Here is a 57,671-nt window from a genome sequence, read left to right as displayed (position 1 = left end):
TTTTGAAGTTTGATAATCTTCAATACAAATTACACGTTGACCGTTGATTTCTTTTAGTGGATTTTCACGTAAATCAATCATCATTTGTTTAATTTCGTTGGCGCCTTCAATTCCTTTTTTAGTGATTGAAATTAAATGTTCTTTATAGAAACCAAAATCTATATATAAATTCAATAATTCTTGATATAGTGAACTTCCTGAAGCTTTTGCTTGCGCTGCAATTTCACTCACTAATAAAATAGCGGCAACTGCATCTTTATCTCGAACTGCATCGCCTACCATAAATCCAAAACTTTCCTCGCCACCACCAATGAATTTCTGATCTGGGAAATCTTTAATGAATTTTGCAATCCATTTGAAACCCGTTAATCCCACTTTACATTCTACATCGTAAGCAGCTGCTAATTCTAACATCATCGGAGTAGAAACAATAGTCGAACCAATGAATTCGTTTCCTTTGAATCTATTAGCGCGTTTCCATTGTTCTAATAAGAAAGCAGTCATGATAACCATCGTTTGGTTTCCATTCAATAATTTGATTTTTCCTTCTAAATCACGAACAGCAACACCTAATCGATCAGAATCTGGGTCAGTTCCAACAACCATATCGGCACCAATTTTCTCTGCCAAAGCAATTGCCATAGATAACGCTTCAGGTTCTTCTGGATTTGGAGAAACTACCGTTGGGAAATCACCATTTGGTTCTGCTTGCTCTGGAACGATATTTACATCGGTATAACCTGCTTTTGACAATACATTTGGAATGGCTTTTATTGAAGTCCCGTGTAATGAAGTATAGACGATTTTTAAATTCGTTTTTGCTTCAGATGGTGTATTAAAACTTGCATTTTCAACCGTTGATTTTGCGAAGGCTTCGTCTACTTCGGTATCTATATATTCAATCAAGCCATTATTTGCTTCGAATTTGATATCGCTGTATTTTAAATCTTCAATTATTTTGATAATTTCAGCATCTTGAGGTGGTACTAATTGACCTCCATCTTGCCAATATACTTTGTATCCGTTGTATTCTGGTGGATTGTGAGAAGCTGTTAAAACGATTCCTGCATGACAATTCAAATAACGAACCGCAAACGATAATTCTGGTGTTGGACGCATATCCGAAAACAAATACACATGAATTCCGTTTGCAGAGAAAACATCAGCTACTACTTTAGCCAATGTATTACTGTTATGACGACAATCGTAAGCAATAGCTACTTTTAACTGTTCGTTTGGAAACGATTTATGTAAATAATCTGATAAACCTTGAGTGTTTTTACCAAGTGTATATTTGTTGATACGATTGGTTCCAACACCCATAACACCACGCATTCCGCCAGTTCCAAACTCTAAATTTTTATAGAAACTCTCTTCTAACTCTTTTGGAGCTGAAGTCATCATTTCTTTAATAGTCTCTTGAGTTGCATCGTCAAATGTTGGAGTTAACCACTCGTTTACTTTATTTAAAATATTTTGTTCGATATGCATATTCTGTAGATTTTGAGAAAACTATTGTTGTCTCACTATATTATAGTACTTCTGAAATTTTATAACGTTCTTCGTTGTTTTTGGTTCGCAAGATAATTTCACCTAAAAAACCGGCTAAGAATAACTGAGTTCCAATTAGCATAGCTGTCAGCGATAAATAAAATTGAGGTCTTTCAGTAATTAGTCTTCCTGATGTGTTGATGAATAATTTATCGATTCCTAAATAGAATGCGAATAAAAATCCAATTACAAACATTATAGAACCTAATAAACCAAAAAGATGCATTGGTCGTTTTCCAAAAGTAGAAAGAAACCAAATTGTAATTAAATCCAAAAAGCCGTTTATAAAACGATTCATTCCAAATTTAGAACTTCCATATTTTCTGGCTTGATGAATCACGATTTTTTCACCGATTTTTCCAAATCCAGCATTTTTAGCTAAAACTGGAATATAACGGTGCATCTCGCCTGAAACTTCAATATTTTTAATAACTATATTTTTATAGGCTTTTAATCCACAATTGAAATCATTTAGATGAACACCAGATGTTTTTCGAGCAGCCCAATTAAATAATTTAGACGGAATATTTTTTGCCACTACTGAATCGTAGCGTTTTTTCTTCCATCCCGAAATCAAATCATAATTTTCTTCATTGATTAAACGAAATAATTCTGGAATTTCGTCCGGACTATCTTGTAAATCGGCATCCATAGTGATAATCACATCGCCTTGCGCTTTGGCAAAACCAGCGTGTAGTGCTTGTGATTTTCCGTAATTTCTGAGAAAACGAATACCTTTTACATTCGGATTTTCATTAGAAAGCTTTGAAATAACATTCCAAGAAGCGTCAGTACTACCATCATCAATAAATAGGATTTCATAAGAAAAGTTATGAGTATTCATAACTTTTACAATCCAATTGTGTAATTCAGGTAACGATTCTTGTTCGTTTAATAATGGGATAACTATGGATAAATTCATTTATTTAAAATACAGGTTTGTCTCTTTTAAAAATGGCAGCTAAAATTAATCCGAAAATTGCAGAGCCAACAATGCTCCAAATACTTCCTTTTAATTGTTCAACAGCAGAAAATTGATTGTAGTCTTTCATTTTTTCAACTGTTTCTTTAATTGCCGCACTAGGGGAACCAAATTTTTTCATCATTTCAACAGTTGATTCTAAGGTTAATTCTTTAAGTCTTATTGCTGCTTCAGGATCGATAACATTATATAAAAGAATATTAAATATCACAGAGATTGCGATACCAATTACTGCAGAAATAAAATAGGTTGTAAAACCTTCTTTAAAACTCATATAACCACCTAAAGCTTTTTTTGTTTTTACTAAAAGTATACAACCAATTACTATGTATAATCCTAAAATTGATAGTCCTAACCACCACTTAGTCATTAATTCTAAATCAATAATGTATATCGCACTTGTGATTAATACACTAATAACTCCAGTAATAATACCAAAGTTAATTCCGTTTTTTTTAATAATTTCGTTCATAGTTTGTTTTGGTTTAATTAATTTACAAATATAAGAATTCTTATCGTTACTCTATGTAGTGATAAAAAATAAAAAAAAGTCACATAAACATTGGTAAATTAAAAATTAAATGTAATTTTGCACACTCAAATAAAAAGTTTATAAACCAAAAGGTTATAAAATGTTTACACCTTTATAAGTATAAAGCCGCGGAACAAATTATAATCGCTTAATAAAAGATTTACAAAATGAAAAAAGGTATTCATCCAGAAAATTACAGATTAGTAGCATTTAAAGACATGTCAAATGAAGATGTTTTTATTACTAAATCTACAGTAGAAACTAAAGAAACAATTATGCACGAAGGTGTTGAATATCCAGTATTTAAAATGGAGATTTCTAGAACTTCTCACCCTTTTTACACAGGTAAATCTAAACTTATCGATACTGCAGGTCGTATCGATAAATTCAAAAACAAATACGCTAAATTCAGTAAATAATAGCTTGAATTTTCAAAATATAGAAAAGCTTCACTTTGGTGAGGCTTTTTTTATTGCCTAAATCTTCCTACTTTTGAGTATTGTTTTAAACAATTCATCACTTTAACAATTCAACATAATGAACTATATACTTTTTGACGGAACGGTTCGCAATGCCTTACTACCTTTTACATTTACACGACCAGTAGCAGATATTCGTATAGGAATATTAACTATTCGTGAAAAATGGGAAAAATATCTTGGTACTACCACAACTACTTTAACAGAAGAGTATTTGATGGAAAAATATCCAATGGTTGAAATGGAACAAAATATAATGATTAATGCATCATTTTTGCCAAATCCAATATTGGTTGAAATGATTCAAAACTTAGAGATCAATCAAGCAGTTGTTTTTGGAGAGGAAATTGTCGCTTTTTATACAAATGATACACAAGATGAAGTTGATTTTGATGAATATGATTTGATAGAATATGAAGGTGATATTTTACGAATAGAAAATACATGGGATATTTTTTCGAAAAATGATGCTGCTTTGCGAGAAGATTTTGATTTACTTACTGAAGATAGAATTTCTCAATCTATTCCTAAATCGGTTAATGTAATTGCTCCAGAATATATTTTCATTGAGGAAGGAGCAAAATTAGAATTTGTAACTTTAAACGCTTCTACAGGCCCAATTTATATTGGAAAAAATGCCGAAATAATGGAAGGATCAGTAATTAGAGGTCCATTTGCTTTATGTGAATCAGGAAGAGTAAAGTTGGCAACCAAAGTATATGGAGCCACAACTGTGGGGCCACATTCTGTAATTGGTGGTGAGGTAAATAATTCAGTTTTATTTGGTTATTCTAATAAAGGACATGATGGGTTTTTAGGGAATTCTGTTTTAGGTGAATGGTGTAACATTGGAGCAGATTCTAATAATTCTAATCTGAAAAATAATTATGAAGAAGTTCGTTTGTGGAGCTATGAAACTGAAGGCTTTGCAAAGACTGGATTGCAATTTTGTGGATTAATGATGGGAGATCATAGTAAATGCGGAATCAACACAATGTTTAATACAGGAACTGTCGTTGGTGTTTCTGCTAATATTTTTGGAGCTGGATTTCCAAGGAATTTTGTGCCGAGTTTTTCTTGGGGAGGTGCTTCAGGATTTACTACTTATTTAACTAATAAAGCTTTTCAAACGGCTAAAATAGTTATGTCGCGTAGAAATGTTGAATTTTCAGAGCAAGATGCAAATATTCTAGAACATGTTTTTGAAGAAACTAAGAAATACAGAAAAGAATGATTAAAAAAGACACAAGTGTATAATTCTGAAACACTTATTCTAAAAATGGAGACACTTATTAAAAAGCATTAACCTTCCTATTACATTTTTTCTACTTTTACATCATTAGAAAAGGATTTTTAGTTCTGTAGGGGGAATTTAAGAATTTTTAAAAGGCTTGACATTTTTTAAGCCTTTTTTTATGACAATACTTAATTGTAATTAAAATGAATACATACTTATTCTGAATTTTATTACACTTATTCCAAAAATTGATACACTTATTAAAAAGCACTAACCTTCCAAATGCATTTTTTCTAATTTTACACCATTAGAAAAGGATTTTTAGTTCTGTAGGGGGAATTTAAGAATTTTTGAAAGGCTTGGCATTTGTCAAGCCTTTCGCTTTTTATAAAATCAATCAAGAAACAGAAACTTTTAAACTATAGTTATTCTAATATTATAACACTTATTCCCTTAAAAGTGCTAGTTATTAAAAAGCGCTAAAGACATAAATTTATATTATATACTTTTACAATATCAGAAAAGGATTTTTAGTCCAGTAGGGGGGATTTAAAATTTTAAAAGGCTTAGATTATCTAAGCCTTTTCTTTTTTGTATTATTCTGATAAAAAGATGACTATTCTAAAATCAAATACACTTATTCCAAAAATCAATACACTTATTAAAAAGCATTAACCTTCCTATTACATTTTTTCTACTTTTACAGCATTAGAAAAGGATTTTTAGTTCTGTAGGGGGAATTTAAGAATTTTTGAAAGGCTTGACATTTGTCAAGCCTTTCTTTTTTTATATGGTTCTAGTTTTATTTGTAAAATTTTGTCTGTAAATTTGCAACCTCAATTTTTTGACAACGATTTCATTAATTGAGTTTTACTTATGGAAAACAAGAAAAAAGTCGCATTCTACACTTTAGGATGCAAATTGAACTTCTCAGAAACGTCTACTATTGCACGTGATTTTCAAAATGAAGGTTTTGAACGTGTAGATTTTGAAGAAATCGCAGATATTTATGTAATTAATACGTGTTCGGTTACAGATAATGCAGATAAACAATTCAAGCAAATTGTCAAAAAAGCAATGAAGCTAAATGAAAAAGCATTTGTTGCAGCTGTTGGTTGTTATGCACAATTAAAGCCTGAAGAATTAGCTTCTGTTGATGGCGTGGATTTGGTTTTAGGAGCCACAGAAAAATTTAAAATCACTGATTATATTAATGATTTGTCGAAAAACGACATGGGTGAAGTGCATTCCTGCGAAATCGAAGAAGCCGATTTCTATGTAGGAAGTTATTCAATTGGCGACAGAACTCGTGCGTTTTTAAAAGTGCAAGATGGTTGCGATTATAAATGTACATATTGTACCATTCCATTGGCTAGAGGAATTTCTAGAAGTGATGCTTTGGAAAATGTATTGAAAAATGCCAAAGAAATTTCGGAACAAGGCATCAAAGAGATAGTTCTTACTGGTGTAAATATTGGTGATTACGGAAAAGGAGAATTCGGAAATAAAAAACACGAACACACTTTCTTGGATTTAGTAAAATCACTAGATGAAGTAGAAGGAATTGAGCGTTTACGAATTTCTTCTATTGAACCTAATTTGTTAAAAAACGAAACGATTGAATTTGTATCGCAAAGTCGCACATTTGTGCCGCATTTTCACATTCCTTTACAATCGGGTTCAAACGATATTTTGAAAAAAATGAAACGTCGTTATTTGCGTGAAGTTTATACAGAACGTGTTGCTAAAATTCGTGAAGTAATGCCGCATGCTTGTATTGGAGTAGATGTTATTGTAGGATTTCCAGGTGAAACTGATGACCATTTCTTAGAAACGTATCATTTTTTGAATGATTTAGATATTTCGTATTTACACGTTTTTACGTATTCAGAAAGAGATAATACAGAAGCGGTAGAAATGGATGGAGTAGTGCCAGCCAATGTGCGTTCAAAAAGAAGTAAAATGCTACGCGGACTTTCGGTTAAGAAAAGAAGAGCGTTTTATGAAAGTCAAATAGGAACTAATAGAAAAGTTTTATTTGAAAGTGAAAACAAAGAAGGTTATATTCATGGATTTACAGAAAATTACGTAAAAGTAAAAACGCCATGGAATCCAGAATTAGTCAATACATTGCATGATATTCAATTAACAAAAATAGACGAAGACGGAAGTGTAAGAATGGAATTTGCAAATATAGAGGCATAAAAAAAATCCCAAGTCTAAAATTAAGCTTGGGATTTTTCTTTTTCCTAGAGAGGATTAAATCATAATTCCAGGAGGTAAAAGTTCTCGGTATTTTCTGTTTTTTCTGAAGAAACTTACAAATTTTGCATGCGTAGGCACCACTTTTAATTTTCGTTCTTCAGCAATTACTAAAACATTTTTAATAAACTCATTTTGTAACTCTTCGTCCTCATTGCTGTTAGCACAAAACTTGGTTAAAAACAACTTGCGTTCTTGAATAGAGTATTCAATAGCAATCAAACCAGTTTCTGTAATAATTTCAAATTGTCTTAAAAGTTCATTATCTTTGATTTCCATGATAACTTCAATTATAGTGCAAATTTACAAAACTTTTTTAACATTGTGGTAATGAACAGAATTCCAATTTATTTTATGCCTGGTTTAGCAGCAAGTCCATCTATTTTTGAAAATATAAAATTGCCCGAAGATGAGTTTGAAATGTTTTTTCTGGAATGGTTTTTGCCTAATGAAAAAGAAAGTATTGAGAGTTATGCACTTCGAATGACAGAAAAAATAACGCATGAAAGCCCAGTTTTAGTGGGGGTTTCATTTGGAGGTGTTTTGGTACAAGAAATTGCAAAAATCATAAAAACACAAAAGGTAATTATAATTTCAAGTGTAAAGTCTAATACCGAATTCCCGCCAAGGTTTAAGGTTGCGAGAGCTACAAAAGCATATAAGTTAATTCCAACCCAACTTTTGGCAGATATAGAAAAATTGGTTAAATATGCTTTTGGAGATAATATTGTGGCTAAACGATTGAAGTTGTACGAAAAATACTTATCTGTTCGGGATAAAAAATATTTAGATTGGGCTATAGAAACTATATTGTGCTGGAATCAAAAAGAAATCAACGAATCAGTAATTCATATTCATGGTGATGCTGATGAGGTTTTTCCAATAAAGCATATTCAAAATTGTATAGTGGTTAAAGGAGGAACTCATATTATGATAATTAATAAATTCAAATGGTTGAATGAAAATTTACCTAAGATAATACTAAAGTAAAAATGAAAAAGTATATGAAGAAGAAAATAATAGTAATGGGATTGGTTGCTGTTTTAGCAAGTTTCTTGATTTATGGAGTAGTCTCAGATAAAGCAAAATTTTCCCCCGTAGGATATAATTTGAGTATGGATTTTGCGGGAGAAGAAGTTCCTACTTTTATGGCTGATGTACAAGAGCGCTTAGATAAAGAAATGATTACCAATATGAATTATCATACAAATACCACTTTAGTAATCAAACGTGCTAATAAAGTATTTCCAATTATTGAACCCATTTTGGCAAAATATGGGGTACCAGATGATTTTAAATATTTGGCAGTAATAGAAAGTAGTTTAGTAAATGCAGTTTCTCCAGCAGGAGCAAGAGGTGTGTGGCAATTTATGCCTTCAACAGCAAAAGAAAAAGGAATGGAAGTAAGCGAACAAGTTGATGAACGTTATCATTTGGAAAAATCAACCGAAGCGGCTTGTAAATATTTAGTAACTGCTAAAGAAAAATTTGGTTCTTGGACACTTGCTGCGGCTTCTTACAATGGAGGAATAGGAGGTATAAAAAGCAAAATGGAGGAACAACAAGTTGATAATTATTATGATTTATTATTGACAGAAGAAACGTCTCGTTATGTGTTTAGAATTTTAGCTTTAAAAGAAATAATGAAAAATTCTGAAAAATATGGTTTTTCAATTCCTAAAGAAGCTTTGTATTATAATATCCCAACAAAAAAAGTAGTTGTAGATTCAACAATTACAGATTTGGCAAGCTTTGCAAAAACGCAAGGGGTAAATTATAAAATTTTAAAAATTCATAATCCTTGGTTGCGTGATAAAAAATTAACAGTTACGTCTGGAAAACAATATGAAATCGAAATTCCAACAGAAGGATATTCAAAATAAATGAAAACAATGACCTTACATACTATTTTGTCGCTTGTCATAATTGGAATTATGGCAGGAATTTTAAGTGGATTGGTTGGAGTAGGTGGAGGTGTTGTTATGGTGCCAATGCTGGTTTTGTTTTTGGGTTTTTCACAACATCAAGCACAAGGAACAAGTTTAGCTGTTTTGGTAGTTCCAGTAACCGCGATTGCTGTTTATAATTACTATAAAGAAGGATATATAGATTGGCGTTATGCTGCAATAATTGCGGTTTTTTTTGTAATTGGTGGTTATTTCGGAAGTAAGTTAGCGATCAACATTGATCAAAAAATGTTAAAGAAAATATTTGGTGTAGTTCTTTTATTAATTGCAGGAAAAATGCTTTTAGAGAAATAAAAATCCACATAGAAGTGCAATCGAATTGTAATTAAAAAAATGTTGAGACGATGAAAACATAATAAAATAAGTCTCAATTATAGACTGTTTTTCTATGTGGACAAATAATTAATGTGTTGCAAGTCTTGATTCATTTAAACTGTTTGAAACAAGCAATGTGTTTATATCTTCATTCAATACGGCTAAACAATTTTCGTAGGAAATATTAAAAGTAGTTTTATAGTCTGGTTTTACAATTCTTTTTTTGATGTTAACTACAGTTCTGTTGGCATCTATATAATAAGAAGTAGGAAACCCAAACGTTTTCTTTAATAATTTAATGGTTGTACAGTCATTTGTGTAACTTTCGTGAGCATAGCAAACTTCAATTTGTGAATTGAACTTGCGAGCAATCTTTTTCATATCTTTTTTCTTGTTCCAAAAAAGAACAATTATTTTTATTTTTCCTTTATAATCTAATGCCATTTTATTTAACGCTGGAATTTCTCCTTTTTCCATAACACACCAAGATGCATAGGTGAAAATAAGTGTTGGAATTTTGATTGTGCTTAATTGTAGTTTCTTTTTCCCAATTCTTTTAAAAGAAAAATCATCAAATTGAGTTCCAATTAACGTATAATTTACTAAAGAATCATACAAATAAGTGGCTTTTTCGTAGTCTCTTTTATTGTATGCTTTGTTGCTGTAACTAATAAAGTTTTTAATGTTTTTTTTAACAGCTGATGAAAAAGGAACAATGGTGTCTTTAGTAGCTAAACTAGTGAGCGAATAAAATATAAATAGCGGAAGTAAGTATAGTTTTTTCATAGCCTTTCTTTTTCTTCTATATAAAGCTATGAAAACTAATTAGTTAACGATTAAAAACTCGTTAAAACAAGCAAAAAAATCGTTGATTAACAAAAAAAGCACTCAATATGAGTGCTTTTTGTATTGAAAATAAATCAGTTACATTTTTTTCATTTGGTCTTTCATCATTTTTATTTGATCTTTAAGCATGTTTTGCTTGTCTAATTTTTTTGCCTCGTTTAATAAGTTTGTTGCTTCTAATTTTCTTCTTCGAGTCATAGCGATTCCAGCTAACTGCAATTTTGCTAGCGCTAAATCTTGATCCATTGACAAGCCTAAAGCAATTGCTTTTTTGAAATAGCGCTCAGCTTCGTTTAAATTGGTTTGAGAAACCATTAAACCATGTAAATAATTAAAATAACCCTGCTGTTTCTTTACTAAAGCAGCTTCTGGATTTTTAATATGTGCAAGCCATTTTTGAGCTCCAGGAAAATCTTGTTTTCTTAATTTTAAAAAGGCTAATAAAATAAACTCATTTTTAAAATATAAGAAAATAAATATCGTTGAGAATAATAATAAGAAGATACCATTTCCAATATTATTTTCTGTGAACTGATAAATTCCGAAAGCTATAATTAAAGCAGCTAAAACTAATTTGATATTTTTGTGAAACATATTATTATTTTTTGTTGGATGCAAAGGTAATAAAATCAATTAAAAATATTTTTAAAAAAGTACTTGCGAATGAAAAAAGTCTTTGTATATTTGCACTCGGTTTTCAGGAGATGAAAAACCTTAGAGTTTTAAAAAGATTTTTATTATAGATTTTAAAAGATACTAGCAATGAGTAAGAGAACGTTTCAACCATCAAAAAGAAAAAGAAGAAATAAGCACGGTTTCATGGATAGAATGGCTTCTGCTAATGGAAGAAAAGTGCTTGCTCGTAGAAGAGCTAAAGGAAGACATAAATTAACTGTTTCTTGCGAACCAAGACACAAAAAATAATGTTTTAGCTTAAAACAATATATCAGCCGTTACTTTTATTAGTAACGGCTTTTTTTTAAACTGTTTATAAAATTTGAATAAGTTTTAAAGCTTGTTTCGATGCAACTCTTTGAAAATTAGTAATTTTATAATCACAATATAACTACAACCTACAACAACAAAACAACATACAATGCCTAAAGACACAACAATCAAATCGGTATTAATTATTGGATCAGGACCTATCGTTATTGGTCAAGCTTGCGAATTTGACTACGCAGGATCTCAATCGGCTCGTTCACTTCGTGAGGAAGGAATTGAAGTTATCTTAATTAACTCAAATCCTGCAACTATCATGACGGACCCAACCATGGCTGATCATGTTTACTTAAAACCACTTACCACAAAATCAATCATCGAAATTCTAAAAGCACACCCACAAATTGATGCTGTTTTGCCAACAATGGGTGGACAAACAGCTTTGAATCTTTGTATTGAAGCTGATGAAAAAGGAATTTGGAAAGATTTTGGGGTGAAATTAATTGGGGTTGATATCAATGCCATCAATATTACAGAGGATAGAGAGCAATTTAAAAATTTATTAAATAAAATTGGAGTTCCTCAAGCGCCAGCTAAAACTGCTAATTCTTTCTTAAAGGGAAAAGAAATAGAACAGGAATTTGGCTTTCCATTAGTAATTCGCCCTTCGTTTACTTTAGGGGGAACCGGAGCAGCAATTATTTATAAAAAAGAAGATTTCGATGCGGCGTTAACTTATGGCTTAGAAGCATCACCAATTCATGAAGTTTTGATAGATAAAGCTTTAATGGGCTGGAAAGAATATGAATTAGAATTATTACGCGATAGTAACGACAACGTAGTTATTATTTGTACGATTGAAAATATGGATCCAATGGGAATTCATACTGGAGATTCGATTACAGTAGCGCCTGCGATGACTTTATCAGATACAACATTCCAAAAAATGCGTGATATGGCGATTTTAATGATGCGCTCTATCGGAAATTTTGCTGGAGGTTGTAACGTACAATTCGCAGTTTCACCTGATGATAAAGAGGATATTGTAGCTATCGAGATTAATCCTCGTGTATCGCGTTCTTCTGCATTAGCTTCAAAAGCAACAGGTTATCCAATTGCTAAAATTGCAACGAAACTAGCTTTAGGATATAATTTAGATGAATTACAAAATCAAATTACAAAATCAACTTCGGCTCTATTTGAACCAACGTTAGATTATGTAATCGTAAAAATACCAAGATGGAACTTCGATAAATTTGAGGGTTCTGATAGAACGTTAGGGCTTCAAATGAAATCGGTTGGAGAAGTTATGGGAATAGGGCGTTCGTTCCAAGAAGCGCTTCATAAAGCTACTCAGTCGTTAGAAATTAAACGAAATGGGTTAGGAGCAGATGGTAAAGGTTATAAAAACTACGAACAAATCATTGAAAAATTAACTTTCGCAAGTTGGGACAGAGTTTTCGTAATCTATGATGCTATCGCGATGGGAATTCCATTAAGCAGAATTCACGAGATTACAAAAATCGACATGTGGTTCTTAAAACAATATGAAGAATTATTCCATTTAGAAAGAGAAATTTCGAATTATAAGGTTGATACGTTACCAAGAGAATTGCTGTTAGAAGCAAAACAAAAAGGGTACGGAGACCGTCAAATTGCGCACATGATGGGTTGTTTGGAAAGTCAAGTACATAAATTACGTGAAGAGCAAAATATTAGACGTGTTTACAAATTAGTAGATACGTGTGCGGCAGAATTTAAAGCGGTAACGCCTTATTTCTACTCGACTTTTGAGGCTGAAATTGAAAAAGCAGACGGAACCAAATACGTTCACAATGAAAGTATTGTAACCGATAAGAAAAAAGTAGTAGTTTTAGGTTCAGGACCAAATAGAATTGGACAAGGAATTGAGTTTGATTACTCTTGTGTTCATGGAGTTTTAGCTGCGAAAGAATGTGGTTACGAAACTATCATGATTAACTGTAATCCAGAAACGGTTTCTACCGATTTTGATACGGCAGATAAATTGTATTTTGAGCCTGTTTTTTGGGAACATATTTATGATATCATCCAACACGAAAAACCAGAAGGTGTAATCGTTCAGTTGGGTGGACAAACAGCCTTGAAATTAGCAGAGAAATTAGCTAAATACGGAATTAAAATATTAGGAACTTCATTCGATGCTTTGGATTTAGCAGAAGATAGAGGTCGATTCTCAGATTTGTTAACCGAATTAAATATTCCATTCCCTAAGTTTGGAATTGCAGAAAGTGCAGAAGAAGCTTCAAAATTGGCAGATACGTTAGACTTCCCATTACTAGTGCGTCCTTCGTATGTGTTAGGTGGACAAGGCATGAAAATTGTCATCAACAAACAAGAATTAGAAGAGCACGTAATTGATTTATTAAAATCGATTCCTGGAAATAAATTATTGTTAGACCATTATTTAGATGGTGCAATAGAGGCAGAAGCAGACGCCATTTGTGATGCTGACGGAAATGTGTACATCATAGGAATTATGGAGCACATTGAGCCTTGTGGAGTTCACTCAGGCGATAGTAACGCGACTTTGCCTCCGTTTAACTTGGGCGAATTTGTAATGCAGCAAATCAAAGACCACACGGAAAAAATCGCAAGAGCTTTACAAACTGTAGGTTTAATCAATATTCAGTTTGCGATAAAAGACGATACGGTTTATATTATTGAAGCGAATCCAAGAGCTTCTCGTACCGTTCCATTTATAGCAAAGGCTTATGGTGAGCCCTATGTAAATTATGCAACTAAAGTTATGTTAGGTAAAAATAAGGTAACGGATTTTGCATTTAATCCACAGTTAAAAGGTTATGCGATTAAGCAACCAGTTTTCTCTTTTAGTAAATTTCCAAATGTAAATAAAGCATTAGGACCAGAAATGAAATCAACAGGAGAAAGTATCTTATTTATAGATGATTTAAAAGATGATCAATTCTATGATTTATATTCGAGAAGAAAAATGTATTTGACAAAATAATTAAAGAAAATCCCAATCAAAAGATTGGGATTTTTATTTGTAAACCAAGCCCCCATAGTTTACAAAACGAAATTTAATTGTATTGAATTTAGTAGTGTTTAATTAGTAACTATCTATAATCAAAAAGAGTTTATTATTGTTATTAATTGCTGATTGGCATATTTTAAGTATTTCTTCATATTCGGCTAGTAATAAATCAAAATCTATATTATCTTTAATATTTATCAGTTGTAGGTATAATTCTTCAATTCTTTCACATTCTTCTTCTTTGTTTTCTGCCCAGCAATTCCCATCTTTATCTCTTGTAGTACAATATTTATATATTACACTATTCTTGTCTAAATCTTTAAAATTATAGTTAGACATCATTATGTTATCAAACAGAGTAGAAGATAGAAGTAATTCGGTTACTAATTCTCCATTCTTATTTCTTTCTCTTAAAAAAGCTTTACCTAAAATTAGCGTAAAGTGTTTTTGCCAATTGCTCAATAAATCAATTCTTCTTACATCCAGCTCCATAGAGTTTTTATTTGCAACGTTTCATGCGATTGTTATTATTAAAAAAAATAACAACCTAAATTTGGGATATTTATTTTGTGCTTTATTTTAGTCAAATGTAGGAAAAGATGTATTATGCGCGTTACAGATTTTCTGTACATTTTGTTAAAGTTTTACGGCTTTTTAAGTAAAAATTATTATTTTAAAGTAAGTGAAGCAATGAATGAATTTGATGATATGAAATTTTATCTTTTATACACATAAAAAAAGCGCTGAGAAATCAGCGCTTTTTTTATGTGTATAAACAATCTCAGTATTACATACCTCCCATTTGCTTTTGAAACTCTTCCATAGTTACTTTTGTATATCCTTCACCTATAGTAAAACAATCTTTTGGTAACTCTTTAGAGAAAGAAGTAGCTGTCATAGTCATATCTCCTTGTTCTGTTGCTACTTTTATTTCTAGAGGATATCCAGCTAGTTTTACTTTAGTTTCTTTTACAGATTGCTGAGGAGCAATAGCGTCTGTAATATAAAAAACACTTGATGTTCCGTCATTCATTTTTACAGTTGCTTTGTAACATTTAAAGCCTGCAATTTCTTTAGTGTCTTTTTTGTCATATGTAACTTCAAGAGCATTTTCTAGATCACCTAAACCTTTATTAGCTTTTAAAGCTTCTTCACCTACTTCAATAATTTCATATTTCATTCCCATTACTTCAATGGTCATTTTAGCGTCTTTAAGATTACCTATTGGAGTGATAGTTTTCATAAGCATCATTCCACTCATCATATTCATGTCGGTAGCTTGAGTTTTTTCGTCAAAGTGAATAGATATAGTGCTTTCGCCCATCATTGCAGCTGCTTCGTCGTTTCCTGACATGCTCATTTTATAAGTTACTGAACCTTTTTTTAATGCAGTTTGAGCATTCATAGTGACACCCGCAAGTAATAAAAAAGCGAATGCGATTTTTGTTATTTTTTTCATTTGAATATATTTTTGTTTCGTAAATGTAATAAAATATTTTACTTCAGTAAAAAATCTAAAGAAACATTTACTTTTTTTGAAACTTTTTTACTGACAACGTTAGGAATTTCAATTCCAAAGTCATCACTATTAACTGAAAAATTAGAAATTATTTCTAAACCTTCACTTGTTTTTTTGATTTTAGCAATAACAGATATGTCTTTTGATTTTCCATGAAGTTCTAGCTTCCCTTTTAAAGTATAGTTTTGTGAGGAAGTTGTTACTTTTGAATAATCAAAATTTTCAATTTTACCTTTAAATGTTGCTTTTGGGTATTTTGCACTTTCAACATAATTCTCATTAAAGTGTTCCTCCATAAGAGCAATTTTAAATTTGAATCCTTTCATTAGTGCTAATGAAGCAATTTCTCCTGTTTTAGTATTTAATACACATGATGCTCCTGTATTTTTTGCTTTTACTTCTTCAAAAGCAGGAACTGAGGCTTCAAAAGTAATTGTACCACTTTTTGTAAGTATCTTTTCTTGAGCTATTATTGAACAACCACAAAAAAATATTAAAAGGAATAGTTTGATTTTCATAGTTAAATTTTTTATTGTGGAAAATTAGCATCAATCCATTCGGATATAGCATTGATGTCATTTTGAGGTAGTCTTGGTCCTCCAAGCGGCATAGCTCCAGATGCTCCTTCAGCTCTAGAAATTCTATCTAATAGATTACGTGTTAAAACCGCATCTTTGACATTCTCGTATGTAGTTAAAGACATCGGAGCTCCATTTGTAGGAGAGTTTCCGTGACAAACAATACAATTGTTATCAATAATTGATTTTACAGTAGTTGTGTAGGTAACTTCGCTTAGGTTAGATGGTTCGCCTAAATCGGAAACACTATCTGATGTACAGCTGCTAAAAGCTATAAATCCTGATAAAATGAATAAATTAGTTTTGTTTTTCATAGCATTTGTAAAAAGAATAATATTTTATAAAGTTAAAAATAAATAATTAAATTTGTAGTAAAATAAAAGTAATGAAAAAAAAATTGTTAATTTTTGGGTTTTTTATAATTTTTAGTGGAATTTTATTGTATAATTATATTTATAAGGAACATAGAAATATCGCTAATGAAGAGGAATCGTTTGTTGTGTCGGTTATAGATTTAAAACATGATTATTTAAAAAATGATAGTATTGCAAATGCTAAATATTTGGATAAAACTATTATAATATACGGAAAAATAACCAGCATGGATTTATCGAATAAGATGCTAATGATAGATACATCATTATCAGCAGTTATAAAGGATGCTAATTTGAAATTAAAACAAAATGATTCCATAAAGATGAAGGGTAGATTTATAGGCTATGATGATTTATTAGAAGAATTTAAAATGGATGAATGTTCTGTAATTGAGTAATAATGAAGTACTTTTTATTGATTTTATTTTTTACTGCTTTTGACTGTTTTTCACAAGAAAACACAATTTTTACTATTGCTCGAAAAGGAACTGTGGAAGAAGCACAAAAGTGGTTAACAGAACAACCAAATACTGTAAATGAAATTAATTTACATGGATTTTCCCCATTAATAATTGCTTGTTATAGTGGAAATTTTGACATTGTTAGTTTTCTCTTAGAGGCTAATGCTAATATTAATTATGTTTCGCCAGAAGGTACTGCTTTAATGGCGGCTACAGTGAAAGGTAATTTGGCTATGGTTCAATTATTATTAAAGGAAGGTGCAAATACAGATTTAACTAACGAATTAGGAATTTCGGCTTTAATGTATGCTGTTCAATTTAAAAATGTATCCATTGTAAAATTGTTATTAGAATATAAGGCCAATAAATTATTGTTGGATAAAGAAGGTAAATCAGCTTTTGAATATGCTGTTTACACTAAAAATGATGAAATTATTAATCTATTAAAATAATTAGCTATGAAAAACAAAATTACTTTATTGTTAGTACTGATTGCGGCATTTGCAAATGCTCAGCAAAAATCGACAGGACTTGTTACTTTGTCAACAAACATGTCGGCAACTCTATTACTTGATAGTGGAACATCACTTGCAACGCTCACATTAACTGGCCCAAACGATCGATGGTTTGCATTGCAATTTGGATCATTCGCTGGAGGTATGGAATCAGGGGCAGATTTAGTATACTGGAATAATGTTACTTTGGTTGATGCAAGACATAATGGAGTTGGTGTTACGCCTTCTAATGATGTAACAAATAATTGGACAGTAACTTCAAATTTAAATAATACTCCAAGTTCTGGATTACGAACAATTGTAGCTACTAGAGCTTTCAATACTGGAGATGTAAATGATTTTACATTCGTTTTTGCTAATACAAGTATAGATTTAGCATGGGCAAGAAGTGGTTCGGCTTCATATAGTTTAGCAAATCACGGAGGTACAAACAGAGGTGTTCTATTAGATAGAACATTCACTTTAGGAACTGAAAGTTTTTCTTTAAAAGATTCTCAATTGTATCCAAATCCAAATGATGGAGATTTCACAATTACAACTAAAACTTATTTGAATAAAGTTAATGTATTTACAATTACTGGAGCTTTTGTAAAAACTATTGAAGTTGAAGAAAATTCTGAGAATGTTGAAGTCAATATTTCAGGTTTGGAATCTGGAGTATATTTATTAGAACTTCAGAATGACACAGAAAAATTTTGGAAAAAAGTAATTGTAAATTAAATTTAAATATGTTATTTGTAAAAAAAAGCATGTGGAAAGCATTGATATTAATTGCATTTCCACTAACGATGCATGCGCAAGATGATTTGTTAAACGAAATTGATACAACAGCTACCGATGTAACAGTAGAATCTGCTTTTAAGTCGCTGAAAATTATAAATTTAGAATCTACAAAGTTAGCATCTAAAGGTGATTTTTATTTTGTTGTAGCGCATAGATTTGGATTTGTAGATAAAGGGTTTGATGATTTTTTTGGACTAGATAATGCAAATACACAAATTAAGTTTTTATATGGTGTTAAAGATTGGTTAACTGTGCATCTAGCAAGAAGTGGGTTTCAAGAGACATATGATTTAGGTGTAAAATATAGACTGTATTCTCAAAAAGAAAATGGATTTCCTGTAACAATTGTTGGGTACAATAGCTTAGCGATTAATTCAGAAATGAAAGAGGAAGATTATCCAAAGTTAAAATTTGATAACCGATTAAGTTATGTTACCCAAATATTAATTTCTAGAAAGTTTTCTGATAAATTTTCGTTTGAAATTGCTCCGAGTATATTTCATGAAAATACTTTGCGAGATATTTTAGATGAAAATAATGTCGTGATTTCTCCAAATCCTCAGGATAATACGCAATTTGCTTTAGGATTAGGTGGGCGATATAAGTTAACAAATCGTTGGTCTGTAAATATAGATTATGCAGCGCATTTAAATAGAGCAAGCGAATCAGTCTATAAAAATCCTTTATCAATTGGTTTTGATTTAGAAACAGGAGGACATGTTTTTCAAATGCATTTTACAAACGCAAATGCCATGCACGAAACAGGTTATCTCGGGCAAACAATTGGAGATTGGGGGAAAGGAGAATTTGCTTTTGGGTTTAATTTGATAAGAGTGTTTTAATAAAAAAACCGAGCTTAGCTCGGTTTTTTTTATTGGATTTAATTTTTCTTTATAAAACTTTCAGAATATTTTTTACCATCTTCTGTCTCTATTGTTAGAATATATAATCCTTCTGCTAAGTCAGCGATGCTAAAACTATTGTTATTTAGAGGAACAGTTTTAATTACTTTCCCTATAGTTGAAATAACGCTTACTTTTTTAATCATTAAACTTTCAATGTTAGAAATAGTTAATATATCAGTTGCTGGATTTGGATATAAAATGATAGAGGCGTCACCATTATTTACTAAACTTAATGGACTAGAACCTTCAATAACTGTTAACGATTGATTAGCACTAGGATTATTGATTACATCTACAGTTCCAGATGGCCATATAATAACTACTTGTGTTACAGTTGTTGCAGTTCCAATTCCAAAATGTGCATTAAGTGAACTCATATATTTGAATCCTTCACCACTTCTTATATCTCTAATTTGTTTTCCCCAAGAGCCATAAATTTCAACTCTAGCACCAATTCCGTTGCTATTACTTTGAATCCCTTTTAATAATACTTTTATCCAGTTGTTTGAATTTGGAATAGCATAACGAATTGTGCTACCATTTTGGATGTCTAAAAAACCATCATTGTTTAAATCTCCAATTGCTCCAACGCTAATTCCGCTATAGCTAACTGGTAAAAATGTGCTATTTCCTTGGTTAAACATAATTTTGTTTCCACCAGCTAGTACATCTACATACCCGTTATTGTCAAAATCATAAGCTACATTATCAATGTTAGTTGATGTGTTTGTATCCCAACCAGAACCTGCAGTAATATCTGTATATGCCTCTTCTGTGCTATTAGTTGTATCAAGATTATTTCTGAAATATTTGTGTAAACCAGCACTAGCTGTAATAATAATATCCATATCCCCATCATTGTCAAAATCTGCAATTGCTGAAGACCAAGTTTGAATAGGAGTTACATTAATTTGTGCTATAGCCGAGATATCTGTGTAAACACCAGCTCCATCATTTCTATGAAGTTCACAAGGTGGACCAGAACATTTTGAAACAAATACATCTGAATCACCATCATTGTCAAAATCTGTGAATAAAGTTGCATAATTACCACCAATTGTACCAAAGTTCATTGCGCCAGGTGTTACGGTAGATTGATAAAATGTTAAATTATTTGCACCATCATTTAAGTAATAACAATTTGGAGCAATATCATGACATGAAAAAACGTCTAGATTCCCATCGTTATTAAGATCTGCAAAATTAGTTCTTTGACAGAAAATATATTGACCAGGAGTAAAATTTGAATAAGCAGTTCCTGTACTGTTAGATCTCCAAACAGAAAGACCACTTCCATTTCCTAAAACTAAATCATTAAAACCATCTTTATTAGTGTCACCTGCGGCCATACTCCATGTTGGCATCATGCTTGTGCCAGTTATTGGAAAATCTGAAACAGAAAATGTTCCAGGTGTTGTTCCTTGATAATGAATTCTTAAGTTGTTTGAACTAACACCAGCAATATCATCTTTGCCATCACCGTTCATATCTGCCACACAAATATTGTATGCACTATTTATTGTACTAACAGTTTGTGTAGTATATGTAATAGGTGTTGGTGGAGGAATAACAATAGGTGCTTCAATTAACTGAAATGTAAATCCACTAGATGTCCATTTGTTATCCCAAGCAATGATATAAGTTGTATTTGCAGTAACATTAAAGGTAGCAACAGATGAATAGTTTGCGCCAGAATCATCATCACCAGAATAGCAAGTTAAGCTTCCGCAAGTTCCAGTATATACATGAAAACGAGTGTCAACTTTAGGTGTATTTTGTACAATGTTAGTTGTTACAGTAACCGTATAGTTACTTGATGGAGTATAAGCATACCATTCTCCTGCAGGAGTGCCATTTGTGATAGCTCCATTATCGGCACAAATTGGTGATGGAACTTGTGTTCCATTTACTGCAGATACAATATATAGTCCTGCAGTAGTAATTGGTGAAGCAGAAGCACAAGTATCTTGAGCTTTTGCAAAATGTCCAATCAAAGAGAGGACAGTAATTAATGTAATTTTTTTCATGGGTTAGTTTTTATAGTAGTTAGTTATAATGGTAGATTATTATTGACAAGGTTGTAGTGAATTTATCCATTGTTCAATTAATGCAACGCCTTCAGTGTGAATTACAGTTCTACCATGTAATGGCATTCGATAATTTTCATTTGTAGTGTTTAGTCTGTAATATAACATTGAACGGTTAATATTTCCTGGAGATACAATTTTACTTAATGCAGGAGAAAAATCTTGCATATCTTGTGTGTTAACGCAAACTCCCATATTTGTTAAGCCATTTACTAAATCTCCTGTTTCTGCAAAAGCAAATCGCATTGGTCTGTAGTCACAATGCCTATTGTCTTGGTGACAATGAGCACAATTTATGTCTAAATAAGATCTAACTCTAGCTTCTAGAGGTTTTGAAGTATCTGTATAATCTATTGTGGTATTGTTCGCTGAAGGTAAACTAAAATTATTTTGTAGATAACCTACTTCAATCCATTTTGTCAATTGGTTTTTAGTTTCAGTGCCATAATTATATTCAAAATTTATATTTTGTGGTTTTATCCCGATCGGAATATTAACATCAACGGCTACACTGTTTATAGTTTGTCTTGCTTTATGACATGTGATGCATTGTACTTCGTTTGGTATTCTATAATTTGGGACACTATGTAAAACATCATTTTCGTCTTTGTAATCAATACTAACATTGCTTCCATCCATATCTAAATAGGCTTCCGTTTGTTCTGTATTCCAAACATAATCGGCAAATATCCAACCACTAGATTTTCTAATCATTATTCTAGTTTCAATTATTTTGGTGGTATTTGATGGTTGAACTTTATCGTAGTAAAAAGTTTTTATTATAGCGGCACCTACTGGGAGTTCTAAAATTTGTCCATCTCCATTGTAAGTTGCTTTTACTCCTTTTGGCATCCAAACAAATCGTTTTTTATGCGCATAATCAGTAAATAATGGAGAGGCAGGCTCGTATGGTAATACGTCTAATGAAGGAATTTGATTTTTCATTTCTCCTTCAAAAAAATGATAGTCAGAAAGTTTTTCGTAGGGTATAGTTGTTAAGTCAACTACGACAGGAGATACAGGTGTATATTCATCATCATTGTCATTTGTACAGGCAACAATAATTAAAAGAAAAATACCAATAATTGAAAATAAAGTGTATTTTTTTGTCATATAGTTAGAGATTTGTTGTTTTTGTTCTAACAAATATAACTTTTTTTTTAAAATAGCAAGGTTTTTTTTGATTTGACTTATTCTTTTCTGAATATTTCAGAAATAACAACATTATAATTTTCTAAGTTTTTCAATGCTTCATTAGATTTGTAATCAAAAGTCATTTCTAACTCTTTATATTTCTTTTTATTTTCAATGCGATTAATGCTATCATAAAAACGGCGCACTTCTTCCATATTTGATAAAATCAATTTAGGAACTTTTACATTATTACCCATTTCATCTTTTGCAACCATTGTAAAATAACTCGAGTTACAATGTTTTATTTTTCCAGTTTGAATATGTTCGGAAGTAACTCTAATACCAACAACCATAGAAGTTTTTCCTACATAATTTACTGATGCTTTTAAAGTTACTAATTCCCCAATCTCTACTGGATTTAAGAAATCAACAGTATCAACTGAAGCGGTTACACAATAGCAACCAGAATATTTTGAGGCACAAGCAAAAGCTATTTGATCCATTAATTTAAGTAAATAACCGCCATGAATTTTCCCGCTAAAATTTGAGTGAGAAGGTAACATAAGTTCCGAAAGGGTTATTTTTGAAGCAGCTACAGTGTTTGCGGTATTCATTTATTTACTATTAAAATATGGAGATTGTTCTGGTGTCACTTTTACAATAAAATAATGTGTATCGCCCCACCAAGGTAATGTTTTGATGCGTTCTTTGTATTCCAATTTCACATATTGTCCTTGATATTTTTTTAAATCTTCAATTACTTTTTCTTCATTATCTTGAACAGAAAATGGAAAAAATCGTGTAGCACCAAAACCTTCATTTAGTTCTCCTTCTCATGTTTTAAAAATAATTCCTTTGTTGCTAAATTTAGACAAAACACCACTTCTAACGCCATCACTTATTGTGAAATTGTATATAAATAAAGTATAACTGACCAAACCGATGGTTACTGCTAATATGAAGTAAACCAAAATTTTTCTTGCTGTATTCATTTGTTAATTATTTTATTCTGTTAGTGTATTTTCTTCGTTTTCTGCTCTTTTTAAAACCGATTCGGGTAATGCTTTTTTGGCTTTAGCGCCCATTTTCTTTAACTTTTCAACACTTGTTATTAGGTTTCCTTTTCCGTCAACTAATTTGTTCATGGCGTTACCATATTCAATTTTGGCTTCGTCCATTTTTTTACCAATTTTAATTAAATCGCCAACAAAACCTTCAAATTTATCATACAAAGCACCAGCCTGACGTGCAATTTCAATCGCATTTTCTTGCTGTTTTTGATTCGTCCACATGCTATCAATCGTGCGTAAAGTAGCCAATAGCGTAGAAGGCGTAACAATTACAATATTCTTCTCAAAAGCTTTGTTGTACAAGGTTGTATCTTCATTTAAAGCAATAGCAAAAGCCGACTCAATAGGGATAAACAACAAGACAAAATCGGGACTTTCCATGTGGTATAAATCCTGATAATTTTTGTTACCCAATTGTTCAACATGACGATTTATCGAAACTACGTGTTCTTTTAAATGCTGATTTTTCTGATTGTCATCTTCTTCATTTATGTAGCGTTCATATGCTGTAAGCGTTACTTTTGAATCGATAATCATTTTTTTACCATCTGGAAGATTGATTATAACGTCTGGAAAAACACGATTTCCATCTTCGGTAGTGTGACTTTGTTGAACGAAATATTCTCTATCTTTTTCTAATCCTGACTTTTCTAAAACGCGTTCTAACACCAATTCACCCCAATTTCCTTGCATTTTGCTATCGCCTTTTAAGGCTTTGGTTAAATTGATGGTTTCCTTACTCATTTGTTCGTTCATTTCGCGAAGTCCCAAAATTTGTTGGCGTAACGCTGCGTGATAATCGATACTTTCTTTGTGCGTATCTTCGACTTTCTTTTCAAAAAGTTGAATTCTATCTTGCAAAGGAGAAAGAATATTTTTAAGATTTTCTTTGTTTTGCTCGGTGAATTTTACCGTTTTTTCTTCTAAAATTTTATTGGCTAAATTTTCGAATTCTTTGGTAAATTTCTCTTGAAGTTGTTCTACTTCTTGTTTTTGTTCTTTATTGCGTTCCCAAAGATTTTCAAAATCATTTTCTTTTTTTGCCAATTGAATGGCTAACGATTCTTTCTCTTTTTGAAGGTTTTCTTTTTCGGAAGAAAGCTGTAAAAGCGATTTTTCAAACTGAATTTTTTCGGTTTGAAACTGGATTTTCAATTGGTCTATTTGACCTAAAAAACCATTGATTCGTTCTTCTAAGCCTGATTTTTCAGATTGTGATTTGGCAGTAAATAGCAACTTTCCAAGGAAAATTCCAATGGCAAGTGCAACAATAAACGTAACTAAAATAAGCATTGATTCTGGCATAAATGGTTTAAATATCTGAAGTTAAAAGTACTACTATTTTTCGGAATAATTAAAATTTATAACTCAAAACCGCTCTAAAATTAAATGGCGTTCCTGGTGTAAAATGAATTTCGGTAACAGAAGCACTTTCACTTTGCAGTTGTGATTCGGTTTCAAATTGGGTTTCGTTCCATTTGGTATTAAAGATGTTTTCAATTAAAATTCCGGCAGTGAAATTTTTAAATGCATAATTCAAATTCAAATCGGAAACAAAATAACCTTTTGCAGTTAAGGAATAATCTTCATTCGCAGGTCTATCGCCTAAAAAACGACTTTTAAATGAACCCGAAAAGCGATTTTTAATTACACTTAAACTTCCCATAAAAGTATTTTTTGGTGCTAACGGAATATAATCATTTCCATTTTGTTCTTCTGTGCTTTTGGCATCAGTGAAGGTGTAATCTGCATTTAAGAACAACCAATCTGTAAACTGATAACGCAAACCAAAATCTATTCCTTTGCGAGCCGTTTTTTCACTTGGTTCTACAATTCCTGCATCGCCAACGTACACAAATTCTTGTTCCAAAAACAAATACCAAACTGCGGAATTGAAAATTAATTTGGGTGTTGGTTTCCATATAAACCCTAAGTCAGAACCATATGAAGCGGGTAATGTTTTTCGTCCACCATTAGCTACATTTACACGAGTATCGTTACTGTGAAAACCTTTTCCCGATTTTAAAAATAGTTGAAGTTTATTATTGTATTGATATAGAAAATTCAATTTTGGACTTAAAATTCCTTTGTTTACAGCTTTGTTAGAATAGGTTGGACTTAATTTATCATAATAATCAAATTTAAAATAATCATAACGAAGTCCAGCATTAACTATCAGTTTATCGAATTTGAATTCTGAATTTCCATAACCTGATAAATTCGTTTCATTAACATCGCCAAGCATAATGTTTTCCAATGTTGTAACTCGATTGGCAGTGTGAGAAAGTTCAATATCATCTACTTTATCTTGTCGTAAACCTATTCCTAATTGATAGTTAAAAGGTGTATTTTTGATAGAAGTGTGTTTGTCAAATTCTGAATTCAATCCGAAAGTAGTTCGTTTTTCTTTTTGTCTAATTTGGTCGCCATTGATAGGGTCTTCTAAGAAAAAAGTAAAGTTAGAATACAATTCGAAATCATATAATGAAACATATGCATTGGTTTTTAAACTTGAATTTTCAGACAATTGTTTATCGTGTTTGAAATTTATAATACTTCGACTTGTATTACCGCCTTCAGTATCATCTATAGCTCCAAATCTTCCAATTAATCCTTGATCAACAGCTCTTTGTGGAATTTGCCCTGAAGCATTCCATTTGCTATCAAAATGAAATACCGAAAAAGATAATTTCGAAGATTCGTTATACAATGTATATTTTGAAAAAAGATTGGTACGATTAAAATTTTGTGGAGAATCAAAGTAACTATCGGTTTGTAAATAGGAACCAGAAAAATACAAACTTTCTTTATCTGATGCTAATAAATTGAACATTCCTCGAATACGTTGTGTATTAAACTGTCCGATTTCTAATGCTATTTCATCGTGCTTGATTCGGTCTTTTGTGGTGAAATCAACATAACCTGCAGTGGCTAAATTTCCTTTATTGGCAAAACAAGAACCTTTGTCAAAATCGATATTATCAACAGTTTCGGGTTGCAAAAAGTGTAAATCTGCATACCCTTGACCATGTCCATGGGAAACCATATTTACAGGAACTCCGTCAACATTGATAGCAATATCGGTACCGTGATCAATGTCAAAACCGCGTAAAAAAATTTGCTCAGCTTTTCCTCCACCAGCATGTTGTCCTATGAATAAACCTGGAACAATTCGTAATAATTCTTGTGGAGAATTTACTGGATTTGTTTTTAAATCTATTTTTGAAATCTCCTGTAAATGATTTAATTCATTTGTGATGATAACTTCTTTTAGGCTTATTTCTTTTGCATTTAAACTATAAATCCCAGTTTCAATAATAATAGTTTTAATCTGTTCAAAATTTTTATGAGAAATACTAATACTGTCACCTATTTTTGAATTTTCTAAATTGAATTCGCCTTTATAATTAGAGTGAGCATGTGATTTGTTTTGTATGTTTTGAATGTAAGCATCAGAAATTGCAATTCCTTCCAAATTTATAATTTTCCCTTTAGAAGTTTGTGCTTGAACCAATGTTGATAAAACTACAAAAGTTAAGGTATAAAAGAATTTCATTTGTTTTTTGATTTAAAGAAGACAAAGATATTACTTGTTCCCTATTTTATAGTTAAATTTGGCAACAGAAATTTCCATTTACAAAAATCTGATGCACCATCATTTCCTTATTCATAAGCCTTATGGCTATTTATCGCAGTTCATTTATCAACTCAAACGCAATAAAAAATTGTTAGGTGAATTATACGATTTTCCTGAAAACACGATGGCAATTGGTCGTTTAGATGAAGATTCGGAAGGTTTACTTTTGTTAACCACCGACGGTATGATGAGCGAAATTGTCCGAAGCAAAAAAGTAGAAAAGGAATATTACGCCCAAGTTGATGGAATTATTACTGAAGAAGCTATTGAACTATTAAGAAAAGGAGTGGAAATTGGTTTACACGGCAAAAAATACAAAACCAAAAAATGTAAAGCATCCATTTTAGAAATGATTCCCAATTTAGGCGAACGCGGTAAAAAGATTCGAGACGATCGTCACGGTCCTACATCATGGGTTTCGATAACTTTAACCGAAGGAAAATTTCGACAAGTGCGTAAAATGACTTCAGCGGTTGGTTTTCCTACGTTGCGATTGGTTCGTGTGCGTGTAGGAAACATCTATTTGAATGATTTAAAAGCAGGTGAGGTTTTGGAGGTTAGTGGTTTTGATGTATAATTATTTGATTTTGAACTTACCAATAGTAGCATCAAAAGTAAGATGTTCGGTATCAAACAAGGTATTAAAAATTCCCGTTTGAATTAAATTACAAGGTTGGTCTTGCATTATTTGAGTTGGTGTAAACACAATCATTTCGTCACTCATTTGAATCGCTAAGTCGATGTCATGTGTAGAGTAGAGAATGGTTTTACCAGTTTCATGTGTGAGTTTTTGCAATAATTTTAGTAAAGTTGCTTTGTGAACCAAATCTAAATGCGTGGTGGGCTCGTCTAAAATAATAATCGAAGTATCTTGTGCTAAAGCTCGTGCAATCAATGCTATTTGCAACTGACCATCGCTAATTTCATCGTGTTTTTTATTAATCAAATGTTGAATTTCGGTTAATATGATAGCTTCTTCAACTTTGATTGTATCTTCTTGTGACAATGAACCTAACCAATTGGTGTAAGGTTGTCTTCCCAATGCAACAATTTCATAGATAGTTAAATTACTTGGTGGTAATTTTTCAGTTAAAACAATGCTTAATTCTTGAGCTAAATCAAGTGGTTTGTAACTTTGAAGTGATTTATTTAGTAAAGTAACATCACCTTGTAAAGGTTGAATGATTCCAGTAAGCGTTTTTAGTAAAGTAGATTTTCCAATTCCGTTTTCACCAATTAAGGCTATTAATTTTCCTTTTTCTAAACCAATATTGATGTGTTGCGCAATAGTAATCGTTTCCGATTTTGACTTATAGCCAATCGAAAGATTTGAGGTTTGTATGGTGAAATTTTGATTGCTCATGATTAAAAACGTTTCTTCCTAACTAACAGCCAAATCACAACCGGTGCTCCAATTACAGAAGTTATGGCATTAATTGGAAGTGTAATGTCATTTCCTGGAACTTGTGCAATTGTATCACAACACAACATAACAATCGCACCAAGCAGAAGCGTACTCCAAAATAACACAAAATGATTACTCGTTTGAAACAATAATTTCGCCATATGAGGAACTGCCAAACCTATGAAAGCAATCGGTCCAGCAAAAGCGGTGATACTTCCGGCTAAAATACTGGTGGCGATAATGATTAAAAAACGCGTTTTCTTGTAATTAATTCCGATACTTTGCGCGTATTTTTCTCCTAGTAATAAAGCATTTAGAGGTTTGATAACCATAAAACTAATTCCAATTCCGATGATAACAAACACGGATAAAAGCGAAATTTTATTCCAAGATAAATTTGAAATGCTTCCCATTGACCAAAAAGTGAATTTCTGCAATTTTTCAGCCGACGTAAAATACGATAAAACCGAAACGATAGCACTAGTAAAACTTCCAAACATTAATCCGACAATTAGAATAGCCATGGTGTCTTTTAATTTTTGGGAAACCAATAAAACCGCCATTAAAACTAAAAAACTACCTAAACTTGAGGCTAAAACCAACCCATAATTCGATAAGAAGAACGATGAGATAAAAGCAGGTAAAAATCCAGTTCCTAAAATGATGAAAGCCACTCCTAAACTCGCGCCCGAACTCAATCCCAAAACATATGGTCCAGCTAACGGATTTCTGAACAATGTTTGCATCAACAATCCGCTCATCGAAAGTCCAATTCCAACTAAAATTGCAGTAATGGCTTTTGGAAAACGGAAATTCCACAGAATAATTTCCCAACTTTCCTTACTCATTTTTTGAGACAAAAGCCCGTTAACCACTTCTTTTATCGGAATAGAAACGGAACCTAAGCTAATATTCACCAAAAACAAAAACACCATCGCTACAAGCAAAAGGATGAAAAGAAGGTTTTGTTTTTTTGTTAATGGCATGTGTTGAATTTTTGGCTAAATTACATCATTTAGAATATATTTTTGGGAACACAGATTAAAGAAATGAAAGAAATTTTAAAAATAACTTAAATGAACTTTAAATCAATTCTACTTTTTTTAAACTTCTATAACTTATATGTTTAAAAAGAAATGTGGTTATTTTAACTTCTCAAAAAAGAACAACTCATAATCCGGCAACACTTCAGGATGTAAAATCTTAACAATATCTTTTAAAACCAAATCAGGTCTATTTTGCGCCAATTCGTAATAAATTACGCCGCCTGTTTTTCCTTTTTTGGTACTAAATGAATATACGTTTTTGTTCTTAACCGCTTTGAAGTGAATGTAATTTGGATTGTTGTCTAAAATTTCTTGAATCGATGTAAATTGTCCTGGACCAATCCAAAAATCAGCATCTTTGGCCTTGTCTAAAACACTTTCGAATGATAAAGCTAGGCTTCCAGTTCCTTTAGAATCTTTCCATAAATAATATCCGTTGGCTTCTTCTAGGAAATAGGCTGCCCAACTATCGCCTTGTGGTAAAAACCATTGGTCTTCGTAGATAGCACCAGCAAAAATTGTTGGTTTAGTTTTAGTATTTTTAGCTAAAGCTAATACAGAATTGTATTCTTTCTCTATCGAATTGAAAATCTCAGTTGCTTTTTCGTCTAAATCATATAATGCACCAAAGAATTTAATCCATTCGGCTTTTCCCAAAGGTGTTTTTTCAGTCCAATCTCCGTTAAAGATGATTTTTTGACCGTTTTTTTCTAAATTTTTATAGGTTTTCAAATCGCCATCAACACTAAATCCCACAATTACATCGGGTTGAATGTCTAAAATGACTTCGGTGTTTAATCCTTGATTGGAACCTAAATCTCGTACTTTCCCAGCATCGATTAACGCTCTTGTTTTTTCTGATGAAACGTATTGTGTGGTTGGAAAACCAATTAATGTATTTTCTACACCTAATGATTCTAAAGCAGGAATATGTGTTGTTGATGTTACAATTACTTTTTTAATTGGTACTTCAATCGCAGTAAATTGTTGTAAACTATCTGGAATTTGAACGCCCTTTTTATGAAGCACATACGTGTAATTATCTTTAGCTTCAGGATACGCATTCGAAACTTTCACAACCGAAAAACCATCGTATTTTTCAATAGAAAATCCTTCCGCATGTTGAATGCTATTTTGTGTAGAAGTATTCAGATTTGCAGAACTTTCCGATTCTTTACATTGGATAAATCCTAAAAATAAAACGACTAAAATGAAATAGTGACGCATGAAATTGTTTTTTGCAAAAGTAGTTTTTTATTTTTTTGCCACGGATTATAAAGATTAAAAAGGATTTTATTTGTGATTCTTTGTAAAAAACTTCGTGTAACAAATAAGACATAAAGAAATTACCGAAACCACTAAATTTGCAATAAAAAATATGAGAACAGATTCTAACGCTTTCCTTTATGCAGTAGCAACTATTATTTTAGCACACTTTGTAATTGGCTTTATATGGTTGTGGCGTAAGATGAATAAGAAGAAGTAAAAAATGAGAGTTGGATGGTATCAAAGTCTCCCTAACTATAGATGTCCATCCAATTATTCTCTCAGTTTAGTATTTTTTTATACGTTTAGCCGTAAATTTCTGCTATTAATTTTTTGATTTTTACCGTTAAAGTTTTATATATTGATATGCTAGAATTATTTTTTAGTATCATTTCCTCAAGCTCTTTATTATTAATGGTTTCGAGTCTAATGTCAATTAAATCTCTCACTCTTATTAGATGATTTAATTTTTCTTTTTTCTCATTCATAGATGAATGCTTAATTATTTATTTATTCTGCTGTTGTTGGTTCTTTTAAAAGTTTAATTTTATATATGTTTTATTGAGTAAACACATAGCAGGCCCCGGAATTACTAGCACTATTGTTATGAACTGGATTTATGCCCAATCCGCTTCCGTCTTCAGCATCTGCCGTAACTGCAATTGTAGTTCCTGTTTCATTTATAGATACACAGTTGCCAAAATAATCTGAAGTGTCTGAATTAGCAGCTTTAATAAAGTATCCAAAACCCCAATTCCCAGCATTATTGTGGAATGTATAGGCGGCACCATTATCTGCGGCTAGATTATTACTAACTGGATTAATACAGCTTAAATTTGTGTCTTCAATTGGGGCACCTACTACAATATGGTCAGAATCTTTACTAATTGCAACTCCCCAGCCAAAATAGTCACTTCCTTGGCTATTAGCTTTTAAATATGCACTTTGCGACCAAGTAGTTCCAGTTCTTGAAAAAATATAAGCAGCTCCTGAATCTCCCCATAAATTGTTTTCAGCAGGATTAACTCCTGTTCCGTTTCCATCTTCAAAAGGAGCTCCTACAACAAGTTTATTTCCATCTCCACTCAAACTTACACTATATCCAAAGTAATCTGAACCTCCTGTATTACCAGCTTTTATGTATGCCTGTTGTGTCCAAGTTGTCCCTGTCCTTGAAAAAATGTAAGCAGCGCCTGAATCTCCAGCAGAATTATTGGATGAAGAGTTTATTCCTACGGTACTACTATCTTCTCTATTAGCTCCAGCTGCTAATGTATTTCCATCTGTACTTAATGCAACTGAAAAACCAAAGCGATCGTCGTAACCTCCATTGGAAGCTTTTATAGTAGCTTGTGATGTCCAAGTACTTCCTGATCGTGTAAAAACGTAGATTGCTCCTGAATCAACAGTCCCATTATTATCTGAAGGGTTAATAACATAATTAGATCCATCTTCTCTATAAGCACCGACCGCTACAGTGTTTCCATTTCCACTTACTGCAACACTAAAGCCAAACCAATCTGAACCGCCAGAATTTGTAGCCTTTAAATAGGCTTGTTGTGTCCAGGTAGTTCCACTACGAGAAAATACATAGGCTGCTCCAGCATCCCCAGTCGAATCATTACTTTGATTTCCGTTTACTCCAATGGCATTACTATCTTCTCTTGGAGCTCCTACAATAACAGTATTTCCATCGTTACTTATCGCTACAGCTGTACCGAAAACATCATCATAACCTGGATTGGAAGCTTTTAGGTAGGCTTGTTGAGTCCAAACACCTCCAATAGTTGATCTAGTAAATACATAAGCTGCACCTGCTTGTGTTAGTAAATTATTATCTGGTGGATTAATGCCACTTCCGCTTCCATCTTCACCAACACCACCAACGACTAATGTTAAACCATCAGCACTCATTTGCATAGCGTTTCCTGTATAATCCCAATTAATATAATACCCCCCAAACCAATCATCTGAGGAAGTATTTGATGGTTTAAGATAAGTGTAGTTATTATTAGGGGTGCCACAACTTAAAGTTGTATAGTTGGGAACGGTTGGAGGTAGGGCATAATTAACATCAAAGGTACAAGTAATGAAGGTAGTAGGAGTATTGCTAATAGTTACTGTATATGTGAAAAGCCCTGAAGTTAAAGGCGTACCAGTTGCTGTTAATGTCATGTTTTGAGCACCTAATACAGCTGCTGTGTATACTCCTGTAAATCGTACACCATTTTGAGTATTCGTTGAAATATTAAATGTACCAGTAGTACTAACAGTTAAATTTATAACTTTTGTATTTGTTCCTGTCATTGCTGTACCTGAAGTATATGTGCCGCTTAATGTGCCTGTACAAGAAATAGCGCTTGCTCTACCAGTTCCTGATTGTACAGGTATAGTAACTGAACAATTTGTAATGTTATTTATAGAAAAAATTAAAGTTGTATTACCTGACAATATTGGTGAACCAGTCACATTCATTGTTAAATTTGCGGGAGTTGTTCCTAAAGTGCCTTGTAATGGAGAAGAGAGAGATAGTCCATTATTTGAAGCAGTTGTAAAACCATATACGTTTCCACCTGTATAGTTAATGTTGTTTAAAGGAATAATTAAATCTCCATTGTTTAAAGTTTGACCTGTTGCTACAGTTCCAGTAATGGTTCCTTGTGTAGGACAAGTTGTAATGTTTGCTATACCATTTTGAACATTGATAATAACATTGCAGTAGGTATTTCCCATTTGAATTGTAACTAAATTACTACCTGTTGTAGTTGGAACCCCAGAGCCTTCTAATACAATGTTTTGAAATCCTAATGTAGTAAATGTTCCCGAATTGTTGAAAAACATTCCTGCTGATGAAGTGTTTATTGAATAAGTGCCAAGTTGAGTAACATTTACAGGTATAGTAATTGTGTTACTAGTACTAATAAGTGTGCTACCAGTTGTGTAAGTGCCTTGAACAGAAATACCGTTACAATCTGGAGAAAAAGAACCAGTTGTTGCAGCTTGATCACCACAGTTTGCTTTCCAGACTCCTAAAGTTAGGTTGTATACTTCTAAACATTGTGTATCTATATTGAAAATAATTAATCCTTGTGATGGTGATACAATTGCATCTCTTTCTATAGAGGTTAGTCTAGGTGCTAAAAAACCCGCATTTGAGGCCGTTACATCAAGAGCTGAAGATGAATGCGGTGTTACTGTTCCAATTCCAACTTGAGCATTAATTTTTAGGATAGTAAAAAAAATAAAGAACAATTTTAATAAAAGTTTTAGTCTCATAATTGTTTTGTTTTGGTTAGTTGAGACCAATTTATTTTTTTTAATCTAAAAACGCATTAAAAGCAACTACTCAAAACTACTCATGCGTATTAAAACTCATTTTTTATTAAAAAAGTTATATTTTTATAATAAACTCATGAATGTTTATATCCGTATTTAAATTTAATTTTCTCTTCAATCTATATTTTTTGCTTTCAACAGCTCTTACAGTTAAGTTTAAAATTTGTGCAATCTTCTTTGTGTCAAAATTTAATTTAATTAAAGAACAAAAATGAAGCTCAGAAAAATTTAATTCTGGATTTATGTTGACTAAAGTATTTTTAAAGTTAGGAAATAATATACAAAATTTATCAAAATATAAGGTAGAGTTTGTTTCTGCTAGTTTATAAATCTCATCGATTTCTTCTGTGTTTATATTGTTTATTATAAATTGTTTTTGCATTAAATTTAAATACTTACCTTCTAGTTCGTGCATATGTTCCTTAAGGGTTTCTTTTTCGCTATGGATTTTAAAAATATATTCATCCTTTCTGTATACTAAATGAAGATTAACAAATAATGCAATAAAGCTAACTAGTAAGTTAGTTATTTTCATAAAAGTTAAGTTTGACCTTTTATTTATTATTAATTCGCTTTTAATAATAAAATCAAGATCAATTAGTGTTGGGATACACATCAACAGTAATGTTAATATGATAATTGTTAAAACATATGGTTTATCTTCTTTTAGGTTGTATAAAAAAGGAATAGAACTAATAATAGGGAAATAATATAAATCAATATTAATTAATTGTCTAGTGTGAATAGAGAGAAAAGAAATAGAAAAAATTAAAATAAGATAAGCAATCAAAGAATATATATTTATATGTACTCCATATACATATGTTTTCTTTTTCAATGATAACATTAGAATAAAATAAAGAATCAAAAAAAGAAGAACTTTAGAAATTAGTATAAATCCATATTCAATTACATTAAATAGAAAGTGAGTAGTAAAAATGACAATTTGAAGAAGTATGTACTTATTTATAGATCTATAAACATAATTGTTACTTATGTTATTAGTTTTTTCATAATTATTTATTATTGAAAAAATAGGGTTTTTGAATAACATTTTACTTAGATGTTAAATTTAGTTTGTAAAATTATTTTCAGGGAGAAATTATTTAATGTTGGGAAATTTCAAAGATAGAAAAAGTGATATTATTTTTTATCATTTATTATTTTAAAAATTATGTACCTTTACCCTCGAATTTTGGTTGTTGTTTCTGAATTTTTCAAAACAACATTAAAAGGGAATTAGGTGTAAGACCTAAGCTGTACCCGCAACTGTAAGCTACAAAGCTTGTTATTATCTACATTACCATTGTTCGCCTTGGCGAATGAGAAGGTTGATAACAAGACGCAAGCCAGGAGACCTGCCACATTCATTGAGTAACAAACTTTCGGGAAAAAAAGTTTGAGTATGGGTAAATTCTGTGCTTTTCTCCCAATTTTATTAAATTTTTTATTAACCCTAAAAATGAACAAAAAGTTTATTAGCTTAAGTGTGTTTGCACTAGCTACTGCTTTTACGTATGCACAAGAGCAAGATACTATAAAAGCAACTAATTTGAAAGAGGTGGTCGTTTCTGACACTAAATTTGCACAAAGTAGAGAAAAATCAGGTAAAATTATTGAGGTTATCACAACTCAAGATTTGTCTAAAAAACAAGGACAATCACTTGCTAATGTATTGAGTCAAGTAGCGGGAGTTGAAATCAACGGAAATCAATCGTTTGGCGGTAAAAATTTAGGTTATTACATTCGTGGTGGTCGCAATCGTCAGACGGCTATTTATATTGATGGAATTCCAGTTTCTGATGCATCAGGTATTAATATTGAATATGATTTGCGTTTGATTCCAGTAGAACAAATTGAAAAAATTGAAGTAATGAAAGGCGCTTCGAGTACTTTGTATGGAACAGGAGCAGCAACTGGAGTTATCAATATTACGTTGAAAAAATCAGCTAAAAAAGAAATTTCGGGAAATGCGTACATCAATATGGGAACGCAAAACACTTCGGAGACTTCAAAAACAAGTCCACAAGATTTTAATCAAGGATTTTCGGTTAATGGAACGATTAATAAAGTTTCATACATGACTTCATTGAATAGTACAGAAACTAAAGGAATGTCTGAAGCAGCTGGAGAAAATTTTGAAGAGGATACGTTTTCTAGAGTTAATGTGCTCCAAAAAATCGGTTTCAGGGTGAATGAGAAATTGAATTTTGATTTTTTTGGAAATTATGATCGAATTAAGAATACATTTGATAATTCATTTGATGGCAATACTGCTAATTCTGATGATTTGAATAACAATAGTTTTTCCGAACAATTTAGAATCGGATTCTTGCCAAAATACAAATATGCTAAAGGAGAGTTTGCAATTAATACAGGTGCTACAACAATAGATAGAATTATTAATATTTCAAACTCATGGTCTGGAACTATAGATGTTTATAATTACACAGGAAGAACTGTTTCTGTTGATGCATTTAATAAATATAAATTTAGTAATCATTTGTTTGCAGTCATAGGAACACAATATCAATATGTAGACATGACTCAAAAAGATGCTTATACGGATGTGGCAAGAGAAGGAGCTAAGTTTAATTTAATTGACCCATATATTACTGTTGTTTTTAATTCTGAATTTGGCTTAAACATCAATGCCGGAGCAAGATTTAACACACATAGTGAATATGGAAATCAAATAGTTTATAACTTCAATCCAAGTTTTTCTTTGGAGAATTTACCTTTGAAATTTTTAGCTTCATATAGTACAGCTTTCATTACTCCAAGTTTATATCAGTTATATGGGCCATATGGAAATTTAGATTTAACTCCAGAAGAAAATGCTATGTCAGAATTTGGTTTTGAATCACAATTATTAGATAAGAAGTTGACAATTAATGCAGTCGGTTTTTATCGTAAAGAAGAAAACACTATTGGATTCTATTATAATTCTGCTACGTTTGAATCATACTATATCAATACAAATGGAACTTATAATGCAAAAGGAATTGAAGCAAGTGCAAGATTTGCTTTGTCTGAAAAATTCAATATTGGCGGGAATTATACTTTTACGCAAGTTGAAGAGCAATTAAACCGCTTGATTCCAAAACACAAAGGAAATATCGATTTGAATTATCAGTTTAAAAAAGGAACTTTTGGATTAACGTATCAATATGTAAATCAACGTTCTGATGCTTATTATGATTCTAATATATGGGCAACTGCTGCAGTTGAATTACCAGCTTATCAGTTGCTTAATTCAAATATATCTTATGATTTATTACCTAATCGCTTAAAAATATTCGGAGCAGTGAATAATATTTTTAATGATGACTTTCAGGAACTAATCGGCTACAATTCGCGAGGAAGAAATTTTAAATTAGGTTTAAATTTTTTGTTTTAATAAAGTTAATTAATTGATTTTTAAAGGTTTTGGTAATTATTTATCAAAACCTTTTTTTTATTTGTAACAAAATTGATTTACATTCGTCTTCATTATAAACCAACCCATTACAATGAATCAAAACGAGTTTGTACATATTATAACTCCTTTTAAAGACAAGTTGTTTCGTTTAGCTAAACGAATGCTTGTAAGTACAGAGGAAGCTGAAGATGCTACACAAGAAGTATTGGTGCGGTTATGGAATAAAAATAGTTCTTTGGAACAGTATAATAGTGTTGAAGCTCTGGCAATGACAATGACAAAAAATTATTGTTTGGACCAATTAAAGAGTAAAAGAGCTACTAATTTGCAAATTGTACACAATAATTATCAAGATAAGCAAGCAAGTGTAGAAACACAAATTGAGCATCAAAACACGTTGCATTGGGCAGAAAAATTAATTAATGATTTACCCGAACAACAACGTTTGATACTACAACTAAGAGAAATTGAAGAATACGAATTTTCGGATATTGCTCAAGTCTTAGAAATGAATGAAACAGCGGTTCGAGTAGCTTTATCAAGAGCTAGAAAAACCTTGAGAGAACAAATAGAAAAAACACATAATTATGGAATCCATGTTAGTTGAACAACTAGTAGAAAAATATTTTCAAGGAGAAACCACTATAGCCGAAGAAAAACAATTAAAGGCCTATTTTTCTTCGAGTGATGTAGCACCACATTTGGTAAAATATCAATCGCTATTTGGTTACTTTGAAACACAAAAAGCAACACAATTTGAGCAAAAACTTCCATTACAACCTAGAAAACAAAGTACTGTAAAATGGATTGGAATTGCTGCAAGCTTTGTGATACTTTTTGGATTGGCTACTTTCTTTTTATATCCAACAGAACCTAATAAAGAAGATTTGGGAACTTTTGACAATCCAGAAGAAGCCTATGTGGAAACACAAAAAGCATTGCTAATGGTTTCAGAACAAGTAAACTTTGGCATGGAAAGTGTATCTCATTTAAAAGAATACGAAAAAACAAAAAAAACAATTTTTAAATAATAAAAAACATGAAAAATTTAGTAGTAGTTATAGCATTTTTAATGTCATCAGCAGTATCATTTGCTCAAAATGCTTTTGATAAATTTGAAGATAAAGAAGGAGTAACGTCTGTTGTAGTAAACAAAAAGATGTTTGAAATGATGAGTAAAGTAAAAGTTGATGCAAAGGATAAAGAAACGCAACAATACTTAAATTTACTAAAGAAATTAGATAATTTAAGAGTATTTACAACAAGTAGTACAAAAGTAGGGGCTGAAATGAAAGCAACTGTAAACAGCTATTTAAAATCAAATCCCTTAGAAGAATTGATGCGTGTAAATAATGAGGGTAAAAACGTAAAAATTTATGTGAAATCAGGAGCTAATGAAAACATTGTAAAAGAGCTTTTAATGTTTATTGAAGGAGCAAATGTAAAGGATGCTAATACAATTGTTTTATCACTAACAGGAAATTTTAGTTTAGATGAAATTTCAATGTTAACTGAAAAAATGAGCTTACCAGGTGGAGATGATCTAAAAAAAGCTTCAAATAAATAATTATGAAAAAGTTATTCGCAATAATAATCTCAGGTATTCTTTTATACAGTTGTGAATCTAAACCTACTTTGCAAAAGTATTTTGTAAAAAACACAGAATCTTCAAACTTTGTTTCTGTTGATTTGGCTCCAAGTATCATTAATACAGAAAAAGTTACCTTAACTGCAGCTGAAAAAGAAGCGTTAGAATCGTTTGAAAAAATGAATATTTTAGCTTTCAAAACAGATTCTAATGATGTTGCTAATTATGATAAGGAGATCAAAGAGGTAAAGTCGCTTTTAAAAGATGAAACCTATCAACAGTTGATGAAAGTAGGGTCAGGAAATGACGGAGCAGCAGTTTATTTTGTAGGAGAAGATGAGCACATTGATGAATTCGTCTTACTTGCAAGTAAAAAAGAAAATGGTTTTGCAGTTGTGAGAGTTTTGGGTAATGATATGAATCCAACTCATATTTTGAATATGTTGAGTTTGCTTAAAAAATCAGATATGAATTTAGAACAACTCAAACCACTACAAGAGTTGATGAAGAAATAATAAAATCCCGCTACAGCGGGATTTTTTAGTTTTTATAATATTTGAAAGGAACAATTAGCATTCCGAAACATTCTCCATGTTCTTTACCAATATGTTTGTGGTGCATTTTATGTGCTCTTCTAACAGCTCTTGCATAGCGATTGTTTGCGTTTCTAAACAATTTAAAACGTTGGTGAATGAAAATATCATGGACTAAAAAATAAGCGATTCCATAAGCAAGAATGCCTAACCCAATTGCTAATCCAAGTTCAAAAATTTCATATTTCCAAAGTAAAAAACAACCAATACTTACAACGGCATAAAATATAAAGAAAGCATCATTTCTTTCAAACCAGGAATCATGGTCTTTTTTATGATGATCGGCATGTAAAACCCATAAAAAACCATGCATAATGTATTTATGACTAAACCATGCCATAAACTCCATGAAGAAAAATGTTGCAAAAAAAACTAAGATATGTATCCACATAATATTTTTTGATTAAATAATGTTTAATTTATAATTCAAATAGCATTTTGCTAATAATCCCACTTTTTCATGATCAGGAACACGAATCCGTGTGTTTTTAATCTCTAACGATGGCGTTTTCTTTAATTTGCTCAATAGTTTCTTGTAGTAAATATAAGCAGTATAAACGCCAAATTTTGCTTCTAAAGGCAATTTTTGTATACCTTCAAATCCGGCATCAAAATCAGCTTGAATTTCTGCAATAATTTGTTGTTTAGAAGTTTCATCTAGTCTTGATAAATCTGTATTTGGGAAATAAGTTCTGCTTAAGTCTTCAAAATCAGCTTTTAAATCTCTCAAAAAATTTACTTTTTGAAAGGCAGAACCCAATCGCATGGCGCTATGCTTTAATTCTTCATATTTTTCAATATTTCCATTTACAAAAACTTTCAAACACATAAGACCTACAACATCTGCAGAACCATAAATATATTCGTTGTATTCTTCAACAGTTGTGTATTTCGTTTTTGATAAGTCTAATTTCATACTTTTCATAAAAGCAGCAATTAGTTCATTCGGAATATTGTATTTGTTAACCGTATGTTGAAACGAATTCAGAATTGGATTTAGGCTTATTTTTTGTGAAAGCGCTAATTCTAAATCATTTTCAAATTGTGCAAACAAAAGTTCTTTGTCATAATCGTGAAAAGTATCTACGATTTCATCAGCAAAACGAACAAAGCCATAGATATTATAAATATCTTGTCTAATGGATGGTGCTAACATCTTAACTGCAGAAGAAAATGAAGTGCTGTATGCTTTTGTAACTTTCATGCTACAATCAAACGAAACATTGTCAAAAATTGATTTCATATTATTGATACTTTTCTATTAAATCTGAAACTAATTTACCTGAAATTAATGCAGGAGGAACTCCTGGACCCGGAACAGTTAATTGACCAGTAAAATATAAGTTCTTAACTTTTTTACTTTTCAATTTAGGTCTTAAAAAAGCAGTTTGCAGTAAAGTATTTGCCATACCATACGCATTCCCTTTATACGAATTATATTCTTTAATAAAGTCACTTACGCAAAACGACTCTTTGAAGATAATGCTGTTTTTTACTTCTTGTTTTGTTAAGTATTCAAAGCGAGTAATTATTTTTTCAAAATAGAGTTCTCGCAATTCATTTGTATCTTCTATGCCTGGAGCTAATGGGATTAAAAATATTCCAGCTTCTTTACCATTTGGTGCTGAGTTTGTGTCAGTTTTTGATGGAAAACTAGCATAGAAAAGTGGCTCTTCTGGCCATTTAGGATTATCATAAATAGCTTCAGCATGTATATCAAAATCAACATCAAAAAATAAGGAATGATGTTCTACATTTTCTATTTTTTTTTCAAATCCTACATAAAATAAGAGTGATGATGGCGCAAATGTTTTATTTGACCAATATTTTTCTGAGTATTGACGATGATTTTCATCTAACAATGTTTCAGAATGGTGATAATCGGCTCCACTTAAAATTACATCAGCAGTAACTATTTTATTGTTAACCAATATTCCAGTAGCTTTTCCGTTAATCACATCAATTTTTTCAACATTGGCATTGGTTTCAATTTTTACGCCCAATTCTTTTGCCAAAGTTTCAATCGCTAAAATAACTGAATACATTCCATTTTTTGGATGCCACGTACCTAAACCAAAATCGGCATAGTTCATGAAGTTATAAAAAGAGGGTGTATCGCTTGGTTTTGCTCCTAGAAATAATACTGGAAATTCTAATATTTGGATTAATTTGGTGTTCTTGAATCGTTTTCTAACATCTTTTGAAATATTACTAAAAAACTGGTTTACTTTTTTTGCTGTTTCTAGCGTAATTAATTCCAATGCTGATTCACCTGGACGATAAACTAAATCTTTAATTGCAATATCATAGTTGCTTTTGGCTTCTGCCATGAATTGCTCCAATTGTTTTCCACTTCCTTTTTCGACAGATTCAAATGCTTTTACAATTTCTGGTAAATTATCGGCTATGGTTATAAAATCTAGTTGTCCAAAGTAGACTTGATAAGCAGGTGATAATTTTATCAATTCGTAATAATCAGATGGTTTTTTGTTAAAATCTGCAAAAAAACGTTCAAAAACATCAGGCATCCAATACCATGTGGGGCCAATATCAAAAACAAAACCTTCCTTCTTTAATTGACGAGCTCTTCCTCCGATAGTTTCATTTTTTTCATAGATAGTTACTTCATTTCCAGCCTTAGCTAAATAACATGCAGCTGCTAATGAAGAAAATCCCGAACCAATAATTGCAATTTTTTTACTCACGGTATTATTTTTGTTTAACAAATGTAGTAAAAAAATTAAACAAAAACAATAAAGATTATAATTTACTAGTTACTTCTTCTATGCTTTTAAATATCTTTATAGTAGAAGGTAAGGTTTTTTGGTCGATATATTCAGTCATCCTGCCTAGTAGAAATGCTTCGTGGTTAGTTCCATCAATAATTTTAGAGTTAAACATTTTTACATATTCGTTAATGTTTTCCAAATTTGGTTCTACTGTGAAATAACTAATAAACGTAATTTTATCAAAATATGTTTTCAAATCGATTAGACTTTCAATAGGAATATTTTCGCCAAGATAAATGGTTTGGTAACCATTATTTAAAATCTCATAGTTCAAATACATTAGGCCTAGTTCGTGTATTTCATTTGAAGGTAAAAAAAGCACAAATAGTTTATCATTTTTTGTTGGTGCTTTGGTTTGAACTTTTTCAGTATTACTCAATACTTTTTGTTTGATGAGGTAAGAAATAAAATGTTCATGAGCAGGGCTTATAGTTTCGGTTTGCCATAAAAAACCTAATTCCTGCATTAATGGAATAAAAACTGTATAGAAAACTTCTTCAAAAGATTTTTCATTCAATAGGTTGTTATATGTGTTAAAAAAAAGCGATTGGTCAAAATTCATCATAGCAATTTTGAATGTGCTTATCGCATGATTTTTTGCACTTTTTTCAGAAATTATGTCGCTAGCTAGTTTAAAAATTTCTTCTTGTGATAAGGTTGAAATTTTTGAAATTTTATATCCGTAATTGTGTATTAAAACTATGTTTAAAAGCTTTTGTAAGCTTTTAATATCATAAGAACGAATGTTTGTATCAGAGCGCATAGGTTCTAAAATATTGTATCTTTTTTCCCAAATTCTAATAGTATGTGCTTTAATACCTGATAAATTTTCTAAATCTTTGATACTAAATACATTTTTTACATTGTTCATTTTATATTTTTTTGTTTAACAAATATAGTAAAAAAATAAACAAATTTATTAATAATGAAAATATTCAAAAATATTTTATTATGAAAAAAAATACCACCCTATTTTAAGGTGGTACATTTTTAAAGTTATTTAGTTTAAAAGATTAGTCTTTGTTTTTATAAAGCCATTACTATTTCTGCAAGTTTATCTTTAGTTACTGGTTTAATAATAAAGTCTGTAACCGAGCTAATTTCTTTAGCTTTAGTTATATCATGAGGTGAAATAGAAGAGGAACAAATATAAATTAAGATTTTCTCTGTTTTTTCTGTTTTTAGAGATGTAAATTCATCTAAAAATTGCCATCCATCCATAATTGGCATGGAAAGATCTAAAAATATTACTTCTGGTAATTGATAATTATTGTTTAAATTATCTTTTAGATAGTTCAATGCGTCTAATCCATTATTAAAAACTTTAATTTCTTTAACATGATTAGTTTGTTCAATTATTCTCTGTGTAATGAAGACAAAAGTATCATCATCATCTACAAGTGCTAAAATTTCAATTTGCTTCATATGATTTGAATTTAATATAAAAAGTACTTCCAACATTTGGAATACTATCTACCCATATTTTCCCTCCCATAGCTTCAACTTGCGTTTTAGTCATGAATAGTCCAAAACCACGGGCATCAGGATGTTTGTGAAAAACTTTACGAATCTTAAATAAGTTGTCTTTATGAAGATTTAAGTCTATACCTAAACCATTATCGGTTACAGATAGTATAACACCATCTTCGTCATTAATTGTTTTTATTTCAATAGATAAAATTCTATCTGTTGATTTGTATTTTAAAGCGTTACTTATTAAATTTGTTAAAATACTCTCAATATATAGTTGTGGATAAAATATTGAAGTTGCTTCTTCAAAATTGACTTTTATTTCAACATTATATTCACAAATTTGTGCTTTAAAGCCTATTAAAACTTTATCTATAGTATCCTTTAAATCAATTATCGAGGACTCAACTTCTGCATCTTGTCTAACTTGTAATGATTCTACTAATTCGTCAAGTATACTATTTAAATGATTTACAACAGGTTGTACTTTGTTAAATACTTCGGTTCTCTCTGCATCATCATCACAAGATTCCATATAATCTAACAACATTGAAATATTTACTAATGGCGCTCTAAGGTTATGAGAAACAATGTTGCAAAAATCAACTAACTGTTTGTTTTGATGTTCAGCATTAATTAGCATTTTTGCAATTTTTTCTTCACCTCTTTTCCGTTCTGTAATATCAGATCTTATAGCAACATATTGGTATGGTTTTCCTTGTTCATTTAAAAAAGGTACAATAGTTGTATCAACCCAATACGGAGTTCCATCTTTAGATCTATTTTTTATTTCACCTTTCCATACATTTCCTTTGGCAATTGTACCCCATAATTCTTTGATGAATTCTTTTGGATGATAAGACGAATTAATAATTCGATGGTCTTGACCTAATAATTCCTCTCTACTATATTTTGAAATTTTACAAAAATTATCGTTTACATGAGTAATAATACCTTTTTGATTTGTAATTGCCACAATAGAAGATTCGTCAAGAGCATATTTATAGTCTGATATTTCTTTTATTTTTTTTAATAATTCCTCTTCTTCTATTTCTTTATTGCTCATACCACTAATAATATAAAAATAGTTGTTTAAATATGTCTATTGCTGTAAATCATTTTCTGTCTTTTTTTTAAATAAGGGGGTATTTCAAATTTACATATTTTTTTTACATAAAATATGACTTCAGTGTTAAATTTTTAAAGAATCTTGTATTTTATCGATTTAGATTTACATAAAAAATGATTTTTGGATAAAAAATATGATTTTTATGCAAATAAAATCAGTTGTAAAGCGTTAGTTATTAGTAGCTTGTGTAAAATAGTGTGTGTTTGGCTGATTTTTTATTTTCTGTATAAAAAAAATGATTAATAAAGGATATTAATATCTTCTTTATGATTGCAATCATACTATAAAAACACTAATGTTCTGAAATTTGTATTAATAAATTTAGATAACTGTATACTTGATTGTACAAATTTACATGTCAATTATTTAGTCTTACTTTGTTTAAATTGTTCAATTTCTTTATTTTGATTTACTCTTTGGCTATTGCTCCCCAAGTATATAGTAAATCTAAATCTATTTGCATAGTTTAAAATGTCTGTTTTAAGTTGAATTAGCAGTTGTTTTAAGCTAGTTCATCTTACTAGTACAAAAGTAATTTTTATAAAAACACTAAAAATATGACCCTAATCATATAAAAAGTGTATTTTCTTGTAGTAAATTTGCTGCATGAAAAAAGTAATAATTATAATAACATTTATAATTTTTCTAAAACCAATTTTTCCGGTTATAGATTATGTTGTTAATTATGATTATATTTCTAAAGAGCTTTGTGAAAATAAAGCAAAACCAGAATTAAAATGTAATGGTAAATGTCAGTTGATGAAAGAACTAGCGAAAGCATCTGAAGACGAAAAACCAATTAATTCTGATAAAAAAGAGAATTCAAAACATGAAATAGAAGTTTTGTTTTTTCAAGAAATTAAAACTTTAACCATAAGACAAATTTATTTTCACAATAAAACTTTTGTTAGGGACAATTATGCCAATCTATACTTTCATATGGTGAGTTGTTCCGTTTTTCATCCACCTACTTTTATTGCTTAATTTTTATATAGTCAATTCATTATTAATAAATTGACTGGATTATTACGTCAAAATTGTTTGAAACAAAATGGTTTCAGATAGGATTTCTATAAACTTTAATCAATATAAAAGCAAGAAAAAAAATAAATTTTTCTTGTTCAATTTCACCTACAATAAATTTTAAAAAATGAAAACACAGTTAAAAAATATATTTGCCGTTTTATTTATGGCCTTAGCACTTACTTCTTGCTCAGATAGCGATGATAATTCACCGATTAATGAATTAGAAGGGTTAACAAAATTTCAAGAAATGACAAATACAACACATACAATTGAGTTGTATTCTCATGCAGGTGCTTTAGTTCAAGGTTATAATGAAGTTAAATTAAGAATTAAAGATAATGTAACAAATCAATACATTAAAAATGCTACTGTATCATGGATGCCAATCATGCATATGACTATGATGAATCATTCGTGTCCAAATTCAGATGTAGATAAAATTGCTGCAGATGGAACACTTTATGAAGGTTATATTGTTTTTCAGATGCCACAAAATGACACTGAATATTGGGATTTAAAAGTAGATTATACAATTGATGGAGTAGATTATTCTACAACTTCAGTAATTGATGTTCCTGCTTCAACAAAAAGAACAGTTAACACATTCATGGGATCTGATAATGTTAAATATATTGTAGCTTATGCTGAGCCTCATCATCCAAAAGTAGCTGTTAATGATATGGTTGTGGGTGTATGGAAAATGCAAGATATGATGACATTTCCAGTAGTAGATGGATATACTTTAAAAATTGATCCAAGAATGCCTAGTATGGGAAATCATACTTCTCCAAACAACGTACACGCCACACAAACAACAGCAGGTGATTTATACAATGGAAAATTATCATTAACAATGACTGGATATTGGAAAATTAACTTACAGTTAGCAAAACCTGATGGAACAATTGTAAAAGGAGAGGAAATTACAGAAACAGTAACGGCGAGTAGTATTTTTTTCGAAATAGAATTTTAACATAAAAATATAAAAAGGTCAAAGCAATTTGTTTTGACCTTTTTAATAATGAACTATGAAAGGAATAGTATCAATTTTGATGTTGTTATTTTCTGTATTTGTTATAGGACAGAATCAGGATAACGACTCAATTAACAATAAAGAGCTTAAAGAAGTTATATTGATTGGAAAAAAAGCTGCTTTGCATGAAAAACAAGTAAAAGCTCTAGCAACAATAGATGAGTTTTTGCAGCAATCTTCAAAAGTTGATATGATTAAACGCGGTGCTTATGCTTGGGAACCAATTATCAATAGTATGCCAACAGAAAGAACATTAATAACCATTGATGGAATGCGAATTTTTGGTGCTTGTACTGATAAGATGGATCCAGTAACATCTTATGTTGAAGTTTCAAATTTATCGGAAGCAACAATAAGTTCCGGTCAAGAAGGAAGTTGCTATGGAAGTACAATTGGAGGTTCAGTAGATTTGAAAAGAAGTAAAACCTCTTTTGGAACTAAAAAATGGGAATTTCATATTAATTCAGGTTATGAAACTAATAACCAACAAAAAATATTAGGAGCTTCTATCGATTATAATGATAGTTTGTTTTTTGTAGATTCAGATGTAATGATTCGTAAAGCTGAAAATTATACAGCAGGAAATAATAGAGAAGTTTTATTTTCTCAATTTAATAAAACTAATTTTTCAAATACTTTCGGATTCAAATTAAAAAAGAATAAATCTATAGAAGCGTCTTTAATATATGACAAAGCTACAGCTATTGGTTATCCAGCTTTACCGATGGATGTGTCTCTAGCTGAGGCTATTATCACTTCAGTAAAATATTTGTATGTGCCTTTGAATTTTAAAATTAAACAATGGGAAACTAAACTTTATTTTAATACCATAAAGCACAAAATGGATGATACAACGCGTCCAAATGTACCTATTCATATGGACATGCCTGGCTGGAGTGAAACATTTGGCTACTATTCGAAGTTAAATTTTACAAAAGGGAAACATCATTTTTTGATAAATTTTAATTCGTTTTATAACAAATCCATTGCTGAAATGACAATGTATCCAAGTGATCCTAATGAAAATTTGATGTTTATGTATACTTGGCCAGATGTTAGAACATTTTATAATGGATTATTCTTGGAAGATGAATTTGTTTTTAATTGCCACTCTAGTTTAAAATTTTCTACAGCCATAGGAAGCCATATTAATAGTATTGCAAGCCAGTTTGGTCTTGAGAGTATGCGAATTTTTTATCCTGAAATGAAAGCTCAAAAAGATAGAATTTTAAAAAGCTTTTCATCAAAATATAGTTATTTAAAATCAGGTCTTGAATATAGTTTTGGATTAGCTTATGGTGAACGAGCTCCTTCGGTTTCTGAGGGATATGGATTTTATTTATTCAATAGTTTTGATGGATATGACAATATTGGAAATCCAAATTTAAAAAACGAGAAATCACTAGAAAGTAGTTTTTCAATTGGCTTTAAAAATGATAAATTAAAATTGAATATCTCGTCAAGTTATTTCAGAATATATGATTATGTAATTGCTAAAACTGATATGTCGCTAGTTCCTATGACAATAGGTGCTAACGGTGTTAGAGTTTATACGGCATTCCATTATGCAACACTTTTTAATTCGAGTATATCTACGGAGTTGTATTTATCGGATTCCTTTAAATGGTTTTCTCAAGTTGCTTTTTCAAAAGGAAGGGATAATGAAAATAATAATTTACCGTTCATAAGTCCGTTAAGTTATAATTCTTCGTTTCGATTTACTAGAAATCGATTTAATGCAGAAATTTCTGTGTTTGGAAATACAACACAAACAAATTACAACATTCAATATGGAGAAGATAGAACTCCAAGTTATGCGATAGTTAATATTAATGCTGGACAAAAATTTAAAATTGGAATGAGTAATTGTATTACTAAAATTGGCGTTGAAAATGTTTTAGATACTTATTATTCAACCTATGCAGATTGGAAAAACATCCCAAGAATGGGAAGAAATTTGTTTATAAATTTAATAGTTGAGTTTTAGCATATGATGAAGACAGGAATGAATCGCTAATGTTTCAAAAAAGTATCACCAGATTTTATTCCTAAAGCTAGTTCTTTTAAGTTTGTTTTTCGAAGCATTTGTTTTATATCTTCACGAATAGATTTGAATTTATCGTGAACAGGACAAGGTTGTTTTTTAGAACATTGATCTAGCCCTAATCCGCATCCATTAAGTATGCTATTTCCATCAATGGCAGTAACAATTTGTGATAAATATGTAGTAACAATTTTATTTTTTGGAATATAAAATCCACCATTAACACCTTTGGAAGATTTTATTATTTCTGATTTTACAAGTGTTTGTAGTATTTTAGCAGTAAAAGCTTGTGGAGAATTAATTTCTTTAGCAATATCTACAAAACCTACTTTTTTTTCTTCTAATGAATTGCGTGCAATGAAAATAGATGCTTTTATAGCATAATTGCATGATTTAGAAAACATGAGCGATAATTTTCAAAAATTAAATGTAAATATATTATGAAAAAATATCTAATGCGCTGATTTTTATCACTATATTTTGTAGATTTATTACTATACGGCTTTTTCGCTTTTAATAATCTATATAGAAAATAAGCAAGTTATGGTTAAAGATTTTAATTATTCTGGAATGTTATAAAAAAATAAAAAGCCCTGTAAAATCAATGTTTTACAGGGCTTTTTGTGGAGCAGAGTGGAGGTAAATCGAACTTTTTTGAACAAGATTTAAGACAATTATATTTGATATTATTAAATTTTTAATAACTACTTTAATTAAAAAAAGAATTAATTTGCACTGGTCTCAATTCGTTTTCTTGTAGCTCCAGACAGCTAAACCATTAATTAATATTGCAAAAATTAAAATTACTGCTAAATTAGGTAGTACTTCTTTAAGGCCAGCACCTTTTAATAAAACCATTCGTATAAACTCAACGAAGTAACGAATAGGATTTAACAATGTTAAGCTTTGCGCCCATTTTGGCATACTTTCGATAGGTGTAAATAAACCACTCATTAATATGAAAATTACTATAAAGAACCAAGCAATAAACATAGCTTGTTGTTGGGTTTCGGTATGATTAGATATGTATAGTCCGAATCCTAAAATTAATAGCAAATACACTGATGTAAATCCATAAACAAGGAAAATATTACCTAACATAGGAACATTAAAAAAAACTTTGGATATTACTAAACCCACGGTCAAAATCACTAATCCAAGCACCCAAAACGGAAATAATTTTCCAATAATAAACTGATACTTTTTTATGGGCGTTACATTTATTTGTTCTAATGTACCTAACTCTTTTTCTCTAACTATATTCATTGATGACAGAAATAAAGTAAGCATAGTAACCAATAAAACCAAGATGCCAGGAACCATAAAGGTTTTGTAGTTTAAGGTTTTGTTGTACCAAAAAGACGGTATAACCATAATATTTTGAGGTATTTCTTTGTTTCCTGAAAAATAGTTGGACTGCATTTGAATGTTTTGATTGTATGTATTTATAATTTGTGTTACATATACATTTTCAACACCCGCAGTTGCTGCGTCTATAGCATTAATACTAACTAAAATACTTGTTTTTTGGTCTTTTTGCAGATCACGATTGAAGTGAATTGGAATATTTACAATAATGTCTGTTTTCCCTTTTTGCATTTCTTCGACAGCTTCTTTTTCAGAAAAATAAGGTGCGGTAACTTTAAAATAAGTTGAGGCTTTAAAAGCATTTATTAAATCTCTTGATTCCCGACTTTGGTCATTGTCAACAAAGGTTATTGCAATATTTTTAACATCGAATGTAGCTGCATTTGACAAAATTAATAATTGCAAAATGGGTAATATAAATATAAGTTGAAGCATGCTTTTATCTCTAAAAATTTGCTTGAATTCTTTTTGTATGATGAATAATATTGTTTTCATAATTTATTTTTATATCCCAATGATTGTTTTAAACCTTTACAGTAATACTATTCTTATTCTAGTCTAATTTTATATTTTTTGATGCTCAATGTTATAAAAAATACAGTCATCCCAATTAATATAAGGGTTTCTTTCCATATATATTGAATTCCGACTCCCTTGAGCATAATGGCTTTTACAATAATAATGAACCATTTTGCAGGTATGATGTTACTGATTACTTGCATGGGTAAAGGCATACTATTTATAGGAAATATAAATCCTGATAGAATAATTACTGGTAGCATCAAACCCATTAATGATAACATCATTGCGGTTTGTTGAGAATTAGAAACGGTAGAAATTAATATCCCCAATGAAAGAGCAGAAATAATAAATAATATACTTTCAAAAGCTAACAAAAAGATGCTTCCATTTATAGGCATTTTGAACACAAAATAGCCTAATGTTAATATTACGATTGCATTGATAATGGAAAGAAAAATATAAGGAAATACTTTTCCAATAATTACTTGAAATGGTTTTAATGGAGAAACTAAAAGAATTTCCATAGTGCCTAATTCTTTTTCTCGTGTGATAGAAATAGAGGTCATCATAGCTGAAACAAGCATTAGAATAACGGTCATTACACCCGGAACAAAATTAAAAACACTTTTGAGTTCAGGATTATAAAACATTCTCGATTGTACTTCAACCCTTACCGGATTACTATTGGATTGTTTTTTTTGCGATTGATAATTTTGTATAATTGCTGAGGTATAATTTGCTATTGTGTTGGCAACATTAGGTTCGGTCGCATCGGTAATTGCTTGAACTACTGCTACTTTTTTGGTTTCTAGATTTTTACTAAAATTTGGTTCGAAAATAAGAACTGCCTTGATTTTTCCTTTTTTAAATTCTGATTCTATGTCGCTTTCTTTTTCAATTTGGTTTTCAACATTAAAATAAGGTGATGCTTTTATTTTATAGATAATTTTTTGTGTTTCTATATCATTTGATTGGTCTAAAATGGCAATGTCAACATTGTTAATTTCATTTGTTATGGCAAAACCAAACAATAAAATTTGGGCTATCGGCATACCAAACAGAATAAACAAAGAACGTTTATCTCTGAAAATATGGTAGAATTCTTTTTTTACAAATCCGATAAATCTTTTCATTTGTTTTTTGTTTCTATTTTAAGTTTCAAGTGTTGTAGTGATTTATTATTCTATATTCCTTGCTAATTTTAAAAAAACATCATTCATAGAATCTACTTTGAATTGTTGTTTTAAATTTTTTGGGGTGTCTAAAGCTTCAATAGAGCCGTCAACCATAATAGAAACACGGTCACAATATTCTGCTTCATCCATGTAATGTGTGGTTACAAAAATGGTAGTACCTTTATAAGCTTGTGTATAAATCATTTCCCAAAATTGTCTTCGGGTTATTGGGTCAACGCCTCCTGTTGGCTCATCGAGAAAAACAATTTTTGGCTCGTGCAGTAATGCAACTGAAAACGACAATTTTTGTTTCCAACCCAATGGTAACGAACCTACTAAATTATTGGCTACTTCTTGAAGTTCTAATTCTTCTATTAATTGTTCGATTTTTTGTCTGATTTGTATTCTTGATAATCCATAAATTCCACCAAAAAAAGTAATGTTTTCTTTAATAGTTAAATCATCATACATTGAGAATTTTTGGCTCATATAACCAATACTTTTTTTTACCATATCGGCTTGTGAGTGAACATCAAAACCTGCAACATTGGCTTCACCTGAAGTAGGATTTGAAATTCCAATCAACATTTTCATTGCTGTTGTTTTTCCTGCTCCATTAGCTCCTAAAAAACCAAATATTTCTCCTTTATAAACATCAAATGAAATGCCTTTTACAGCAGTAAAATGACCAAACTCTTTCGTTAAATTTTTTACAGATATTATTTTTTCTCTTTCCATTTTTTTGTTTATAAGTCCATGAAAACATCTTCAATGGTTATTGAAGCTGGTTTAATAATTATATCCGTGTGATTTTTATTTTTCAAATAGGTTTGTAAATCGTTTGGATTGAAAGTTGCATTTTTATCTATGTAATGTACAAACTCACCAAAAGCATAAACACTGTATTGATTAGGATAATTTTTTAAATCGTGAATCAATCCGTGTGTGTTTTTTGCTTGTACATCATAAATTACTTTTTCGTAGTTGTTAATGATATTTTGAGGTGTATCTATTTTTAAAATTTTGCCTTTTTGAATTAATGCAATTCTATCGCAAAGAGAAGCTTCATCCATATAGGGTGTCGAAACTAATATTGTTATGCCTTTTTGTTGTAATCTTTTTAGCATTATCCAAAATTCTTTTCGAGAAACAGGATCAACTCCTGTAGTTGGTTCGTCAAGAAATAATACTTTTGGAGCATGAATTAACGCACAACATAATGCTAATTTTTGTTTCATTCCGCCCGAAAGAGCACCTGCTCTTCTGTTTTTGAATGGTTCAATTTGAATGTATATGTCTTTAATTAAATCATAATTTTCCTCAATTGTGGTTCCGAAAATAGTGGCAAAAAAATGTAGATTTTCTTCAACAGTTAAATCTTGATATAGCGAGAATTTTCCTGGCATATAGCCAACAGAGTTTCTGATTTCTTTGAGTTGTTTGACTACGTCAAAACCTGCTACTTCAGCACTTCCTTCATTGGCAACTAAAAGCGTAGTTAGTATTCTGAAAATAGTTGTTTTTCCTGCGCCATCAGGTCCAATTAAACCAAATAATTCTCCCTCATTTACATTAAAAGTAATGTTTTCGACTGCTTTTAACTTTTTGTAAGATTTTGATATGTTGTTTACTGCAATACTCATTATTTCATCAATAAGAAATTACTTTCATCGATTGCTTTTACAGCGTGTTTTACATTTTCTTCAATCATTACATAAGTGCCTGAATTGAGATTAACGACTGTTCCTTTTTCATTTGTAAAAACAGCATTTCCTGAAATGCAAACCAACAATGCTGGTATTTTTGAAATGTGCTCTTTAAGTGTTTCTCCTTTTGCTATTTGCAATGAAATTACTTTAGCGTCTTTTGGTTCAAATAATAATTGTGTTTGAACTGGTTTATTTTCGGTATGTAAGTTTTTTAAAATCATTTGAAATATTGATTAAATGTTAGGAACGAATTTTGAATTTCTGTAAACTGATTTGCTGATTTTTCTTTAGAAAACGAATCGACTAATTCTATATAAGGAACTAACCATTTGTGAAGTTCGTCATGAGCTTGTCCTTTCATGGTACAATTTGATGTTAGTATATCAATATTTGTTTTTAATTTATCGGCTAATAATGAATAATTTGTGCTTTTTTCTTGGTCAAAATGTACTACCTCTTTTTCCATATTACGAATGTGTATCATCATATTATCATCTACCTTCCATTTTTCACCATTGTTTAATTGAATTGTTTCGCTTTCAGAATGTTGGTGTTCTTCAGTTTTAATTTCAGTAGCTTTTTCTTCTTTCGATTTCGTATTACAAGAGAAAAGAAGTAAACTAAATGTAGCTAAAAGGGCAATTTTTATTTTTAACATGTTCTATAATTTTTTAATTAATATTTAATCCACATTTCTGCTGGCATTCCGATTTTTAGTCTGCCATCATTTTTTACTTTTACCTTTACGGCATAAACGAGATTTACTCGTTCTTCTTTTGTTTGAATAATTTTAGGAGTAAACTCTGCCGAAGATGCAATCCATGAAATGTTTCCTTGGTATGATTTCATATCTTTTTCAGCATCAATTTTTACCGATACATTTTGTCCAACTTTTATTTTTGACAACTGTGTTTCGCTTACATAGATTCGCAAAGTCATTTCAGAAATATCAGCTATCTTGTATAGTGGTTTTCCAAATGCTGTTATTTCGCCTGGTTCAGCATACTTAGTCAAAACAGTTCCATTAATAGGATTAATAATTTTACTTTTTGCTATTTGGTCATTGATTTTAGCAATTTGTACATCTATCGATTTTAATTCATTTAAAATAGGTGCATTTTGAGTTCCGACACTTTTAATTTGCTCTTCGATAACTTTTACCTTTCCTTCAATTTCATCTACTTGTCGTTTAGTTGCAGCATTTTCAGCATACATATTACGGATTCGGTTTTTCTCTAAATTGGCTGTTTTTAATTGTTCATGTAAGACGCTTTTTTGCGATATTACATTTGCGGATTTTGACGATACGGTGCTTTTAGAGGCAATTAATTGTTGTTTAGCAAAATGTAATTGTAATGTATCAACTAATCCTACTTGTAATTGAGATTTTAATTCATCTCCTTCTTCGACTTTTAAAAACTCTATTTTACCGTTAGCTTCTGAAGAAATAGTTATTTCAGTTGCTTCAAAATTCCCATAACCGTCAGCTTTGTCGTTATTTTTGTTACAAGAAATTAACCCTATCGTTGCTAAAATTATTATGCTTATTTTTTTCATTTTTTTAAATTTTTCGGATACTATTTTATTTTCCTTTAATTATTTCGTAATTTGATTTAGCTGCTGCTAATTGAACTTCATGCGTTTTCAAAATATTTTTTGCTTCAAATAAATTGGTTAATTCTATAAGATATTCAGACGATGTAATCACACCATTTTTTAATTGAGCATCCGAGGATTTAATAACTTTTTCACGTATTTGAATTATTTCGGTATCAGAAAGGAGCAGTTGTTCTAATTTTTTAATTTCAAAATCTTGCTCTTCTAATTGTATTTTGTTATTTAATTCAAATGTTTCTTTCTCAGATTTTACTATTTCTTTAGATATATCTAATGCTTTTTTATCTGTTTTGGTTTTGCCCCAATCAAGAATATTCCAATTCGCTTTTAAGCCAACAACATAAAATGTTTGAAAAGAATTGTCTAACATGTTTAATCCGGGATTACCATAACCAGCTTGACCAAAGGCATTTATTTTTGGAAAATTTGATTTAGATAGTACACTTTTCGAGAACTCTAATTGCTGATTTTGTAAATCATAAAAAGCAATTTCAGGTCTTGTTATATTAGTGCTATTTGGATATGATACTGGTTGTATTAAAGTTGTTTCGGTATCAATATCTGAAAAAGTTAATTCTGAAAGGTTATTTAATAATTTGATGTTTTCAAATTTAATTTCGGTTAACTGCTGGTTTATTTTAATAATTTCTGCTTCTAAAACCTGTTCTGATGATGGAAGAATTGCTCCAAATTTGACTCCTAATTTCACTTCCTTAACTTTGGAAGTTAATAACTCTTTTTTTGAAGATAGTAGTGCCTTTTTTTCTTGAAGTAACAAAACAGAAAAGAAATATTGATTAATTCGAGTTTTTATTTGATATAAGCTAACTTCAATTAGTTGTTGTTGTGTTTTGGTTTGTGCTTCTTTTAATTTTGTATTTGCATCAATTATTCCACCATTGTATACTAATTGATTTACATCTAAAGTTGCTCTATATTGATCTTTATTCAAAGATTGAACTCCTGGTAGAGAAGTAGGTAATCCTATCACTTCAGATTGATAAGTTGCTTGTGCGTTTACATCGATTTTTGGTAATTTTCCTTTGCTTAATGCTTCAATTTCATAACTTGATTTTTGTTCTATTAATCCTGTTTGTTTTGATAAAGGATAATTTTTTGTAGCTAATGTGTAACAATCTTCCAAGGTTAAAGTCTGTTGTGCATTTGTATATTTTGATATAAACAATACTATCAGTATGATTAACTTAGTTTTCATAATTTATATTTTTATTGAATTAATGATAAACTCAGCCACTTCCGTTTTTCTATTTTCTAGTAGTATATTGTAGCTTTCTTTATCTACATTAACAAGCGCCGTTAATAGAGGTTCTCCGATGAAAGGAAAAATATTTAAAGAGATAATATTAATAAATAACTGTTCGGCTTCGATTGGTTTAATGATTCCTTGATTTATGGCATCACTTACTTGAAGTTTAAATTTTTCAATGGAAGGAAAATTTTTTTCAGAGCGTAATTTTTGGACAAATTCGGGGTTTTTATTTAATTCTTGTATTACAAAATTTGGCAAATAGGGATGTTTGATCACAAACGAAACATAATTTTCAGTGAACTTTCGTATTTTTTCAAATAAGTCACTATCATCATTTAGCACTTTATTTAATTGCGGTGCTAAAAGTGAAAAAGCACTTTTGAAAACGGCTTCAAATAATAATTGTTTGCTTCTATAATAATAATGCAACAATGCTTTATTAATTTTTGCTTTATCTGCTATTTCTTGCATTCTTGCACCTGACATTCCTTTTTGCTGAAATATTTCTTTTGCAGCTATTAATATTTCAGTTTCTGTATTTTCAGTTTTAATTTTATCCATATTGTTTAATTATATAGTTTAACCATTTGGTTAACAAATGTAATTATTTATTTTTTGAATAATCTTTTTTAATTTTTTTTTAACTTTTTA

General features: G+C 30.6%; 59 protein-coding genes and 1 riboswitch (1 of these 60 only partly in view). Of the genes, 21 read left to right on the top strand and 38 right to left on the bottom strand.

Translation table 11 applies throughout. The annotated features are described in order from the left end of the window. The 3 genes in view from VK164_RS12395 to VK164_RS12385 are tightly spaced (at most 40 nt apart) and all read right to left on the bottom strand, a layout consistent with a single transcriptional unit that may run on beyond the window. On the bottom strand, positions 1 to 1,491 hold the 5' portion of the coding sequence (locus VK164_RS12395) for a phospho-sugar mutase (RefSeq protein ID WP_324209652.1). Its footprint begins 237 nt before the window's first position; 1,491 of the gene's 1,728 nt are visible here — the first part of the coding sequence; its start codon is at positions 1,489 to 1,491; the stop codon falls past the left edge of the window. Positions 1,492 to 1,531: 40 nt separating this feature from the next. Next, entirely contained in the window at positions 1,532 to 2,473 is a 942-nt protein-coding gene (locus tag VK164_RS12390; RefSeq protein ID WP_324209651.1) for a glycosyltransferase family 2 protein, read from the bottom strand. A 4-nt stretch (positions 2,474 to 2,477) separates the two neighbouring features. Further along, a complete protein-coding gene (locus tag VK164_RS12385) occupies positions 2,478 to 3,005 on the bottom strand; it encodes a DUF4199 domain-containing protein (protein ID WP_324209650.1) in 528 nt (175 codons plus the stop codon). Between the two features lie 227 nt (positions 3,006 to 3,232). Here VK164_RS12385 and VK164_RS12380 point away from each other — a divergent pair, with 227 nt between their 5' ends. The 3 genes from VK164_RS12380 (at position 3,233) to mtaB (ending at position 6,986) form a co-directional block, all read left to right on the top strand. Next, positions 3,233 to 3,484 (top strand): type B 50S ribosomal protein L31, encoded by a 252-nt coding sequence (locus VK164_RS12380; RefSeq protein WP_129433046.1) that lies wholly within the window; start codon positions 3,233 to 3,235, stop codon positions 3,482 to 3,484. A 118-nt stretch (positions 3,485 to 3,602) separates the two neighbouring features. Next, complete coding sequence (locus VK164_RS12375) at positions 3,603 to 4,778, top strand: GlmU family protein (RefSeq protein WP_324209649.1); 1,176 nt, start codon at positions 3,603 to 3,605, stop codon at positions 4,776 to 4,778. 879 nt (positions 4,779 to 5,657) lie between these two features. Beyond that, complete coding sequence (gene mtaB, locus VK164_RS12370) at positions 5,658 to 6,986, top strand: tRNA (N(6)-L-threonylcarbamoyladenosine(37)-C(2))-methylthiotransferase MtaB (protein ID WP_324209648.1); 1,329 nt, start codon at positions 5,658 to 5,660, stop codon at positions 6,984 to 6,986. 54 nt (positions 6,987 to 7,040) lie between these two features. On the opposite strand, the gene VK164_RS12365 is transcribed toward mtaB, so the two are convergent. Continuing rightward, positions 7,041 to 7,322 carry an N-acetyltransferase gene (locus VK164_RS12365; protein WP_324209647.1) on the bottom strand — a complete coding sequence of 94 codons (282 nt, stop codon included), beginning with the start codon at positions 7,320 to 7,322 and terminating at the stop codon, positions 7,041 to 7,043. A gap of 51 nt (positions 7,323 to 7,373) precedes the next feature. Here VK164_RS12365 and VK164_RS12360 point away from each other — a divergent pair, with 51 nt between their 5' ends. From VK164_RS12360 to VK164_RS12350, 3 genes are read left to right on the top strand one after another with little or no spacing between them, the layout of a single operon-like run. After that, positions 7,374 to 8,033 carry an alpha/beta hydrolase gene (locus VK164_RS12360; RefSeq protein WP_324209646.1) on the top strand — a complete coding sequence of 220 codons (660 nt, stop codon included), beginning with the start codon at positions 7,374 to 7,376 and terminating at the stop codon, positions 8,031 to 8,033. 14 nt (positions 8,034 to 8,047) lie between these two features. Beyond that, positions 8,048 to 8,926, top strand: a complete 879-nt coding sequence (locus VK164_RS12355) for a lytic transglycosylase domain-containing protein (protein WP_324209645.1) — start codon at positions 8,048 to 8,050, stop codon at positions 8,924 to 8,926. A gap of 9 nt (positions 8,927 to 8,935) precedes the next feature. Continuing rightward, complete coding sequence (locus VK164_RS12350) at positions 8,936 to 9,304, top strand: sulfite exporter TauE/SafE family protein (protein ID WP_324209737.1); 369 nt, start codon at positions 8,936 to 8,938, stop codon at positions 9,302 to 9,304. 108 nt (positions 9,305 to 9,412) lie between these two features. Here VK164_RS12350 and VK164_RS12345 read toward each other — a convergent pair whose 3' ends face one another. Both VK164_RS12345 and VK164_RS12340 read right to left on the bottom strand, forming a co-directional pair. Beyond that, complete coding sequence (locus VK164_RS12345) at positions 9,413 to 10,111, bottom strand: TlpA family protein disulfide reductase (RefSeq protein WP_324209644.1); 699 nt, start codon at positions 10,109 to 10,111, stop codon at positions 9,413 to 9,415. Between the two features lie 138 nt (positions 10,112 to 10,249). Beyond that, positions 10,250 to 10,765: a DUF2892 domain-containing protein gene (locus VK164_RS12340; protein WP_166236672.1), complete on the bottom strand. Its 516-nt coding sequence runs from the start codon at positions 10,763 to 10,765 to the stop codon at positions 10,250 to 10,252. A gap of 168 nt (positions 10,766 to 10,933) precedes the next feature. Between VK164_RS12340 and rpmH the strand changes: the two genes are divergently transcribed. Next, on the top strand, positions 10,934 to 11,095 hold the full coding sequence (rpmH, locus tag VK164_RS12335) for a 50S ribosomal protein L34 (RefSeq protein WP_007136275.1): 162 nt from the start codon (positions 10,934 to 10,936) through the stop codon (positions 11,093 to 11,095). Positions 11,096 to 11,267: 172 nt separating this feature from the next. Further along, a complete protein-coding gene (gene carB, locus VK164_RS12330) occupies positions 11,268 to 14,123 on the top strand; it encodes a carbamoyl-phosphate synthase large subunit (protein WP_324209643.1) in 2,856 nt (951 codons plus the stop codon). 102 nt (positions 14,124 to 14,225) lie between these two features. On the opposite strand, the gene VK164_RS12325 is transcribed toward carB, so the two are convergent. The 4 genes from VK164_RS12325 to VK164_RS12310 all read right to left on the bottom strand — a co-directional run bounded on the left by VK164_RS12325 (position 14,226) and on the right by VK164_RS12310 (position 16,561). Then, entirely contained in the window at positions 14,226 to 14,642 is a 417-nt protein-coding gene (locus VK164_RS12325; protein WP_324209642.1) for a hypothetical protein, read from the bottom strand. A gap of 295 nt (positions 14,643 to 14,937) precedes the next feature. Continuing rightward, positions 14,938 to 15,609 carry a hypothetical protein gene (locus VK164_RS12320; protein ID WP_324209641.1) on the bottom strand — a complete coding sequence of 224 codons (672 nt, stop codon included), beginning with the start codon at positions 15,607 to 15,609 and terminating at the stop codon, positions 14,938 to 14,940. A gap of 38 nt (positions 15,610 to 15,647) precedes the next feature. Next, complete coding sequence (locus tag VK164_RS12315; protein ID WP_324209640.1) at positions 15,648 to 16,187, bottom strand: YceI family protein; 540 nt, start codon at positions 16,185 to 16,187, stop codon at positions 15,648 to 15,650. An 11-nt stretch (positions 16,188 to 16,198) separates the two neighbouring features. Then, positions 16,199 to 16,561: a c-type cytochrome gene (locus VK164_RS12310; RefSeq protein WP_324209639.1), complete on the bottom strand. Its 363-nt coding sequence runs from the start codon at positions 16,559 to 16,561 to the stop codon at positions 16,199 to 16,201. A gap of 71 nt (positions 16,562 to 16,632) precedes the next feature. On the opposite strand from VK164_RS12310, the gene VK164_RS12305 reads away from it, so the two are divergent. Genes VK164_RS12305 through VK164_RS12290 form a run of 4 tightly spaced genes read left to right on the top strand, consistent with a single transcriptional unit; the run spans position 16,633 to position 19,222 of the window. Continuing rightward, positions 16,633 to 17,019 carry an OB-fold protein gene (locus VK164_RS12305; RefSeq protein ID WP_324209638.1) on the top strand — a complete coding sequence of 129 codons (387 nt, stop codon included), beginning with the start codon at positions 16,633 to 16,635 and terminating at the stop codon, positions 17,017 to 17,019. Between the two features lie 2 nt (positions 17,020 to 17,021). Next, the gene (locus tag VK164_RS12300; protein WP_324209637.1) at positions 17,022 to 17,534 is read left to right on the top strand and encodes an ankyrin repeat domain-containing protein; all 513 of its coding nucleotides are present in this window, start codon (positions 17,022 to 17,024) and stop codon (positions 17,532 to 17,534) included. Positions 17,535 to 17,540: 6 nt separating this feature from the next. Next, positions 17,541 to 18,317, top strand: coding sequence for a T9SS type A sorting domain-containing protein (locus VK164_RS12295; RefSeq protein ID WP_324209636.1), 777 nt, complete (start codon positions 17,541 to 17,543; stop codon positions 18,315 to 18,317). Positions 18,318 to 18,325: 8 nt separating this feature from the next. Next, positions 18,326 to 19,222, top strand: coding sequence for a DUF5777 family beta-barrel protein (locus VK164_RS12290; RefSeq protein WP_324209635.1), 897 nt, complete (start codon positions 18,326 to 18,328; stop codon positions 19,220 to 19,222). A gap of 38 nt (positions 19,223 to 19,260) precedes the next feature. Here VK164_RS12290 and VK164_RS12285 read toward each other — a convergent pair whose 3' ends face one another. From VK164_RS12285 to VK164_RS12260, 6 genes are all read right to left on the bottom strand, one after another. Then, a complete protein-coding gene (locus tag VK164_RS12285) occupies positions 19,261 to 21,312 on the bottom strand; it encodes an FG-GAP-like repeat-containing protein (protein ID WP_324209634.1) in 2,052 nt (683 codons plus the stop codon). Positions 21,313 to 21,351: 39 nt separating this feature from the next. After that, positions 21,352 to 22,485, bottom strand: a complete 1,134-nt coding sequence (locus VK164_RS12280) for a hypothetical protein (RefSeq protein ID WP_324209633.1) — start codon at positions 22,483 to 22,485, stop codon at positions 21,352 to 21,354. Between the two features lie 77 nt (positions 22,486 to 22,562). Continuing rightward, positions 22,563 to 23,120, bottom strand: coding sequence for an acyl-CoA thioesterase (locus tag VK164_RS12275; protein WP_324209632.1), 558 nt, complete (start codon positions 23,118 to 23,120; stop codon positions 22,563 to 22,565). 219 nt (positions 23,121 to 23,339) lie between these two features. Then, positions 23,340 to 23,498, bottom strand: a complete 159-nt coding sequence (locus VK164_RS12270; RefSeq protein ID WP_324209631.1) for a hypothetical protein — start codon at positions 23,496 to 23,498, stop codon at positions 23,340 to 23,342. 12 nt (positions 23,499 to 23,510) lie between these two features. Then, positions 23,511 to 24,881, bottom strand: coding sequence for a DNA recombination protein RmuC (gene rmuC / locus VK164_RS12265; RefSeq protein ID WP_324209630.1), 1,371 nt, complete (start codon positions 24,879 to 24,881; stop codon positions 23,511 to 23,513). A gap of 49 nt (positions 24,882 to 24,930) precedes the next feature. Continuing rightward, positions 24,931 to 27,132: a TonB-dependent receptor gene (locus tag VK164_RS12260; RefSeq protein ID WP_324209629.1), complete on the bottom strand. Its 2,202-nt coding sequence runs from the start codon at positions 27,130 to 27,132 to the stop codon at positions 24,931 to 24,933. Positions 27,133 to 27,223: 91 nt separating this feature from the next. Here VK164_RS12260 and VK164_RS12255 point away from each other — a divergent pair, with 91 nt between their 5' ends. Then, positions 27,224 to 27,790 (top strand): pseudouridine synthase, encoded by a 567-nt coding sequence (locus VK164_RS12255; protein ID WP_324209736.1) that lies wholly within the window; start codon positions 27,224 to 27,226, stop codon positions 27,788 to 27,790. Here VK164_RS12255 and VK164_RS12250 read toward each other — a convergent pair whose 3' ends face one another. The 6 genes from VK164_RS12250 to VK164_RS12225 form a co-directional block, all read right to left on the bottom strand. After that, positions 27,791 to 28,576, bottom strand: coding sequence for an ABC transporter ATP-binding protein (locus tag VK164_RS12250; protein WP_324209628.1), 786 nt, complete (start codon positions 28,574 to 28,576; stop codon positions 27,791 to 27,793). A 2-nt stretch (positions 28,577 to 28,578) separates the two neighbouring features. Beyond that, the gene (locus VK164_RS12245; protein ID WP_324209627.1) at positions 28,579 to 29,604 is read right to left on the bottom strand and encodes an iron ABC transporter permease; all 1,026 of its coding nucleotides are present in this window, start codon (positions 29,602 to 29,604) and stop codon (positions 28,579 to 28,581) included. 156 nt (positions 29,605 to 29,760) lie between these two features. Next, entirely contained in the window at positions 29,761 to 30,891 is a 1,131-nt protein-coding gene (locus tag VK164_RS12240; protein WP_324209626.1) for an ABC transporter substrate-binding protein, read from the bottom strand. Positions 30,892 to 31,235: 344 nt separating this feature from the next. Continuing rightward, positions 31,236 to 31,418 carry a hypothetical protein gene (locus VK164_RS12235; RefSeq protein WP_324209625.1) on the bottom strand — a complete coding sequence of 61 codons (183 nt, stop codon included), beginning with the start codon at positions 31,416 to 31,418 and terminating at the stop codon, positions 31,236 to 31,238. Between the two features lie 70 nt (positions 31,419 to 31,488). Next, on the bottom strand, positions 31,489 to 34,206 hold the full coding sequence (locus tag VK164_RS12230) for an FG-GAP repeat protein (protein ID WP_324209624.1): 2,718 nt from the start codon (positions 34,204 to 34,206) through the stop codon (positions 31,489 to 31,491). Between the two features lie 115 nt (positions 34,207 to 34,321). Beyond that, positions 34,322 to 35,104, bottom strand: a complete 783-nt coding sequence (locus VK164_RS12225; RefSeq protein ID WP_324209623.1) for a hypothetical protein — start codon at positions 35,102 to 35,104, stop codon at positions 34,322 to 34,324. A gap of 341 nt (positions 35,105 to 35,445) precedes the next feature. Beyond that, positions 35,446 to 35,646: riboswitch (cobalamin riboswitch) on the top strand. An 82-nt stretch (positions 35,647 to 35,728) separates the two neighbouring features. Between VK164_RS12225 and VK164_RS12220 the strand changes: the two genes are divergently transcribed. The 5 genes from VK164_RS12220 (at position 35,729) to VK164_RS12200 (ending at position 39,790) form a co-directional block, all read left to right on the top strand. Further along, on the top strand, positions 35,729 to 37,666 hold the full coding sequence (locus VK164_RS12220) for a TonB-dependent receptor plug domain-containing protein (RefSeq protein ID WP_324209622.1): 1,938 nt from the start codon (positions 35,729 to 35,731) through the stop codon (positions 37,664 to 37,666). Positions 37,667 to 37,778: 112 nt separating this feature from the next. Continuing rightward, positions 37,779 to 38,294 carry a sigma-70 family RNA polymerase sigma factor gene (locus VK164_RS12215; protein ID WP_324209621.1) on the top strand — a complete coding sequence of 172 codons (516 nt, stop codon included), beginning with the start codon at positions 37,779 to 37,781 and terminating at the stop codon, positions 38,292 to 38,294. Beyond that, positions 38,275 to 38,718 (top strand): hypothetical protein, encoded by a 444-nt coding sequence (locus tag VK164_RS12210; RefSeq protein ID WP_324209620.1) that lies wholly within the window; start codon positions 38,275 to 38,277, stop codon positions 38,716 to 38,718. The genes VK164_RS12215 and VK164_RS12210 overlap by 20 nt, the downstream gene beginning before the upstream one ends. Before the next feature lie 8 nt (positions 38,719 to 38,726). Beyond that, complete coding sequence (locus VK164_RS12205; RefSeq protein WP_324209619.1) at positions 38,727 to 39,254, top strand: DUF4252 domain-containing protein; 528 nt, start codon at positions 38,727 to 38,729, stop codon at positions 39,252 to 39,254. Between the two features lie 2 nt (positions 39,255 to 39,256). Further along, positions 39,257 to 39,790 (top strand): DUF4252 domain-containing protein, encoded by a 534-nt coding sequence (locus VK164_RS12200; RefSeq protein WP_324209618.1) that lies wholly within the window; start codon positions 39,257 to 39,259, stop codon positions 39,788 to 39,790. A gap of 25 nt (positions 39,791 to 39,815) precedes the next feature. Here the strand turns inward: VK164_RS12200 and VK164_RS12195 are convergent, their stop codons facing one another. The 6 genes from VK164_RS12195 to VK164_RS12170 form a co-directional block, all read right to left on the bottom strand. Continuing rightward, positions 39,816 to 40,259 carry a beta-carotene hydroxylase gene (locus VK164_RS12195; protein ID WP_324209617.1) on the bottom strand — a complete coding sequence of 148 codons (444 nt, stop codon included), beginning with the start codon at positions 40,257 to 40,259 and terminating at the stop codon, positions 39,816 to 39,818. Positions 40,260 to 40,271: 12 nt separating this feature from the next. Beyond that, positions 40,272 to 41,111, bottom strand: coding sequence for a phytoene/squalene synthase family protein (locus VK164_RS12190; RefSeq protein ID WP_324209616.1), 840 nt, complete (start codon positions 41,109 to 41,111; stop codon positions 40,272 to 40,274). Between the two features lies 1 nt (position 41,112). Continuing rightward, positions 41,113 to 42,573, bottom strand: coding sequence for a phytoene desaturase family protein (locus VK164_RS12185; RefSeq protein ID WP_324209615.1), 1,461 nt, complete (start codon positions 42,571 to 42,573; stop codon positions 41,113 to 41,115). A 55-nt stretch (positions 42,574 to 42,628) separates the two neighbouring features. Beyond that, positions 42,629 to 43,528: a MerR family transcriptional regulator gene (locus VK164_RS12180; protein WP_324209614.1), complete on the bottom strand. Its 900-nt coding sequence runs from the start codon at positions 43,526 to 43,528 to the stop codon at positions 42,629 to 42,631. A 155-nt stretch (positions 43,529 to 43,683) separates the two neighbouring features. After that, on the bottom strand, positions 43,684 to 44,082 hold the full coding sequence (locus VK164_RS12175; protein ID WP_324209613.1) for a response regulator: 399 nt from the start codon (positions 44,080 to 44,082) through the stop codon (positions 43,684 to 43,686). Then, positions 44,069 to 45,193, bottom strand: coding sequence for a PAS domain-containing sensor histidine kinase (locus VK164_RS12170; RefSeq protein WP_324209612.1), 1,125 nt, complete (start codon positions 45,191 to 45,193; stop codon positions 44,069 to 44,071). Before VK164_RS12170 ends, VK164_RS12175 begins: the two co-directional genes overlap by 14 nt. A gap of 669 nt (positions 45,194 to 45,862) precedes the next feature. On the opposite strand from VK164_RS12170, the gene VK164_RS12165 reads away from it, so the two are divergent. The 3 genes from VK164_RS12165 (at position 45,863) to VK164_RS12155 (ending at position 49,302) form a co-directional block, all read left to right on the top strand. Continuing rightward, positions 45,863 to 46,240, top strand: a complete 378-nt coding sequence (locus tag VK164_RS12165; protein WP_324209611.1) for a hypothetical protein — start codon at positions 45,863 to 45,865, stop codon at positions 46,238 to 46,240. A 166-nt stretch (positions 46,241 to 46,406) separates the two neighbouring features. Then, the gene (locus VK164_RS12160; RefSeq protein ID WP_324209610.1) at positions 46,407 to 47,255 is read left to right on the top strand and encodes a hypothetical protein; all 849 of its coding nucleotides are present in this window, start codon (positions 46,407 to 46,409) and stop codon (positions 47,253 to 47,255) included. 55 nt (positions 47,256 to 47,310) lie between these two features. Continuing rightward, a complete protein-coding gene (locus VK164_RS12155; RefSeq protein WP_324209609.1) occupies positions 47,311 to 49,302 on the top strand; it encodes a TonB-dependent receptor plug domain-containing protein in 1,992 nt (663 codons plus the stop codon). A 26-nt stretch (positions 49,303 to 49,328) separates the two neighbouring features. Here VK164_RS12155 and VK164_RS12150 read toward each other — a convergent pair whose 3' ends face one another. The 10 genes from VK164_RS12150 to VK164_RS12105 all read right to left on the bottom strand — a co-directional run bounded on the left by VK164_RS12150 (position 49,329) and on the right by VK164_RS12105 (position 57,581). After that, entirely contained in the window at positions 49,329 to 49,763 is a 435-nt protein-coding gene (locus VK164_RS12150) for an Rrf2 family transcriptional regulator (protein ID WP_324209608.1), read from the bottom strand. A 337-nt stretch (positions 49,764 to 50,100) separates the two neighbouring features. After that, a complete protein-coding gene (locus tag VK164_RS12145; RefSeq protein WP_324209607.1) occupies positions 50,101 to 51,222 on the bottom strand; it encodes an ABC transporter permease in 1,122 nt (373 codons plus the stop codon). 53 nt (positions 51,223 to 51,275) lie between these two features. Then, positions 51,276 to 52,382 (bottom strand): ABC transporter permease, encoded by a 1,107-nt coding sequence (locus VK164_RS12140; protein WP_324209606.1) that lies wholly within the window; start codon positions 52,380 to 52,382, stop codon positions 51,276 to 51,278. A 45-nt stretch (positions 52,383 to 52,427) separates the two neighbouring features. Beyond that, on the bottom strand, positions 52,428 to 53,162 hold the full coding sequence (locus VK164_RS12135) for an ABC transporter ATP-binding protein (protein ID WP_324209605.1): 735 nt from the start codon (positions 53,160 to 53,162) through the stop codon (positions 52,428 to 52,430). Between the two features lie 8 nt (positions 53,163 to 53,170). Further along, positions 53,171 to 54,067 carry an ABC transporter ATP-binding protein gene (locus VK164_RS12130; protein WP_324209604.1) on the bottom strand — a complete coding sequence of 299 codons (897 nt, stop codon included), beginning with the start codon at positions 54,065 to 54,067 and terminating at the stop codon, positions 53,171 to 53,173. Beyond that, positions 54,067 to 54,354: a hypothetical protein gene (locus VK164_RS12125; RefSeq protein WP_324209603.1), complete on the bottom strand. Its 288-nt coding sequence runs from the start codon at positions 54,352 to 54,354 to the stop codon at positions 54,067 to 54,069. The genes VK164_RS12130 and VK164_RS12125 overlap by 1 nt, the downstream gene beginning before the upstream one ends. After that, positions 54,351 to 54,791, bottom strand: a complete 441-nt coding sequence (locus VK164_RS12120; RefSeq protein WP_324209602.1) for a hypothetical protein — start codon at positions 54,789 to 54,791, stop codon at positions 54,351 to 54,353. Before VK164_RS12120 ends, VK164_RS12125 begins: the two co-directional genes overlap by 4 nt. A gap of 17 nt (positions 54,792 to 54,808) precedes the next feature. Next, positions 54,809 to 55,690, bottom strand: a complete 882-nt coding sequence (locus VK164_RS12115) for an HlyD family secretion protein (protein WP_324209601.1) — start codon at positions 55,688 to 55,690, stop codon at positions 54,809 to 54,811. A gap of 25 nt (positions 55,691 to 55,715) precedes the next feature. Then, on the bottom strand, positions 55,716 to 56,966 hold the full coding sequence (locus VK164_RS12110; RefSeq protein ID WP_324209600.1) for a TolC family protein: 1,251 nt from the start codon (positions 56,964 to 56,966) through the stop codon (positions 55,716 to 55,718). Positions 56,967 to 56,969: 3 nt separating this feature from the next. Further along, entirely contained in the window at positions 56,970 to 57,581 is a 612-nt protein-coding gene (locus tag VK164_RS12105; RefSeq protein ID WP_324209599.1) for a TetR/AcrR family transcriptional regulator, read from the bottom strand. Positions 57,582 to 57,671 lie beyond the last annotated feature (90 nt).

It is taken from the genome of Flavobacterium sp., from assembly GCF_035299005.1.
Classification (GTDB): Bacteria; Bacteroidota; Bacteroidia; order Flavobacteriales; family Flavobacteriaceae; genus Flavobacterium.
The sequence above is the reverse complement of the archived record's forward strand: the minus strand, read 5'-3'. Positions and strand labels throughout refer to the sequence as shown.

Excerpts from the sequence above, each read along its gene's own strand:
- VK164_RS12390 (WP_324209651.1), bottom strand. The coding sequence starts at position 2,473 with ATGAATTTATCCATAGTTATCCCATTATTAAACGAACAAGAATCGTTA.
- VK164_RS12385 (WP_324209650.1), bottom strand. The coding sequence starts at position 3,005 with ATGAACGAAATTATTAAAAAAAACGGAATTAACTTTGGTATTATTACT.
- VK164_RS12380 (WP_129433046.1), top strand. The coding sequence starts at position 3,233 with ATGAAAAAAGGTATTCATCCAGAAAATTACAGATTAGTAGCATTTAAA.
- VK164_RS12375 (WP_324209649.1), top strand. The coding sequence starts at position 3,603 with ATGAACTATATACTTTTTGACGGAACGGTTCGCAATGCCTTACTACCT.
- mtaB (WP_324209648.1), top strand. The coding sequence starts at position 5,658 with ATGGAAAACAAGAAAAAAGTCGCATTCTACACTTTAGGATGCAAATTG.
- VK164_RS12365 (WP_324209647.1), bottom strand. The coding sequence starts at position 7,322 with ATGGAAATCAAAGATAATGAACTTTTAAGACAATTTGAAATTATTACA.
- VK164_RS12360 (WP_324209646.1), top strand. The coding sequence starts at position 7,374 with ATGAACAGAATTCCAATTTATTTTATGCCTGGTTTAGCAGCAAGTCCA.
- VK164_RS12355 (WP_324209645.1), top strand. The coding sequence starts at position 8,048 with ATGAAGAAGAAAATAATAGTAATGGGATTGGTTGCTGTTTTAGCAAGT.
- VK164_RS12350 (WP_324209737.1), top strand. The coding sequence starts at position 8,936 with ATGACCTTACATACTATTTTGTCGCTTGTCATAATTGGAATTATGGCA.
- VK164_RS12345 (WP_324209644.1), bottom strand. The coding sequence starts at position 10,111 with ATGAAAAAACTATACTTACTTCCGCTATTTATATTTTATTCGCTCACT.
- VK164_RS12340 (WP_166236672.1), bottom strand. The coding sequence starts at position 10,765 with ATGTTTCACAAAAATATCAAATTAGTTTTAGCTGCTTTAATTATAGCT.
- rpmH (WP_007136275.1), top strand. The coding sequence starts at position 10,934 with ATGAGTAAGAGAACGTTTCAACCATCAAAAAGAAAAAGAAGAAATAAG.
- carB (WP_324209643.1), top strand. The coding sequence starts at position 11,268 with ATGCCTAAAGACACAACAATCAAATCGGTATTAATTATTGGATCAGGA.
- VK164_RS12325 (WP_324209642.1), bottom strand. The coding sequence starts at position 14,642 with ATGGAGCTGGATGTAAGAAGAATTGATTTATTGAGCAATTGGCAAAAA.
- VK164_RS12320 (WP_324209641.1), bottom strand. The coding sequence starts at position 15,609 with ATGAAAAAAATAACAAAAATCGCATTCGCTTTTTTATTACTTGCGGGT.
- VK164_RS12315 (WP_324209640.1), bottom strand. The coding sequence starts at position 16,187 with ATGAAAATCAAACTATTCCTTTTAATATTTTTTTGTGGTTGTTCAATA.
- VK164_RS12310 (WP_324209639.1), bottom strand. The coding sequence starts at position 16,561 with ATGAAAAACAAAACTAATTTATTCATTTTATCAGGATTTATAGCTTTT.
- VK164_RS12305 (WP_324209638.1), top strand. The coding sequence starts at position 16,633 with ATGAAAAAAAAATTGTTAATTTTTGGGTTTTTTATAATTTTTAGTGGA.
- VK164_RS12300 (WP_324209637.1), top strand. The coding sequence starts at position 17,022 with ATGAAGTACTTTTTATTGATTTTATTTTTTACTGCTTTTGACTGTTTT.
- VK164_RS12295 (WP_324209636.1), top strand. The coding sequence starts at position 17,541 with ATGAAAAACAAAATTACTTTATTGTTAGTACTGATTGCGGCATTTGCA.
- VK164_RS12290 (WP_324209635.1), top strand. The coding sequence starts at position 18,326 with ATGTTATTTGTAAAAAAAAGCATGTGGAAAGCATTGATATTAATTGCA.
- VK164_RS12285 (WP_324209634.1), bottom strand. The coding sequence starts at position 21,312 with ATGAAAAAAATTACATTAATTACTGTCCTCTCTTTGATTGGACATTTT.
- VK164_RS12280 (WP_324209633.1), bottom strand. The coding sequence starts at position 22,485 with ATGACAAAAAAATACACTTTATTTTCAATTATTGGTATTTTTCTTTTA.
- VK164_RS12275 (WP_324209632.1), bottom strand. The coding sequence starts at position 23,120 with ATGAATACCGCAAACACTGTAGCTGCTTCAAAAATAACCCTTTCGGAA.
- VK164_RS12270 (WP_324209631.1), bottom strand. The coding sequence starts at position 23,498 with ATGAATACAGCAAGAAAAATTTTGGTTTACTTCATATTAGCAGTAACC.
- rmuC (WP_324209630.1), bottom strand. The coding sequence starts at position 24,881 with ATGCCAGAATCAATGCTTATTTTAGTTACGTTTATTGTTGCACTTGCC.
- VK164_RS12260 (WP_324209629.1), bottom strand. The coding sequence starts at position 27,132 with ATGAAATTCTTTTATACCTTAACTTTTGTAGTTTTATCAACATTGGTT.
- VK164_RS12255 (WP_324209736.1), top strand. The coding sequence starts at position 27,224 with ATGCACCATCATTTCCTTATTCATAAGCCTTATGGCTATTTATCGCAG.
- VK164_RS12250 (WP_324209628.1), bottom strand. The coding sequence starts at position 28,576 with ATGAGCAATCAAAATTTCACCATACAAACCTCAAATCTTTCGATTGGC.
- VK164_RS12245 (WP_324209627.1), bottom strand. The coding sequence starts at position 29,604 with ATGCCATTAACAAAAAAACAAAACCTTCTTTTCATCCTTTTGCTTGTA.
- VK164_RS12240 (WP_324209626.1), bottom strand. The coding sequence starts at position 30,891 with ATGCGTCACTATTTCATTTTAGTCGTTTTATTTTTAGGATTTATCCAA.
- VK164_RS12235 (WP_324209625.1), bottom strand. The coding sequence starts at position 31,418 with ATGAATGAGAAAAAAGAAAAATTAAATCATCTAATAAGAGTGAGAGAT.
- VK164_RS12230 (WP_324209624.1), bottom strand. The coding sequence starts at position 34,206 with ATGAGACTAAAACTTTTATTAAAATTGTTCTTTATTTTTTTTACTATC.
- VK164_RS12220 (WP_324209622.1), top strand. The coding sequence starts at position 35,729 with ATGAACAAAAAGTTTATTAGCTTAAGTGTGTTTGCACTAGCTACTGCT.
- VK164_RS12215 (WP_324209621.1), top strand. The coding sequence starts at position 37,779 with ATGAATCAAAACGAGTTTGTACATATTATAACTCCTTTTAAAGACAAG.
- VK164_RS12210 (WP_324209620.1), top strand. The coding sequence starts at position 38,275 with ATGGAATCCATGTTAGTTGAACAACTAGTAGAAAAATATTTTCAAGGA.
- VK164_RS12205 (WP_324209619.1), top strand. The coding sequence starts at position 38,727 with ATGAAAAATTTAGTAGTAGTTATAGCATTTTTAATGTCATCAGCAGTA.
- VK164_RS12200 (WP_324209618.1), top strand. The coding sequence starts at position 39,257 with ATGAAAAAGTTATTCGCAATAATAATCTCAGGTATTCTTTTATACAGT.
- VK164_RS12195 (WP_324209617.1), bottom strand. The coding sequence starts at position 40,259 with ATGTGGATACATATCTTAGTTTTTTTTGCAACATTTTTCTTCATGGAG.
- VK164_RS12190 (WP_324209616.1), bottom strand. The coding sequence starts at position 41,111 with ATGAAATCAATTTTTGACAATGTTTCGTTTGATTGTAGCATGAAAGTT.
- VK164_RS12180 (WP_324209614.1), bottom strand. The coding sequence starts at position 43,528 with ATGAACAATGTAAAAAATGTATTTAGTATCAAAGATTTAGAAAATTTA.
- VK164_RS12175 (WP_324209613.1), bottom strand. The coding sequence starts at position 44,082 with ATGAAGCAAATTGAAATTTTAGCACTTGTAGATGATGATGATACTTTT.
- VK164_RS12170 (WP_324209612.1), bottom strand. The coding sequence starts at position 45,193 with ATGAGCAATAAAGAAATAGAAGAAGAGGAATTATTAAAAAAAATAAAA.
- VK164_RS12165 (WP_324209611.1), top strand. The coding sequence starts at position 45,863 with ATGAAAAAAGTAATAATTATAATAACATTTATAATTTTTCTAAAACCA.
- VK164_RS12160 (WP_324209610.1), top strand. The coding sequence starts at position 46,407 with ATGAAAACACAGTTAAAAAATATATTTGCCGTTTTATTTATGGCCTTA.
- VK164_RS12155 (WP_324209609.1), top strand. The coding sequence starts at position 47,311 with ATGAAAGGAATAGTATCAATTTTGATGTTGTTATTTTCTGTATTTGTT.
- VK164_RS12150 (WP_324209608.1), bottom strand. The coding sequence starts at position 49,763 with ATGTTTTCTAAATCATGCAATTATGCTATAAAAGCATCTATTTTCATT.
- VK164_RS12145 (WP_324209607.1), bottom strand. The coding sequence starts at position 51,222 with ATGAAAACAATATTATTCATCATACAAAAAGAATTCAAGCAAATTTTT.
- VK164_RS12140 (WP_324209606.1), bottom strand. The coding sequence starts at position 52,382 with ATGAAAAGATTTATCGGATTTGTAAAAAAAGAATTCTACCATATTTTC.
- VK164_RS12135 (WP_324209605.1), bottom strand. The coding sequence starts at position 53,162 with ATGGAAAGAGAAAAAATAATATCTGTAAAAAATTTAACGAAAGAGTTT.
- VK164_RS12130 (WP_324209604.1), bottom strand. The coding sequence starts at position 54,067 with ATGAGTATTGCAGTAAACAACATATCAAAATCTTACAAAAAGTTAAAA.
- VK164_RS12125 (WP_324209603.1), bottom strand. The coding sequence starts at position 54,354 with ATGATTTTAAAAAACTTACATACCGAAAATAAACCAGTTCAAACACAA.
- VK164_RS12120 (WP_324209602.1), bottom strand. The coding sequence starts at position 54,791 with ATGTTAAAAATAAAAATTGCCCTTTTAGCTACATTTAGTTTACTTCTT.
- VK164_RS12115 (WP_324209601.1), bottom strand. The coding sequence starts at position 55,690 with ATGAAAAAAATAAGCATAATAATTTTAGCAACGATAGGGTTAATTTCT.
- VK164_RS12110 (WP_324209600.1), bottom strand. The coding sequence starts at position 56,966 with ATGAAAACTAAGTTAATCATACTGATAGTATTGTTTATATCAAAATAT.
- VK164_RS12105 (WP_324209599.1), bottom strand. The coding sequence starts at position 57,581 with ATGGATAAAATTAAAACTGAAAATACAGAAACTGAAATATTAATAGCT.